The organism is Actinokineospora baliensis (assembly GCF_016907695.1).
GTDB classification, from domain to species: domain Bacteria; phylum Actinomycetota; class Actinomycetes; order Mycobacteriales; family Pseudonocardiaceae; genus Actinokineospora; species Actinokineospora baliensis.
On the sequence record NZ_JAFBCK010000001.1, the window covers coordinates 6,154,485 to 6,212,155 of the forward strand.

The 57,671-nt window shown below is 71.6% G+C and carries 51 protein-coding genes and 1 pseudogene (2 of these 52 cut by a window edge); 13 read left to right on the forward strand and 39 right to left on the reverse strand.

The annotated features are described in order from the left end of the window. From JOD54_RS27345 to JOD54_RS27370, 6 genes are all read left to right on the forward strand, one after another. Positions 1 to 371 carry the end of a phosphoglucose isomerase-related protein gene (locus JOD54_RS27345; RefSeq protein WP_204454658.1) on the forward strand. Its footprint begins 1,255 nt before the window's first position, so the window shows 371 of its 1,626 coding nt (coding positions 1,256-1,626); its start codon lies beyond the left edge, outside the window; its stop codon occupies positions 369 to 371. Further along, on the forward strand, positions 368 to 1,900 hold the full coding sequence (zwf, locus tag JOD54_RS27350) for a glucose-6-phosphate dehydrogenase (RefSeq protein WP_204454660.1): 1,533 nt from the start codon (positions 368 to 370) through the stop codon (positions 1,898 to 1,900). Before JOD54_RS27345 ends, zwf begins: the two co-directional genes overlap by 4 nt. Then, a complete protein-coding gene (gene opcA, locus JOD54_RS27355; protein ID WP_204454662.1) occupies positions 1,897 to 2,988 on the forward strand; it encodes a glucose-6-phosphate dehydrogenase assembly protein OpcA in 1,092 nt (363 codons plus the stop codon). Before zwf ends, opcA begins: the two co-directional genes overlap by 4 nt. Continuing rightward, positions 2,985 to 3,698, forward strand: a complete 714-nt coding sequence (gene pgl / locus JOD54_RS27360) for a 6-phosphogluconolactonase (RefSeq protein WP_204454664.1) — start codon at positions 2,985 to 2,987, stop codon at positions 3,696 to 3,698. The genes opcA and pgl overlap by 4 nt, the downstream gene beginning before the upstream one ends. A 355-nt stretch (positions 3,699 to 4,053) precedes the next feature. Further along, positions 4,054 to 4,269: a hypothetical protein gene (locus tag JOD54_RS27365; RefSeq protein WP_204454667.1), complete on the forward strand. Its 216-nt coding sequence runs from the start codon at positions 4,054 to 4,056 to the stop codon at positions 4,267 to 4,269. Between the two features lie 75 nt (positions 4,270 to 4,344). Beyond that, the gene (locus JOD54_RS27370) at positions 4,345 to 4,950 is read left to right on the forward strand and encodes a hypothetical protein (RefSeq protein ID WP_204454669.1); all 606 of its coding nucleotides are present in this window, start codon (positions 4,345 to 4,347) and stop codon (positions 4,948 to 4,950) included. Here the strand turns inward: JOD54_RS27370 and JOD54_RS34715 are convergent. From JOD54_RS34715 to pabB, 3 genes and pseudogenes are all read right to left on the reverse strand, one after another. After that, positions 4,876 to 5,808, reverse strand: a complete 933-nt coding sequence (locus JOD54_RS34715; RefSeq protein WP_239575452.1) for a glycerophosphodiester phosphodiesterase family protein — start codon at positions 5,806 to 5,808, stop codon at positions 4,876 to 4,878. The two genes, JOD54_RS27370 and JOD54_RS34715, sit on opposite strands and share 75 nt — an antisense overlap. A gap of 60 nt (positions 5,809 to 5,868) precedes the next feature. Then, positions 5,869 to 6,912 (reverse strand): annotated as a pseudogene (locus JOD54_RS34720) (glycerophosphodiester phosphodiesterase family protein); the annotation flags it as partial. A 52-nt stretch (positions 6,913 to 6,964) separates the two neighbouring features. Continuing rightward, positions 6,965 to 9,043: an aminodeoxychorismate synthase component I gene (gene pabB, locus JOD54_RS27380; protein WP_204454673.1), complete on the reverse strand. Its 2,079-nt coding sequence runs from the start codon at positions 9,041 to 9,043 to the stop codon at positions 6,965 to 6,967. A gap of 306 nt (positions 9,044 to 9,349) precedes the next feature. Between pabB and JOD54_RS27385 the strand changes: the two genes are divergently transcribed. Together JOD54_RS27385 and JOD54_RS27390 are read left to right on the forward strand one after the other, a co-directional pair. After that, positions 9,350 to 10,582: a sensor histidine kinase gene (locus JOD54_RS27385; RefSeq protein WP_204454675.1), complete on the forward strand. Its 1,233-nt coding sequence runs from the start codon at positions 9,350 to 9,352 to the stop codon at positions 10,580 to 10,582. 124 nt (positions 10,583 to 10,706) lie between these two features. Continuing rightward, positions 10,707 to 12,320 carry a methyl-accepting chemotaxis protein gene (locus JOD54_RS27390; protein WP_204454677.1) on the forward strand — a complete coding sequence of 538 codons (1,614 nt, stop codon included), beginning with the start codon at positions 10,707 to 10,709 and terminating at the stop codon, positions 12,318 to 12,320. Positions 12,321 to 12,848: 528 nt separating this feature from the next. On the opposite strand, the gene JOD54_RS27395 is transcribed toward JOD54_RS27390, so the two are convergent. The 20 genes from JOD54_RS27395 to JOD54_RS27490 form a co-directional block, all read right to left on the reverse strand. After that, complete coding sequence (locus JOD54_RS27395) at positions 12,849 to 13,190, reverse strand: RNA polymerase-binding protein RbpA (protein ID WP_204454679.1); 342 nt, start codon at positions 13,188 to 13,190, stop codon at positions 12,849 to 12,851. Between the two features lie 87 nt (positions 13,191 to 13,277). Further along, positions 13,278 to 13,511: a preprotein translocase subunit SecG gene (secG, locus tag JOD54_RS27400; protein WP_204454681.1), complete on the reverse strand. Its 234-nt coding sequence runs from the start codon at positions 13,509 to 13,511 to the stop codon at positions 13,278 to 13,280. A gap of 201 nt (positions 13,512 to 13,712) precedes the next feature. Beyond that, positions 13,713 to 14,498, reverse strand: a complete 786-nt coding sequence (gene tpiA, locus JOD54_RS27405; RefSeq protein ID WP_204454683.1) for a triose-phosphate isomerase — start codon at positions 14,496 to 14,498, stop codon at positions 13,713 to 13,715. Next, entirely contained in the window at positions 14,498 to 15,685 is a 1,188-nt protein-coding gene (locus JOD54_RS27410) for a phosphoglycerate kinase (RefSeq protein WP_204454685.1), read from the reverse strand. The genes tpiA and JOD54_RS27410 overlap by 1 nt, the downstream gene beginning before the upstream one ends. A 12-nt stretch (positions 15,686 to 15,697) precedes the next feature. After that, positions 15,698 to 16,702, reverse strand: coding sequence for a type I glyceraldehyde-3-phosphate dehydrogenase (gap, locus tag JOD54_RS27415; protein ID WP_204454687.1), 1,005 nt, complete (start codon positions 16,700 to 16,702; stop codon positions 15,698 to 15,700). Positions 16,703 to 18,376: 1,674 nt separating this feature from the next. Continuing rightward, on the reverse strand, positions 18,377 to 19,363 hold the full coding sequence (whiA, locus tag JOD54_RS27420) for a DNA-binding protein WhiA (protein ID WP_092780362.1): 987 nt from the start codon (positions 19,361 to 19,363) through the stop codon (positions 18,377 to 18,379). Positions 19,364 to 19,427: 64 nt separating this feature from the next. Further along, the gene (locus JOD54_RS27425; RefSeq protein WP_204456687.1) at positions 19,428 to 20,375 is read right to left on the reverse strand and encodes a gluconeogenesis factor YvcK family protein; all 948 of its coding nucleotides are present in this window, start codon (positions 20,373 to 20,375) and stop codon (positions 19,428 to 19,430) included. A 20-nt stretch (positions 20,376 to 20,395) separates the two neighbouring features. Then, positions 20,396 to 21,280 (reverse strand): RNase adapter RapZ, encoded by an 885-nt coding sequence (gene rapZ, locus JOD54_RS27430; RefSeq protein WP_204454689.1) that lies wholly within the window; start codon positions 21,278 to 21,280, stop codon positions 20,396 to 20,398. Continuing rightward, positions 21,277 to 23,310: an excinuclease ABC subunit UvrC gene (uvrC, locus tag JOD54_RS27435; protein ID WP_204454691.1), complete on the reverse strand. Its 2,034-nt coding sequence runs from the start codon at positions 23,308 to 23,310 to the stop codon at positions 21,277 to 21,279. Before uvrC ends, rapZ begins: the two co-directional genes overlap by 4 nt. A gap of 71 nt (positions 23,311 to 23,381) precedes the next feature. After that, the gene (locus JOD54_RS27440) at positions 23,382 to 24,404 is read right to left on the reverse strand and encodes a GDSL-type esterase/lipase family protein (RefSeq protein WP_204454694.1); all 1,023 of its coding nucleotides are present in this window, start codon (positions 24,402 to 24,404) and stop codon (positions 23,382 to 23,384) included. A gap of 154 nt (positions 24,405 to 24,558) precedes the next feature. Beyond that, the gene (locus tag JOD54_RS27445; RefSeq protein WP_307860333.1) at positions 24,559 to 25,089 is read right to left on the reverse strand and encodes a Rieske (2Fe-2S) protein; all 531 of its coding nucleotides are present in this window, start codon (positions 25,087 to 25,089) and stop codon (positions 24,559 to 24,561) included. Between the two features lie 649 nt (positions 25,090 to 25,738). Further along, positions 25,739 to 26,086, reverse strand: coding sequence for a type II toxin-antitoxin system PemK/MazF family toxin (locus JOD54_RS27450; protein ID WP_204454696.1), 348 nt, complete (start codon positions 26,084 to 26,086; stop codon positions 25,739 to 25,741). Beyond that, complete coding sequence (locus JOD54_RS27455) at positions 26,073 to 26,291, reverse strand: antitoxin (protein ID WP_204454698.1); 219 nt, start codon at positions 26,289 to 26,291, stop codon at positions 26,073 to 26,075. The genes JOD54_RS27450 and JOD54_RS27455 overlap by 14 nt, the downstream gene beginning before the upstream one ends. A 42-nt stretch (positions 26,292 to 26,333) precedes the next feature. Then, positions 26,334 to 26,759 carry a PH domain-containing protein gene (locus tag JOD54_RS27460; protein WP_204454700.1) on the reverse strand — a complete coding sequence of 142 codons (426 nt, stop codon included), beginning with the start codon at positions 26,757 to 26,759 and terminating at the stop codon, positions 26,334 to 26,336. Further along, the gene (ribH, locus tag JOD54_RS27465; protein ID WP_204454702.1) at positions 26,756 to 27,253 is read right to left on the reverse strand and encodes a 6,7-dimethyl-8-ribityllumazine synthase; all 498 of its coding nucleotides are present in this window, start codon (positions 27,251 to 27,253) and stop codon (positions 26,756 to 26,758) included. Before ribH ends, JOD54_RS27460 begins: the two co-directional genes overlap by 4 nt. After that, the gene (locus JOD54_RS27470; RefSeq protein ID WP_204454704.1) at positions 27,250 to 28,512 is read right to left on the reverse strand and encodes a bifunctional 3,4-dihydroxy-2-butanone-4-phosphate synthase/GTP cyclohydrolase II; all 1,263 of its coding nucleotides are present in this window, start codon (positions 28,510 to 28,512) and stop codon (positions 27,250 to 27,252) included. Before JOD54_RS27470 ends, ribH begins: the two co-directional genes overlap by 4 nt. Beyond that, positions 28,509 to 29,123, reverse strand: a complete 615-nt coding sequence (locus JOD54_RS27475) for a riboflavin synthase (RefSeq protein WP_204454706.1) — start codon at positions 29,121 to 29,123, stop codon at positions 28,509 to 28,511. The genes JOD54_RS27470 and JOD54_RS27475 overlap by 4 nt, the downstream gene beginning before the upstream one ends. Positions 29,124 to 29,136: 13 nt before the next feature. Next, positions 29,137 to 30,132, reverse strand: a complete 996-nt coding sequence (gene ribD, locus JOD54_RS27480) for a bifunctional diaminohydroxyphosphoribosylaminopyrimidine deaminase/5-amino-6-(5-phosphoribosylamino)uracil reductase RibD (protein WP_204456692.1) — start codon at positions 30,130 to 30,132, stop codon at positions 29,137 to 29,139. 119 nt (positions 30,133 to 30,251) lie between these two features. Further along, complete coding sequence (gene rpe / locus JOD54_RS27485; protein WP_204456694.1) at positions 30,252 to 30,920, reverse strand: ribulose-phosphate 3-epimerase; 669 nt, start codon at positions 30,918 to 30,920, stop codon at positions 30,252 to 30,254. 48 nt (positions 30,921 to 30,968) lie between these two features. After that, a complete protein-coding gene (locus tag JOD54_RS27490; RefSeq protein ID WP_204454708.1) occupies positions 30,969 to 31,889 on the reverse strand; it encodes an NAD(P)/FAD-dependent oxidoreductase in 921 nt (306 codons plus the stop codon). 49 nt (positions 31,890 to 31,938) lie between these two features. Between JOD54_RS27490 and JOD54_RS27495 the strand changes: the two genes are divergently transcribed. From JOD54_RS27495 to JOD54_RS27505, 3 genes are all read left to right on the forward strand, one after another. After that, a complete protein-coding gene (locus JOD54_RS27495; RefSeq protein ID WP_204454710.1) occupies positions 31,939 to 32,406 on the forward strand; it encodes an NUDIX hydrolase in 468 nt (155 codons plus the stop codon). 207 nt (positions 32,407 to 32,613) lie between these two features. Continuing rightward, the gene (locus tag JOD54_RS27500; RefSeq protein ID WP_204454712.1) at positions 32,614 to 34,260 is read left to right on the forward strand and encodes a peroxidase family protein; all 1,647 of its coding nucleotides are present in this window, start codon (positions 32,614 to 32,616) and stop codon (positions 34,258 to 34,260) included. A 55-nt stretch (positions 34,261 to 34,315) separates the two neighbouring features. Next, positions 34,316 to 34,984: a DNA alkylation repair protein gene (locus JOD54_RS27505; RefSeq protein WP_204454714.1), complete on the forward strand. Its 669-nt coding sequence runs from the start codon at positions 34,316 to 34,318 to the stop codon at positions 34,982 to 34,984. 545 nt (positions 34,985 to 35,529) lie between these two features. Here JOD54_RS27505 and JOD54_RS27510 read toward each other — a convergent pair. From JOD54_RS27510 to pheS, 3 genes are all read right to left on the reverse strand, one after another. Beyond that, positions 35,530 to 37,152 carry an alpha/beta hydrolase gene (locus JOD54_RS27510; protein WP_204454716.1) on the reverse strand — a complete coding sequence of 541 codons (1,623 nt, stop codon included), beginning with the start codon at positions 37,150 to 37,152 and terminating at the stop codon, positions 35,530 to 35,532. 237 nt (positions 37,153 to 37,389) lie between these two features. Continuing rightward, entirely contained in the window at positions 37,390 to 39,903 is a 2,514-nt protein-coding gene (gene pheT / locus JOD54_RS27515; protein WP_204454718.1) for a phenylalanine--tRNA ligase subunit beta, read from the reverse strand. Next, a complete protein-coding gene (pheS, locus tag JOD54_RS27520; protein WP_204454720.1) occupies positions 39,903 to 40,970 on the reverse strand; it encodes a phenylalanine--tRNA ligase subunit alpha in 1,068 nt (355 codons plus the stop codon). Before pheS ends, pheT begins: the two co-directional genes overlap by 1 nt. A 270-nt stretch (positions 40,971 to 41,240) precedes the next feature. Between pheS and JOD54_RS27525 the strand changes: the two genes are divergently transcribed. Beyond that, entirely contained in the window at positions 41,241 to 43,037 is a 1,797-nt protein-coding gene (locus JOD54_RS27525) for an HSP90 family protein (RefSeq protein ID WP_204454722.1), read from the forward strand. A 14-nt stretch (positions 43,038 to 43,051) separates the two neighbouring features. After that, a complete protein-coding gene (locus JOD54_RS27530; RefSeq protein ID WP_204454724.1) occupies positions 43,052 to 45,853 on the forward strand; it encodes a UDP-N-acetylglucosamine--peptide N-acetylglucosaminyltransferase SPINDLY family protein in 2,802 nt (933 codons plus the stop codon). Here the strand turns inward: JOD54_RS27530 and JOD54_RS27535 are convergent. The 13 genes from JOD54_RS27535 to JOD54_RS27590 form a co-directional block, all read right to left on the reverse strand. Beyond that, on the reverse strand, positions 45,850 to 46,302 hold the full coding sequence (locus tag JOD54_RS27535) for a nucleoside/nucleotide kinase family protein (RefSeq protein WP_204454725.1): 453 nt from the start codon (positions 46,300 to 46,302) through the stop codon (positions 45,850 to 45,852). The two genes, JOD54_RS27530 and JOD54_RS27535, sit on opposite strands and share 4 nt — an antisense overlap. Before the next feature lie 411 nt (positions 46,303 to 46,713). Beyond that, the gene (locus JOD54_RS27540; protein WP_372440260.1) at positions 46,714 to 47,577 is read right to left on the reverse strand and encodes an IS3 family transposase; all 864 of its coding nucleotides are present in this window, start codon (positions 47,575 to 47,577) and stop codon (positions 46,714 to 46,716) included. 26 nt (positions 47,578 to 47,603) lie between these two features. After that, positions 47,604 to 47,912 (reverse strand): transposase, encoded by a 309-nt coding sequence (locus tag JOD54_RS36090; RefSeq protein WP_372440261.1) that lies wholly within the window; start codon positions 47,910 to 47,912, stop codon positions 47,604 to 47,606. A 557-nt stretch (positions 47,913 to 48,469) separates the two neighbouring features. Further along, entirely contained in the window at positions 48,470 to 48,991 is a 522-nt protein-coding gene (locus tag JOD54_RS27545) for a GNAT family N-acetyltransferase (RefSeq protein ID WP_239573525.1), read from the reverse strand. Further along, positions 48,988 to 50,355, reverse strand: a complete 1,368-nt coding sequence (locus JOD54_RS27550; protein ID WP_204454726.1) for an ABC transporter ATP-binding protein — start codon at positions 50,353 to 50,355, stop codon at positions 48,988 to 48,990. The genes JOD54_RS27545 and JOD54_RS27550 overlap by 4 nt, the downstream gene beginning before the upstream one ends. Then, positions 50,352 to 51,119, reverse strand: coding sequence for an ABC transporter permease (locus JOD54_RS27555; protein WP_204454727.1), 768 nt, complete (start codon positions 51,117 to 51,119; stop codon positions 50,352 to 50,354). Before JOD54_RS27555 ends, JOD54_RS27550 begins: the two co-directional genes overlap by 4 nt. After that, the gene (locus JOD54_RS27560) at positions 51,116 to 52,069 is read right to left on the reverse strand and encodes an ABC transporter permease (protein ID WP_307860334.1); all 954 of its coding nucleotides are present in this window, start codon (positions 52,067 to 52,069) and stop codon (positions 51,116 to 51,118) included. Before JOD54_RS27560 ends, JOD54_RS27555 begins: the two co-directional genes overlap by 4 nt. After that, positions 52,057 to 53,589, reverse strand: a complete 1,533-nt coding sequence (locus JOD54_RS27565; RefSeq protein WP_307860335.1) for an ABC transporter substrate-binding protein — start codon at positions 53,587 to 53,589, stop codon at positions 52,057 to 52,059. Before JOD54_RS27565 ends, JOD54_RS27560 begins: the two co-directional genes overlap by 13 nt. Positions 53,590 to 53,606: 17 nt before the next feature. Then, the gene (locus JOD54_RS27570) at positions 53,607 to 54,386 is read right to left on the reverse strand and encodes a class I SAM-dependent methyltransferase (protein ID WP_204454728.1); all 780 of its coding nucleotides are present in this window, start codon (positions 54,384 to 54,386) and stop codon (positions 53,607 to 53,609) included. Continuing rightward, positions 54,371 to 55,546, reverse strand: coding sequence for an MFS transporter (locus tag JOD54_RS27575; protein WP_307860337.1), 1,176 nt, complete (start codon positions 55,544 to 55,546; stop codon positions 54,371 to 54,373). The genes JOD54_RS27570 and JOD54_RS27575 overlap by 16 nt, the downstream gene beginning before the upstream one ends. Continuing rightward, complete coding sequence (locus JOD54_RS27580) at positions 55,543 to 56,541, reverse strand: enolase C-terminal domain-like protein (protein WP_239573526.1); 999 nt, start codon at positions 56,539 to 56,541, stop codon at positions 55,543 to 55,545. The genes JOD54_RS27575 and JOD54_RS27580 overlap by 4 nt, the downstream gene beginning before the upstream one ends. Beyond that, positions 56,538 to 57,578 carry a PLP-dependent cysteine synthase family protein gene (locus tag JOD54_RS27585; protein ID WP_307860339.1) on the reverse strand — a complete coding sequence of 347 codons (1,041 nt, stop codon included), beginning with the start codon at positions 57,576 to 57,578 and terminating at the stop codon, positions 56,538 to 56,540. The genes JOD54_RS27580 and JOD54_RS27585 overlap by 4 nt, the downstream gene beginning before the upstream one ends. After that, on the reverse strand, positions 57,575 to 57,671 hold the end of the coding sequence (locus tag JOD54_RS27590; protein WP_204454730.1) for a Rossmann-like domain-containing protein. 686 nt of this gene lie beyond the right edge of the window; 97 of the gene's 783 nt are visible here — the last part of the coding sequence; its start codon lies off the right edge, out of view — the gene reads right to left on this strand; it ends in the stop codon at positions 57,575 to 57,577. Before JOD54_RS27590 ends, JOD54_RS27585 begins: the two co-directional genes overlap by 4 nt.

Sequence of the window (57,671 nt, forward strand, 5' to 3'; positions counted from 1 at the left end):
GGTACGTCTCGGTGCAGGTCTACCTCGACCGGCTCGACGACGCGTCCGCGGTGCTGCTGCGGACCGGGCTGACCAGGATCTCCGGGCTGCAGACCACGTTCGGCTGGGGCCCCAGGTTCCTGCACTCCACCGGGCAGTACCACAAGGGCGGCCACCAGAACGGCGTGTTCCTGCAGATCACCGGCGCGGTGGAGCAGGACCTCGCGGTGCCGGAGCGGCCGTACACGCTGGGCGGGCTGCAGATCGCGCAGGCGCTCGGCGACGGGCAGGTGCTCGTCGAGCACGGCAGGCCGGTGCTGCGGCTGCACTTCACCGACCGCGCGGCCGGGTTGGCCCGGCTGGTCGAGGCGCTCGCCGAGGTGGGCAGGTGACCAGGTCCTGGGTGAACCCGCTGCGCGACGAGCGGGACAAGCGGCTGCCGCGGATCGCGGGGCCGTGCGGGCTGGTGATCTTCGGCGTGACCGGTGACCTGTCGCGCAAGAAGCTGATGCCCGCGATCTACGACCTGGCCAACCGGGGGCTGCTGCCGCCGGGCTTCTCGCTGGTCGGGTTCGCCCGCCGCGAGTGGGAGGACCAGGACTTCGGCCAGGTCGTCTACGAGGCGGTCAAGCAGCACGCCCGCACCCCGTTCCGCGAGCAGGTGTGGGACCGGCTCGCCGAGGGCTTCCGGTTCGTGCAGGGCACCTTCGACGACGACACCGCCTTCGACAAGCTGGCCGAGACCGTCGCCGAGCTCGACGAGCTGCGCGGCACCAGCGGCAACCACGCGTTCTACCTGTCGATCCCGCCGGGCGCGTTCCCGGTGGTGACCCAGCAGCTGGCCCGCTCCGGCCTGGCCAAGCCGACCGACGCCGACCAGTGGCGGCGGGTGGTGATCGAGAAGCCGTTCGGGCACGACCTGGCCAGCGCCAAGCAGCTCAACAAGATCCTCAACGACGTGTTCCCCGAGGACTCGGTGTTCCGCATCGACCACTACCTCGGCAAGGAGACCGTGCAGAACCTGTTGGCGCTGCGCTTCGCCAACCAGCTGTTCGAGCCGATCTGGAACGCCAACTACGTCGACCACGTGCAGATCACCATGGCCGAGGACATCGGTCTCGGCGGCCGCGCCGGGTACTACGACGGCATCGGCGCCGCGCGCGACGTGATCCAGAACCACCTGCTGCAACTGCTGGCGCTGACCGCGATGGAAGAGCCGGTTTCCTTCCACCCCAAGGCTCTGCGCACGGAGAAGATCAAGGTGCTGGAGGCGACGAAGGCGCTCGCGCCCTACGGCGAGACCACCGCGCGCGGGCAGTACCTGGGCGGGTGGCAGGGCGGGCAGAAGGTGCCGGGTCTGCTGGAGGAGGCCGGGTTCGACAAGAACTCGACCACCGAGACCTACGCGGCGATCACCCTGGAGGTCAACACCCGCCGCTGGGCCGGGGTGCCGTTCTTCCTGCGCACCGGCAAGCGGCTGGGTCGGCGGGTCACCGAGATCGCGGTGGTGTTCAAGCGGGCGCCGCACCTGCCCTTCGACGACACCGCGACCGAGGAGCTGGGGCAGAACGCCCTGGTGGTGCGGGTGCAGCCGGACGAGGGCGTGACCATGCGGTTCGGCTCGAAGGTGCCGGGCAACCAGATGGAGGTCCGGGACGTGTCCATGGACTTCAGCTACGGGCACGCGTTCACCGAGTCGTCGCCGGAGGCCTACGAGCGGCTGCTGCTCGACGTGCTGCTCGGCGAGCCGTCGCTGTTCCCGGTCAACGAGGAGGTCGAGCTGTCGTGGGAGATCCTCGACCCGGTCCTCAAGCACTGGAAGACCGCCGGAAAGCCGGAGGGGTACCCCGCTGGGACCTGGGGTCCTGACGCGGCTGACAAGATGTTGTCCAGGACCGGCCGTCATTGGAGGCGACCGTGATCATCGACCTGCCCTCGACCACCACGTCGCAGGTCAACTCGAAGCTGGTGCACCTGCGCGAACAGGGCGGCGCGACCGCACTGGGCCGGGTGCTCACCCTCGTCATCGTCACCGATGACGGGGCCAAGACAGAGGACGCCATCGACGCGGCCAACGACGCGAGCCGGGAGCACCCGTGCCGGGTGATCGTGGTCGCGCGGGGCGCGCGCAAGGCCGCGGCCCGGTTGGACGCGCAGATCCGGGTCGGCGGTGACGCAGGCGCCAGCGAGGTCGTGGTGCTGCGGCTCTACGGCCCGCTCGCCGACGAGGGTGCCAGCTGCGTGATCCCGCTGCTGCTGCCCGACGCCCCGGTCGTGGCGTGGTGGCCCTTCGAGGCGCCCGCCAAGCCCGCCGACGACCCGATCGGGCGGCTGGCGCAGCGGCGGATCACCGACTCCGCCGCGGAGCGCAACCCGATCAAGGCCCTGGAGGTCCGCCAGAAGCACTACGCGGCAGGCGACACCGACCTGGCCTGGACCAGGCTGACGCTGTGGCGCGCGGTGCTGGCGGCGGCGCTGGACCTGCCGCCGTACGAGAAGATCACCGACGCCACGGTCACCGGCGAGGGCGACTCCCCGTCGACCGACCTGCTGGCCGGGTGGCTGGCCGCGCGGCTGCGGATCCCGGTCCGCCGGGCGAAGGCGGTCAACGGCCAGGGGATCATCTCGGTGGTGCTGGAGCGCAAGTCCGGCCCGGTGGAGCTGCTGCGCCCGGACGGCAAGGTCGGCACCCTGACCCAGCCGGGTCAGCCCGCCCGCCGGGTGGCGCTGCAGCGCCGCGCCAACCGCGACTGCCTCGCCGAGGAGCTGCGCAGGCTCGACCCGGACGAGCCGTTCGAGGAGACCCTCAAGGGCCTGACCAAGATCGTGCGCGGTCGCACCCCGGTCAAGACCCCCACCAAGGCGCCAGCCGCCCCCGACGACACCCCCGTCGTCTCGGCGGCCGACGCCGAAGCCGCACTGTCCAAGAAGGACACCCAACCAGCCGCCAAGCCGCGCTCGAGCAGCTCGGCGAAGCGGCCGACCAAGGCGGGCAAGGGGAAGCCATGAACCGGATCGTCGTGTACACCGATCCCCCGCTGCTGGCCAGCGCCACCGCAGCCAGGCTGGTCACCGCCATCACCGACCTGCAGACCAGCCAGCCCTCGGTCGCCATCGCCCTCACCGGCGGCCGCACCGGGACCGCCGTGCTGGAGCACCTGCGGGTCAACACCGCGGCCACGGCCATCGACTGGTCCACTGTGGACGTCTACTGGGGTGACGAGCGGTTCCTGCCCACCAAGCACCGAGACCGCAACGAAACCCAGGCCAGGGCCGCCCTGCTCGACCACGTGCCCATCCCCAAGTCCCGCATCCACCCCATAGCCCCCTCCGACGGCCCCTACGGCGACGACCCGGAACTGGCCGCCGCCGCGTACGCGAAGGAGCTCACCGGAGTCACCCTGGACATCCTCCTGGCGGGGGTCGGCGAAGAGGGCCACACCCTCTCGATCTTCCCCGACTCCCCGGCGGTGCACGAAACGGAGGCAACGGTGGTGGCGGTCCGCGACTGCCCGAAGCCGCCGCCCACCCGGATCAGCCTCACCCTGCCCGCCGCCCGAGAAGCCCGCCAGGTCTGGCTGATGACCACCGGAGCCACCAAGGCCGAAGCCGTCACCACCGCCCTCTCCGGGGCGTCCGAGGTCGACCTCCCCGCGGCGGGCGCCCGGGGATCGGACCTCACCCTCTGGCTGCTGGACAAGGCAGCCGCAGGGCGGTAGATGAGCGGGCACGAGGTCCGCAACACGTTCATCGGCGTGCTGAACGGCACGCTGATCCAGGCGGGCCAAGTAGTCCAGCACGCCGACCGCGAGTACCGGGATGTGGGCGAGTACCTGCGCCTGCAACAGCACCAAGCCGCGACGCGGCTGCTGGCCGGGTGGCTCGCGGTCGGCGTGGACTCCGGGGTGGCCCTCGACCTGGCCGGTGACCCGACCCTCGGCGCGCTCGACGTGGACTGGCCCGACGAGGGCATCCTGGGGGTGATCGGCGACGTCGGGTCCGGCAAGTCGGTCAGCGCAACGCTGGCACCTCACCAACGTCGAGTCGGCCCTGACCGCACCCGCGTCCTTGCCGATGAGCTTCCAGGCCAAGGAGTTCCCGGTCGACTTCGTCGCGCACCACGCCAGGTTGGCGAAGTCGCTCGGACTCGCCGACACGACTCCCGCGCGGTTCGTGGTGGACGGCCTCGACGAGGTGAGCCCGGGGCGGGCCATCGAGGTCGTGTCGAGCGGGTCGGCGGGAACCCGGCCGGGCTCCACAACGGTGGCCGCGCGGTGCGGCACGCGTTGAGCAGACCGCTGTTCGCGTTGATCGCCGCCAGACTGCGTCGAGCGGGCCGACCGGTGCCGCGCAAGCCCGCGGAGTTTGGTCGACGACGCACTGATCTCCAAGGGACGGGTGCTCGCTTTCGCGCTGCCGGTGTTGGAGCAGTACTTCGCGGGCCGCGCGATCTTGCGCTCCGGCGACGTCACCGCGTTCGCCGGGGAATTGACCGCACTGGCCAGGTGGCGCCACGGCCTCGCGCTCGCGGTGTCCACCGGTGGTTGGGACCAGGTCGCGGGCATCCTGGACACGCTGTCGCGCACCGCCCCCGGAGTCGCGGTGTGGGTCCCTCAAGCAATCCACGCCGGACTCCTCGACCGAGTCCGACTCCGCGTTGCCCCGTCCCTGGAAGCCGCTCGACGGCTGCGGCGCGGCCTCACCGGGTGGGCCTACCGCCCTGGGGTGGTCGACCTCGTGGACTACGCACGAGGCGTTCGACGGCTTCGGCGATCGGCCCGCGACCGAACTGGCGTACTCCTGGTTGGCACGAGACCTCCGCGAACTCGGAGTGGCCACCGCCACGCCGCGTGGGCGGTAGGCCGCGCTGACCGGAGCGCGGCCTACCGCCTCAGGTCAGCGCAGGCCGTTGCGCTTCGCTACGGCGATCAGCAGGTCGGGGTCGTCGGAGATGATGCCGTCTACGCCTAGGTCGATGACCCGTTGGAGGGTGGGGGCATCGTTGACGGTGTAGGGGATTGCTTTGAGGTTCTTGCGGTGCAGGCCCTCGATGGTCGGGCCGTGGAAGTAGGTGGGGTCTTGGCGGAGGTACCAGTCCGGGTTGGACACCATGGCCTGGGCGGGGTCGTGGACCTGCCAGTTCGCTGAGACGGTGGAGGCGCCGGACTGGCGGACGAGCTTGGCCAGGTCTCGGGTCTTCCACCAGTCCAGGGTGCCGGTCCAGGGGGACTTCACGGCGGGGTTGCCGTACACCGCTTGCAGGGAGCACTCGTCGGCGACGGTGGCGCACTCGGCGGGGCCGTACTGCCAGACCAGGGCGACGGTGTCCAGGCGTGGCTGGATGCGCTTGGACAGCTGGATCGTGCGCCAGTCGAACGACTGCAGGGTGGTGCGGTCGAGCACGCCCGCGCGGGTGATCTCGGCGACGACCTTGCGGGTGAACACCTCGTACGGTGCGGTGTCGTCGGTGGTGGGGCTGATCTTGGTCTCGATGTTGAACCGGATGTCCCCGCGGACCCGGGCCGCGGCGAAGACCTCGGCCAGCGTCGGGATGCGCTCACCGGGCACGGCCACCTGGCGCGGGAACTCCGGCAGGGTCTTGGAACCGCAGTCCAAGGTCTTCACCTGCGCCAGCGTCAGGTCGTGCACCCGCTTGCCCACGTACGGGAACTCGGGGTCGCCTGGGCGCACCGGCGCGGTGTCGACGCAGTGCGAGCCGTTGATGGTGCGGTCGTGGATCACCACGACGGCGCCGTCCTCGGTGATCCCGGTGTCGAGCTCCAAAGTGGACACAGCGGGCACGGCGAGCGCGTAGCGGAAGGCCGCCAGCGTGTTCTCCGGTCGGACCGCCCGCGCGCCGCGGTGGCCCTGGACGTCGAACGGGGACGCGTGGCCGCGCGGGAGCCGGAACCCGCGCTCGGCCAGCACGCCGCGCAGCACGTCCGGGTAGTCGGTGATCAGGCCGTCCACGCCGTCGGAGATCAGCTTGGCCATGGTGGGCGCGTCGTCGACGGTCCAGGGGATGACCTTGATGCCGTTGCGGTGGGCGTGGCGCACCATGTCCGCGGTGACGTACGGGCGGTAGCCGGGGTCGTTGACGGTGCCGCCCTGGGGGAAGCCGTGCACCGGGGAGAACGCGGTGGCGCCGAAGGTCTTGATGGCCTTGATCGGGTCGCCGCCGAAGTCGTCGATGTCCAGGCCACCCAGCCACGGCGACTTGCCCGGCTGACCGGTCTGCAGGAAGTCGTAGTTGGTCAGCGCGACGACCGGCAGCCGCGGCGCGACCTGGCGCATCCGCATCAGCGCGCCCCAGTCGAAGCTCTGGATGCTGACCCGGCGGCCGACCCCGGCCGCGGCGACCTCGCGCGCGGTGATCTGGACGAACTTCTCCCGTGGCGCGGTCTCCTGCGGGGCGCCCGCCTCGACCTTGGTCTCGACGTTGAACCGGACGTCGTCGGCGCCGTACCGCTCGGCCAGGGCGAAGACCTCGCGCAGCAGCGGCATCCGGGAGCCGGGGGTGATCTCCTGCCTCGGGTACCCGGCGAGCTGGGTCGAGCCGCAGTCGAGGGTGCGCACCTGGGCCAGGGTCAGCGTGTTGACGTACTTGCCGACGTAGGGGAACTCGGGGTCGCCGGGGGTGGCGGCCGCGGTGTCGCGGCACTTGCGACCGTCGACGCGGCGGTCGTGGGTGACCACGGCCTGGTCGTCCTCGGTGATCTGCACGTCGAGCTCGAGGGTGGACACCCCGAGGCGCAGTGCGTTGCCGAAGGAGCTGAGGCTGCTCTCCACGCGCAGGCCCAGGCCGCCGCGGTGGGCTTGGAGGTCGAACTCACGCGGGCGCTCGTGCGCGGTCGCCGCGCCGGGCACCGCCACCAGGCAGGCCAGCACGGCGACGGCGACGGCACCGGCGCGGTAGCACAGGGATCGGGTCATGGCCGGGATGGTGGCAACCCGAGGGGGACAGCCCGTGACGATCCGGTGGCCCTCAGCCGAACGACCGACCGCCGCTCGCCCAGACGCGGCCGGGGAACCGGGCGCCGAGGAGGTCGACCATCGTGGTGGCCTTCACCGCGGTCTCCTCGAACTCCTCCCCCGGGTCCGACAGCGCGATCACCGCGCCGCCGACGCCGAAGGACACCGCGCCGGGCCGCACGACCAGGGTGCGGATCACCACGCTCAGGTCGGCGGCGCCGGTGAGCGAGAAGTACCCGATCGCCCCCGAGTAGACCCCGCGCGGGCCGCGTTCGAGCCGGTCGATGATCCGCATGGTGCGCTCCTTGGGCGCCCCGGTCATCGACCCGCCGGGGAACGCCGCCCGCACGCAGCGCACCGCGGACACGCCCTCGGCCAGCCGCGCGCGGACGGTGCTGACCAGCTGGTGCACCGTCGGGTAGGTCTCCACCTCGAACAACCCGGGGACCTGCACCGAGCCGACCTCCGCGTAGACCCCGAGGTCGTTGCGGACGAGGTCGACGATCATCAGGTTCTCGGCGCGGTCCTTCTCCCCCGCGGCCAGGTCGTGCCGCAGCCGCTCGTCCTCCTCCGGGGTCGCGCCGCGCGGCCGGGTGCCCTTGATCGGCCTGGACTCGGCCACGCCGTCGGCGGTGATCGCGAGGAACCGCTCCGGTGAGGTGCTCAGCACCGACAGGCCACCGAAGCGCAGCAGCGCGCCGTAGCGGGCGGGGTTGGCGCGGCGCAGGACCCGGTAGGTGCGCCACACGTCGACCTCGGCGGTGGCGGTGAGCTCGTTGGTCAGGCACACCTCGTAGGTCTCGCCGTCGCCGATCGCCAGCTGGCAGTCGGCGATCATCGCGAGGTACTCGTCGCGCTCGTGCCGGGCGACGAGCTCACCGGCGGCGACGTCCGCGGGCTCGGGCGGCGCGAGCGGGGGCGCCGCGGCCAGGGTCGCGGCGGTCGAGGTCTGCCAGTCGCGGGCGCCCGGGTGGTCGAGGGCCAGCAGGTAGACCTCGCCGGTCTCGTGGTCGAAGGCGAGCGCGCGGTCGGCGAACACCAGCTGGGCGTCCGGGTCGACGGCCCGGTGGGCCTGGTCGCCACCGCACTCGGCCTTGAGCTCGTAGCCCAGGTACCCGACCCAGCCCAGCGCGAAGTCGAACGGCAGCGGGGGCACGGTCACCGGGTGCGCGGCGAGGTCGTCGTCGAGCCAGGCCAGGAACTCGCCGCGGACCACGCTCACCCCGTCGCGGGAGGTGACCGTCACCGTGCCCTCCGCCACGTCGGCGGTGGCGACCCTGGCCAGTGGACCGCTCGCGTCGCCGAGGAAGGAGAACCGGCCGTCGGCGGCGCTGTCCAACCAGAACGCGTGCTCGGAATCCCCGTAGAGGGCCGCGAAAGCCTCCTCCGCGGTCACCGGCACGGTGATCTTCTCCACCAGCACCCCGATGACCGGGTCGGGGCGGCACTGCGGCACGGGCACCGGTACCGCGGGCGTCCCGGTCCCGGCGGCGACCTTCTCCCTGGGGTGGCGCGACCACCAGTCCCTGGTCAGCTCCTCGAAGTTCGCCAGCAGGGCGACGCCGTGTTCGGTCGCGATGGACTCCGGGTGGAACTGCACGCCCCAGGCCGGGCGCTCGCGGTGCCGCACACCCATGAGGACACCGTCCTCACTCCACGCGGTCGCCTCCAGCACATCGGGCAGGTCCACCGCGGCCAACGAGTGGTAGCGCACCACCCGCATCGGGGAAGGCAGGCCGCGGAAGAGGTCCCGGCCGTCGTGGTGCACCTCGGAGAGCCTGCCGTGGCGCACCTCGGGGGCGTGTTCCACCCGGGCCCCGGCGAGCAGGCACAGCCCCTGGTGGCCCAAGCACACCCCCAGCAGCGGCTGCCTGGCCGCGGCGAGGACGGCCCGGCTGAGACCGAAGTCGCCGGGCACGCCAGGATGACCCGGGCCCGGCGAGATCACCACGTTGTCGAAGTCGACGAGCCCGCCGAGGTCCCAGTCCTCGTCGTTGCGCACCACCACCGGGCGCGCGCCGTCGAGGCGGGCCAACGCCTGGTAGAGGTTGTAGGTGAAGGAGTCGTGGTTGTCGACGATGAGCGTGCGCACCCCGGGTGGCTCCTCCGCTCTGCTCCGATCGGGCACCGTGCGTTTGCTCCCGCACAGTTGTTGGGCGGGCGCCGTCCCGGGGCCGGTGTTGTCTGTCTTGATGGGTGACGACACCACCAGGCAGCGTGCGGCGGGTCGTCGCAGGAAGGGCGTTCCATGCCACAGCGCCAGCGCGGGCAGGCCCAGGACCGGGAGAATGGTAGCGCCCGTGAGCGCGTGCCCGCCCAGCGCGCGGGTGGGCACGACAGCCGGACGCGGGCTGACCCGGGTCCTGGTCCAGGAGGAGGTGCGGCGCTGGTCACCCCCATGCTGACCCCGGAGGGGGTCGGCCGCGACGCGCAGGGCGCGGTGGTCGAGCCCGCGGTCACGGAGCGGCCTCGGCGCACGGCGTCGCGGCTGCTGCGGCTGCCCAGGTTGCGGCTGCCACCCCGGCTGGCCGCGCTGCGCGAGCGCAAGCGGGTCCGCGAGCTCGGGTCCGACGGCCTCGCCCTGCTGGTGGCCGCCCTGGACGTGTGGCTGGTCGTGCCGCCGAACGTGGCGACCTACTCGCTGTGGCTGTCCTGGTTGGCGGTGCCCGCGGTGCTGCTGCGCAGGCACGTGCCGTTCGTGGCGATCCTGCTGACCATCCCCGGCTTCTTCGCGGGCTGGGCGCAGCTGGCGGCGATGATCACCCTGGGCGCGCTGGCCAGGCGGCACCTGGTGAGCTGGCGGACGGTGGTCGGCGCGGTGCTGGTCGGGCTGAGCCGGTTCGTGCTCTGGCCGTGGCCGGAGTTCGTGGCGCTGACCTGGCGCGAGCACATCTCCGACTTCATCTACGGCGTCCTGGTGGCGGGCATGCCGGTGGCGATCGGGCTGCTGATGGCGGTGCGCCAGGAGCTCTCCAGCCGGATCAGGGAACTGGCCCGCAGCCGGGAGCGGGAGAAGGTGCTGCACGCGGCGACGGTGCGCTCGGCGGAGCGGGCGAAGCTGGCCAGGGAGATGCACGACGTGGTCTCCCACCAGGTCACGCTGATCGCGATGCAGGCGGGCGCGATGCAGGTCGACGTGCGCGACCAGGCGACCAGGGAGGCGGCGGAGACGATCCGCTCGCTGAGCACCCGCACCCTGGAGGAGCTGCGGGAGCTGGTCGGCGTGCTGCGCTCCGGGGTGGACGACGACGAGGCGCAGCCGGGGCTGGAGGACATCGCCGACCTGGTCCAGGACGCCGACGTGCGGCTGACGATGGACGCCTGCCCGGCCGGGCTGCCCGGCCCGGTGTCGCGGGCGGCGTACCGGACGGTGCAGGAGGCGCTGACCAACGTCCGCAAGCACGCGGCGGGCTCGCGGGCCTCGGTGCGCATCGAGGCCGAGCCGCACGCCCTGGTCGTCGAGATCACCAACGACCCGCCCAAGCGGCGCCAGCTCGGCACCCTGCCCTCGGGTGGGCACGGGCTGCTCGGGCTGCGCGAACGGGCCGGGCTGCTGGGCGGCAGCCTCGACGCGGGGCCCACCCCCGACGGCGGTTTCGAGGTCCGCGCGCGGTACCCGCTGGCGGGCTGAGCCGTCCCGATAGCGCAGTCGGGGTATCTCGGTTGTTTCGCCTCAAGTGCGACCGCCACCCGCCGAAGGGCCGGGCGATCTCGACCTGGCCCGCGGCGCGACCGCGTGAGTGGAACGGTGGCACATGCTGAAGCGAATCTCGGACCTGAAGGTCGGTGTGCGGGTCGGCGCGGCCATGGCGGTGCTGCTGGTGCTGCTGTGCGCGCTGGCCACCGTCGCGGTGTCGGGCATGGAGCGCGAGCGCGCCTCGGCCGAGCAGATCGCCCGGTCCCGGCAGCTGACCCAGCTGGCGATGCAGGTGAAGTTCCGCTCCGGTGACTTCAACGGCTGGCAGACCGCCTACGCGTTCGACGTGATGCGCGGGGTGACCGGTGCCGCGGCGGACAACGCCAGCGCCCGCGCCGCGTTCCTCACCTCCGCCGACGCCTTCCGCAAGGAGCTCGCGGAGCTGTCCGCGTTCGGCTTGGAGACCGACCAGGCGGCCGACGTCAAGTCGATCACCGACCTGTTCGGCACCTTCATGCAGCTCGACGAGGAGATCGTCACCGCCTACCGCTCCGGTGACCCGGTGCAGGTGTCGAAGGCCAACGAGCTGGTCGCGGTCCAGGAGATCGAGAACTTCAACAAGATCGCCGAGCGGATCGACCTGCTGATCGACGACGTCGAGGGCGAGTCGGCCGCCGCGATCGCGCTGGCCGAGGACCGCGCCAACGAGGGCACCCTGACCACCATCCTGCTCGCCGCCGCCGCGTTCGTCTGCGGCTTCGCGATGACGCTGCTGCTGGTCCGCTCGATCACCAAGCCGCTGAGCAGGCTGCGCGCGGGCCTCAACGGCATCGCCGGCGGCGACCTGACCCAGCGCATCGAGCAGACCCGCGCCGACGAGCTCGGCGAGGTCGCCCAGGGCTTCAACCAGCTCGCCGAGCGCACCCAGGAGCTCATCGGCCGGGTCGCCGCCCGCGCCGAGGAGGTCGCCGGTGCCTCCAGCGAGCTGACCACGGTCAGCGGCATGCTCGCCGAGACCGCCGGGGACACCAGCACCGAGGCCAACTCGATCAACGCCACCGCCACCGAGGTGTCGTCCATGGTCACCGCCATGGCCAGCGCCTCGGAGCAGATGCGCGCCGCGATCGACGAGATCACCCAGAACGCCAGCCGCGCCGCCGACGTCGCCACCGACGGTGTCCGCGACACCGAGACCGCCAACCAGGCCGTCGCCGCCCTCGGCGACGCGACCGCCGAGATCGGCACCGTGGTGAAGCTGATCAGCTCCATCGCCGAGCAGACCAACCTGCTCGCCCTCAACGCCACCATCGAGGCGGCGCGGGCTGGCGAGTCCGGCAAGGGCTTCGCCGTCGTGGCCGGTGAGGTCAAGGAACTCGCCCAGCAGACCGCCACCGCCACCGAGGACATCACCCGCCGCATCAAGGCCATCGAGCAGGGCAGCGCCGAGGCCACCTCCGCCATCCACCAGATCGGCCAGGTCGTCAGCTCCATCTGCGACACCCAGACCGTCATCGCGGCCGCGGTGGAGGAGCAGACCGCCACCACCGCGGAGATGAGCCGCAACGTGCACGAGACCGCCAACGCGGTGGTGCAGATCGGGACGGGCATCGCGGGGCTGGCCAGCGCGACGGAGGACACGAGTTCGGCGGCTACGGCGGCCAAGCGGACGGCGGAGACGCTGAGTGAGGCTTCGGCGGATCTGCGGACGCTGATCAGCGCGTTCCGGTACTGAGGTTGTGGGTGGCGGCCCCGTGTCCCTGTGGGATGCGGGGCCGCTGCCGTTATCCACAATGCGGGTTCTTGTGCACAGGCTCTTTTCGCGGCGCCGGATCTGTCGGTGTGCGCCGGTAAGCTGTGTATTCGGGGGCTTTTGTGGCGGGTGATCTTCGGTGGACGCCTCGCCTGCGGCATCGGGGGCGGTTCGTAGTGGTGCGGCGGGTCGGCTCGCCTTCGGCATCGCGACCCGGGTCGTGGTGGTGCGGTGTGCTCGATGGGGCGAACTCGGTTTGCGCGGGGCCCCTGCGCCACCCGTGGCAGGACCGCAAAAGCCGGGGCCGAAAAGCATGGCCCTGCAGCGAGGCAAGGCTACGGATACCGCTCCCCCACACAAACCAAGTCCGCCCCATCGAGCAGTTGGGTGGGCGGCTTCCGAGTGTCCAGTGGTTGCTTGGGTGGGCTGACTCAAAGAAAGACTGCGGCCCCGCACATCCCGAAGAGGGATGTGCGGGGCCGCAGTCTAAACAAGGTCTCTCGGGATACCTCAGCCTTCGCGCTTGGCGCGCAGCTTGGCGAGCGCTTCGGCGAGGATGGCCTCGCCGTCGGCGTCGGAGCGGCGTTCCTTGACGTAGGCGAGGTGGGTCTTGTAGGGCTCGTTGCGGGGCGCCTTGGGGGGCGCCTGCTCGTCCAGCCCGGCGGGCAGCCCGCAGCGCGGGCAGTCCCAGGACTCCGGCTTCTCCGCCTCCAGCGCGAACGACGGACGGGATTCGTGTCCGTTGGCGCACCAGTAGGAGACCCGCTGCCGGGGCGCGGATTCCCCGCGCTCCGACTCTCCCATGGGACCAGCACCGACCCGGGTACCCCGGATCGCGTTACCACCGGCCATTGATGTTCACTCCCCCACCACGTGGTCGGACGCGGGGCTCGGCCGCGTCCTTGTTGTCCTGATGGCCTGCGACCAGCACCTGGCGGATCAGCTGATCTTCACCAGCAGGCCGAGGCCGATGACGCAGATGATCCACACCGCGCCGACGAACAGCGTGACCCGGTCGAGGTTCTTCTCCACCACGCTCGAGCCGGACAGGCTGGACTGCATACCGCCGCCGAACAGCGAGGACAGACCGCCACCGCGGCCCCGGTGCAGCAGCACCAGCAGGATCAGCAGAAGGCTGGAGACGATCAGAGCGATCTGCAGCGTCAGAATCATCGGGTCCTCGCGGTCAGTGTGGTTGAGGCCTCAGATTACCCGGTGACTCCCCCGGGTTCGACCACCGGCCCGACCTGGCGTGCCGGTGCCGTTACCAGAATAGGCGAAGATCGCATCCGCACGTGCATGTGCACGCGACCACGGAATGCGCGAGGGCGCCGGGAAGTACCCTCCCCGGCGCCCTGACCTGGCACAACAGCGCTACGGCAGCGGTCCGCCTGCGGCCATCGCGCACAGTTTCGTGAACTCGTCGGCCTGCAGGCTGGCGCCGCCGACGAGGGCTCCATCGATGTCGTCCTGGGCGACGAGCTCGCCGATGTTGCCGGATTTCACCGATCCGCCGTAGAGCACGCGCACGGTCGCGGCGACCTCGTCGCCGTACTTCTCGGCCAGGGCTGCGCGCAGCGCGGCGCACACCTCCTGGGCGTCCGCGGCGGTGGCGACCTTGCCGGTGCCGATCGCCCAGACCGGCTCGTAGGCGATGACGACCTTGGCCACCTGCTCGGCCTTGAGGCCCTTGAGACCGGCGGTGAGCTGGGCGACGCAGTGCGCCACGTGCTCGCCCGACTCGCGGACCTCGAGCCGCTCACCCAGGCACAGGATCGGCGCGACGCCGTGCTTGAGGGCGGCCTTGACCTTGGTGTTGACCAGCTCGTCGGTCTCCGCGTGGTACTCGCGCCGCTCGGAGTGCCCCACGGTGACGTAGGTGCACCCGAGCTTGGCCAGCATCGGCCCCGACACCTCGCCGGTGTAGGCGCCGGAGTCGTAGCGGGAGATGTCCTGGGCGCCGTAGCGCAGCAGCAGCTTGTCGCCGTCCACCATGGTCTGGATCGACCGGATGTCGGTGAACGGCGGCAGGACGGCCACCTCGACCTTGGCGTAGTACTTCTCCGGGAGCGAGAACGCGATCTTCTGCACCAGGGCGATGGCCTCGAGGTGGTTGAGGTTCATCTTCCAGTTGCCCGCGACGAGCACCTGCCGCGCCATCAGCCCTCCAACACGGAGACGCCCGGCAGGTCCTTGCCCTCGAGGAACTCGAGGGAGGCGCCACCACCGGTGGAGATGTGTGAGAAGCCGTCCTCGGGCAACCCGAGCAGCCGGACCGCGGCCGCCGAGTCGCCGCCGCCGACCACGGAGAACGCGGACGAGTCCACGATCGCCCTGGCGACGCCGCGGGTGCCGTCGGCGAACGGGGCGAGCTCGAAGACGCCCATCGGCCCGTTCCAGAACACCGTGCCCGCGCCCGCGATGACCTCGCTGTAGCGCTCGACGGTGATCGGGCCGACGTCCAGGCCCTTCCAGCCCTCGCGGATGGTGGCCACGAGCACCGTGTGGGTGTTCGCCTCGGCGGAGAACTCGTCGGCGATGACCACGTCGGCGGGCAGCAGGATCTTGTCCGGGTGCTCGGCGAGCAGCCGCTTGCAGGTGTCGATCATGTCGGCTTCCAGCAGCGAGTCGCCCACCCCGAGGCCCTCGGCCGCGAGGAAGGTGAAGCACATGCCGCCGCCGACCAGGATCGCGTCCACCTTGGGCAGCAGCGACTCGATGACCGCGAGCTTGTCGGAGACCTTGGAGCCGCCCAGCGCCACCACGTACGGGCGCGCCGGGTCGCCGGTGAGCTTGCGCAGCACCTCGACCTCGTCGAGCACCAGGCCACCGGCGTACGCCGGGAGCTGGGTGGCGACCTCGTAGACCGACGCCTGCTTGCGGTGCACGACACCGAAGCCGTCGGAGACGAAGGCGTCGGCGAGCGCGGCGAACTCGGCGGCGAGCGCGGCCCGCTCGGTGGCGTCCTTGCTGGTCTCGCGCGGGTCGAACCGCACGTTCTCCAGCAGGGCGACACCGCCGTCGGCCAGGCTCGCGACGGTGGCCTTCGCGGAGTCGCCGACCACGTCGGTGGCGAGCGCGACCGGGCGGCCGAGCAGCTCACCGAGCCGCGCGGCGACCGGGGCCAGGGAGTACTTGGCCTCGGGCGCGCCCTTGGGGCGGCCCAGGTGCGCGGCCACGACCACCCTGGCGCCCGCCTCGGCGAGGCGGGACAGGGTGGGCAGCGACGCGCGGACCCGGCCGTCATCGGTGATCGTCTCGCCGTCGAGCGGGACGTTGAGGTCGGCGCGCACCAGCACGCGCCGACCGGCCACGCCCTCGGCGAGCAGGTCGTCGAGAGTCTTCAAACCGGGACCCCTCTACAGCTTCGAGGCGACGAGCGCGGTGAGGTCGGCGAGGCGGTTGGAGTAGCCCCACTCGTTGTCGTACCAGCCGACGACCTTGACCAGGTTGCCGCTGACCTTGGTCAGCGGTGCGTCGTAGATGCACGACGCCGGGTCGGTGACGATGTCGGCGGAGACGATCGGGTCGGTGTTGTAGCGCAGGATGCCCTTGAGCGGGCCCTCGGCCGCGGCCTGGTAGGCGGCCTGGACCTCGTCCAGGGTGACCTCGCGGCCCAGGGTGACGGTCAGGTCGGTGGCCGAACCGGTCGGCACCGGCACCCGCAGCGCGTAGCCGTCGAGCTTGCCGTTGAGGTCGGGCAGCACCAGGCCGATCGCCTTCGCGGCGCCGGTCGAGGTGGGCACGATGTTGAGCGCGGCGGCGCGGGCCCTGCGCAGGTCGCTGTGCGGGGCGTCCTGCAGGTTCTGGTCCTGGGTGTAGGCGTGGATCGTGGTCATCAGACCGCGCTCGATGGTGAACGCGTCGTGCAGGACCTTCGCCAGCGGCGCCAGGCAGTTGGTGGTGCAGGAGGCGTTGGAGATCACCGTCTGCGAACCGTCGTACTGGCCCTCGTTCGCGCCGAGCACGACGGTGAGGTCCTCGCCCTTGGCGGGCGCGGAGATGATGACCTTCTTGGCGCCACCCTCGTCGACGTGCTTGCGCGCGTCGGCGGCCTTGGTGAAGAAGCCGGTGGACTCGACGACGACGTCGACACCGAGGTCCTTCCAGGGCAGCTTGCCCGGGTCGCGCTCGGCGAGCGCCTTGATCGTGGTGTCGCCGACCTTGATGCCCTCGGCGGTCACCGAGACGTCCTGCGGCAGCCTGCCCAGGATGCTGTCGTACTTGAGCAGGTGGGCCATGGTCGCGACGTCACCGAGGTCGTTGAAGGCCACGATCTCGATGTCGTGGCCGCTCGCCTGCACGGCTCGCCAGAAGTTGCGACCGATCCGACCGAAACCATTGACACCTACGCGAACCGTCACCTGGGTCTCCTCGTTTCTGCGACTGGGTGGCCGGGCCGATGCGGGCCCGGCGCAACATCCGCCCTCCCTGGGAACCCTAGCGTTCACCTGGGCGCGCGCAGGTCAGGAGGTCAGCGGTCTCTCTTTATCGAATCAGACCTCGGGGCCTGGGACAACTGTTCGACGAGCGGATAGTCGGACGGCACAGCAGTGCGGCGCTGTGACCGAATCGCCTGTATCGGAACCGGTTCCGAAGGCGCGGGTCACGGGTTTCGGCTTCGCCGTCGGATCATCGGCTCGCCTGCGGCATCGGGGGCGGTCCGCGAGAGTGCGGTGGGCTCGATGGGGTGGACCTGTTTGTGCGGGGCCCCTGCGACACCCGTGCTGGGCCTGAAAAGCTGGGGGCCAAAGGGACGGCCCAGCCAGCCGCCGGTCAGGCTACGGGTGCCGCACCCCCACACAAAACAGGTCCACCCCATCGAGCAGAGCATGCGGGCGGCCTCCGGGAGCCGTGGCCGGGCTGGCGGGGTGGGCTCGGGGGGCTGAGTTGGGCGGGCTGGCTCGGGGGCTGGGTTGGGCGGGCTGGCTCGGGGGCTGGGTTGGGTTGGGTGGGCCGGCTCGGGGGGCGGGTTGAGCGGGCTGGCTCGGGAGGCTGGGCCAGGCGGGCCAACTCGGGGGGCTGGTTTGGGCGGGCCAGCTCGAGGGGCTGGGCGCGGCGGCTCGATGGGGCGGACTTGTTTTGCGTGGGGTGGCGGCAGTCGTAGCGTTCTGCGCGGACAGGGCCATGCTTTTCGGCCCCAGCTTTGCGGTCCTGCCACGGCTGGTGCAGGGGCCCCGCGCAAAACAAGTTCGCCCCATCGAGCAGTTGGGGCGAGCGGCCTCTGAGAGCAGTGGCGGGGCTGGCGCGGCTGACTCGGGGGGCTGAGTTGGGCGGGCTGGCTCGGAGGCTGGGTCGGGTGGGCCAGCTCGAGGGCTGAATGTGACGGCTCGATGGGGCGGACTTGTTTTGCGCGGGGTGGCGGCAGTCGTAGCGTTGTGCGCGGACAGGGCCATGCTTTTCGGCCCCAGCTTTGCGGTCCTGCCACGGCTGGCGCAGGGGCCCCGCGCAAAACAAGTCCGCCCCATCGAGCAGTTAGAGGCAGCGGCTTCCTGGGAGCGGTGGCCGGCTAGCGGGGCTGACTCGGTGGGGCGGGCTGGCGGGGTTGGCTCGGTGGGCTGGGTTGGCGGGGCCGGTTCGTGGTGGTGCGGTTGGGCTCGATAGGGCGAACTCGGTTTGCGCGGGGCCCCTGCGCCACCCCGTGGCAGGACCGCAAAAGCCGGGGCCGAAAAGCATGGCCCTGCAGCGAGGCAAGGCTACGGATACCGCCACCCCACACAAACCAAGTCCGCCCCATCGAGCAGTTGGCACCTCGGGTTCCGAGTGTCCAGTGGTCGGGTTGGGCGGGTTGGGGCTGCTATGCGGGGTGGCAGTGGAGTGGGTTGGGCCAGCCTGAGTTCTGGGCATGGCAGTGGCGTGGAGTCCGCCAGCCCCCACGCCGGGCGGACTCCACGCCACTTCCCCCCTGGGTGTGCGGGTGCCCCTCCCCCAAGCGGCACCCGCGCTCCCGGAAGTCAGGAGGCGGGGGGAAGCGGTCCAGATACCGGGCGAGACCCAGATCACAACGGTTGTTGGTGGGTTGCCCACCGGGCGTGGGGTCAGGCGTCGGCTTCGAGCATGTCGGGGGTGACGGCGGATTCGGTGTCGGGGAGGCCGAGGTCCTTGGCGCGTTTGTCGGCCATGGCCAGGAGGCGGCGGATGCGGCCCGCGACGGCGTCCTTGGTCATGGGGGGGTCGGAGAGTTGGCCGAGTTCCTCGAGGGAGGCCTGCTTGTTCTGCAGGCGCAGCTCACCCGCCGCGGTGAGGTGTTCGGGGGCGTCGGGGCCGAGGATCTCCATTGCGCGCTGGACGCGGGCGGCGGCGGCGACGGCGGCGCGGGCGGAGCGGCGGAGGTTGGCGTCGTCGAAGTTGGCCAGGCGGTTGGCGGTGGCTCGGACCTCGCGGCGCATCCGGCGCTCTTCCCAGGCGAGCACGCTGGAGTGGGCGCCGAGGCGGGTCAGCAGGGCGCCGATGGCGTCGCCGTCGCGCACGACGACGCGGTCGGCGCCGCGGACCTCGCGGGACTTGGCGGCGATGCCCATCCGGCGGGCGGCGCCGACGATGGCCAGCGCGGCCTCGGGGCCGGGGCAGGTGATCTCCAGCGCCGACGAGCGGCCGGGTTCGGTGAGCGAGCCGTGCGCCAGGAACGCGCCGCGCCAGGCGGCCTCGGCGTCGCAGACGCCGCCGGAGACCACGGGGGCGGGCAGGCCGCGGACCGGGCGGCCGCGCGGGTCGAGCAGGCCGGTCTGCCTGGCCAGCCCGTCGCCGTCCTTGACCACGCGCACGACGTAGCGGGTGCCCTTGCGCAGGCCGCCGGAGGTGATCACGTGGACGTCGGCGTGGTGGCCGTAGAGCTCGTGGATCTCCTTGCGCAGCCGCCTGGCGGTGGCGCCGGTGTCCAGTTCGGCCTCGACGACCACCCGGCCCGCCACGATGTGCAGGCCCCCGGCGAAGCGCAGCAGCGAGGACACCTCGGCGCGGCGGCAACAGGTCTTGGCCACGGCCAGCCTGCTGAGCTCGTCCTTGACTGCGGCGGTCATCGCCACGGGGTCCTCCTCTCCCGGCCCCGGTTCGGGCGCCGGTACATCCCACCACGAGCGCCGGGCGGGTTCAGCGCGCCCTCACCGAGGTGATCGCCCGCCGCAGGCTGGCGGCCAGTGCCGCCGGGTCGTGCCGGTCGGGGCTGGCCGAGGCGGCGACCGGGTCCAGCCACATGTCCGCGCCGAGCACCGAGGCCGCACGTCGGAGCCGGTCCGGGGTGGACACGGAGTCGGCGTCGGCGATGACCGCGTCGACCCGCAGCCGGGGCGCGTGCTCGCAGAGTACGTCGAGGTGGCGCTCCGGGGAGAACCCCGCGGTTTCCCCCGGTTGGGGGACCAGGTTGAGCACGACGACCCGGGCAGCGGCGGTGTCGACCAGCGCCTCGTGCAGTTCGGGGACCAGCAGGTGCGGCAGCACGCTGGTGAACCACGACCCCGGGCCGAGCAGCACCACGTCGGCCTCCCGGACGGCGGCGACGGCCTGCGGGCAGGCCGCGGGCGGCTCGGTCTTGCGGTTGGTGTTGTGCAGCCGGATCCGGCGGACCAGCCCGGGCGTGGTGGCCACCGCGACCTGGCCGCGGATGCGCCGGACCGTGTCCGGGTCCTCCTCAAGGCCGGTGACCTCGGCCTCGATGTCGAGCGGGTCGGTCGACATGGGCAGCACCCGGCCGGTGACGCCCATCAGCTTGGCGGCCTCGGCGAGCGCCTCGACCGGGTCGCCGATGACCTCCAGCAGCCCGGCCAGCACCAGGTTGCCGACGGCGTGCCCGGCCAGGGCACCGGTGCCGCCGAAGCGGTGTTCGAACACCGCGGGCCACGGGCCGTCGTCGCCCGCGAGGGCGGTCAGCGCCTTGCGCAGGTCGCCGGGCGGGAGCAGGCCCAGTTCGCGGCGCAGCCGACCGGAGGAGCCGCCGTCGTCGGCGACGGTGACCACGGCGGTGACGTCGGGGGTGATCAGCCGCGACGCGCTGAGCGTCACGTGCAGGCCGTGGCCGCCGCCGAGGGCGACCACCCGCAGGTCCCGCGCGGGCTCGGCCGTCACTCGCGCCCCAGGTCGCGGTGCACGACCTTGACCGCCATGCCGTCCTCGTCGGCCAGCCGCCGCGCCAGTTCCTCGGAGATCGCCACGCTGCGGTGCTTGCCGCCGGTGCAGCCGATGGCCAGGGTCAGGTACCGCTTGCCCTCGCGCCGGTAGCCCGCGCCGATGAGCCGCAGCAGCTCGTGGTAGCGGTCGAGGAACTCGTCGGCGCCCTCCTGGCTGAGCACGTAGTTGCGCACGTCGGAGTCGCGGCCGGTCTGGTCCTTGAGCTCGGGGATCCAGAACGGGTTGGGCAGGAACCGCACGTCCATCACCAGGTCGGCGTCCATCGGCAGGCCGTACTTGTAGCCGAAGGACAGCACGGTGACCCGGGTGGTGGCCGCGGCGTCGGAGCCGAACGCGTCCTCGATCTTGGCGCGCAGCTGGTGCACCGACAGGGTGGAGGTGTCCAGGACCAGATCGGCCTCCTCGCGCAGCGGGCGCAGCAGCTCGCGCTCGGCGCCGATGCCGTCGATGAGCCTGCCCTCGCCCTGCATCGGGTGGCCGCGGCGGACGTGCTCGAACCGGCGGACCAGCACGTCGGTGGTGGCCTCCAGGAACAGCACCCGCGGCCGGTAGCCCTTGGCGTCGAGGTCCTTGATGATCGCCGAGAGGTCCTCGGTGAAGGCGCGGCTGCGCACGTCCATCACCACCGCGACCTTGGTGATCACCCCGCGGGCCTGGGAGCCGAGCTCGACCATGGTGGAGATCAGCTCCGGCGGCAGATTGTCCACGACGAACCAGCCGAGGTCCTCGAGGCACTTGGCCGCGGTGCTGCGGCCCGCCCCGGACAGACCGGTGACGACGGCGACCTCGATGCCGGGGCCGGGGGTTTCGGTGCTCACTGCTGTTGGTCCTCTGCCTTCATCGGCGCGGCGGCCTCACCCGCCAGCGCGCTGTGCACTGCCTTGGCGGTGGCCGCCCCGATACCGGGCACCCCGCTGATCTCGTCGATGCTGGCCGCCCGCAGCCGTTTGAGCGAGCCGAAGTGCTTGATCAGCACCGCTTTGCGGCCCTGGCCGAGGCCGGGGATGTCGTCGAGGGCGGACACGCTGAGCTTCTTGGACCGCTTCTGCCGGTGGTAGCCGATGGCGAACCGGTGCGCCTCGTCGCGGACCCGCTGCAGCAGGTAGAGCGCTTCGCTGGTGCGCGGCAGGATGGCGGGCTCGGGGTCCGCGGGCAGCCAGACCTCCTCCAGCCGCTTGGCCAGGCCGATCACCGCGACATCGGTGACGCCCAGGTCGGCCAGGACGTCGGCGGCGGCATTCGCCTGCGGACCGGCGCCGTCGACGACCAGCAGGTTGGGCGGGTAAGCGAACCGCTTGGGCCTGCCGGTCTCCGGGTCGATGCCCGGCCGCGGCTCGGGCAGGACGACCTCCGGGGTGTCCTGCCCCACCGGTTCCGCCTGGTCGGGCTCCACCGGCTGGTCGTCGGGTTGGCCGTCCGGCTGGTCTTTGGCGCGGTGCTTGGCGAAGCGGCGGCGGACCACCTCGGCGATCGAGGCGACGTCGCCCTCGGTGGCGGCCTCGCGGATGGCGAAGCGCCGGTACTCGGACTTGCGGGCCAACCCGTCCTCGAAGACCACCAGGGAGGCGACCACGTCGCTGCCCTGGATGTGCGAGATGTCGACGCACTCGATGCGCAGCGGCGCGGTGTCCAGGCCCAGCGCCTCCTGCAGTTCCTGCAGCGCGGCGGAGCGGGCGGTCAGGTCGCCCGCCCGGCGCAGCTTGTGCTGGGTGAACGCTTCCTTGGCGTTGCGCTCGACGGTCTCCATCAGCGCGCGCTTGTCCCCGCGCTGCGGCACCCGCAGCGCGACCTTGGACCCGCGCAGACCGCTGAGCCAGTCGGTGATCGCCTCGGCGTCGTCGGGCAGTTCCGGGACCAGGATCTCGCGCGGCACCGGGTTGCTCTCGTCGGCCAACTCGGCCTGGTCGCCGTAGAACTGCGACAGCAACCGGTCGACCAGGTTGGCCACCGGGGACTGCTCGTCGCCGTCGTCGAGCCGGTCGATCACCCAGCCGCGCTGGCCGCGGACCCGGCCGCCGCGCACGTGGAAGATCTGGACGGCCGCCTCGAGCTCGTCGAAGGCGAAGGCGACCACGTCGGCGTCGGTGCCGTCACCGAAGACCACGGCCTGCTTCTCCAGCGCCCGCCGCAGCGCCCCGATGTCGTCGCGCAGCCGGGCCGCCCGCTCGAACTCCAACTCGGCGGAGGCGGCGGCCATCTCCCGCTCCAACCGCCGGACCATGGCGTCGGTCCTGCCGGAGAGGAAGTCGCAGAAGTCCTCGACGATGGCCCGGTGCTCGGTCTCGTCGACCTTGCCGACGCACGGCGCCGAGCACTTGTCGATGTAGCCGAGCAGGCAGGGGCGGCCGATCTGGCCGTGCCGCTTGAACACGCCCTTGGAGCAGGTGCGCGCGGGGAACACCCGCAGCAGCAGGTCCAGCGTCTCGCGGATCGCCCAGGCGTGCGCGTACGGGCCGAAGTAGCGCACGCCCTTGCGCCGGGGGCCGCGGTAGACGTGCAGGCGGGGGTACTCCTCGTTGAGCGTCACCGCCAGCACGGGGTAGGACTTGTCGTCGCGGTAGCGGACGTTGAACCGCGGGTCGAACTCCTTGATCCAGTTGTACTCGAGCTGCAGCGCCTCGACCTCGGTGGACACCACGGTCCACTCGACGCCACCCGCGGTGGTCACCATCTGCCTGGTGCGCGGGTGCAGCGAGGTGATGTCGGCGAAGTACGAGTTCAGCCTGGAGCGCAGGCTCTTGGCCTTGCCGACGTAGATGACCCGGCCCCCGGGATCGCGGAACTTGTAGACCCCGGGTGCGTCCGGAATCGTCCCAGGCGAAGGTCGGTAGGTGGTCGGGTCAGGCACACGACAACCCTACGGCTGCCCACCGACAGTCGGCTCACCCGCCCGACGGGGGTGAGCCGACCGGTCGTCGCCTAGGCCACGGCGTGCAGGTTGCCGTCGGAGCCGATCAGGCAGCGGGCGGTGGGGGTACCGGCGTTGACGAACTCGGTGACGCAGCGGCCGAGCTGGGCGTGGCCGCGGGCGTTGGGGTGGAAGGATTGCTGCGCCATGTGGATGCCGACCGAGTCGAGGCCGCCGAAGACCCACGCGTACGGGTCGACCAGGACGCGGTTCTGCCACTCGGTGGCGGAGTTGTCGCCGCCGCTGCAGGCCTCGCGGCCCTCGGTGGCCCGCGACAGGTCCAAGTAGGACAGTCCGTTCCTGGCGGCGATGCCGCGGTAGGCCTCGGCGAACTGCGGCACGGCCTCCGTGCGACCGTAGCCGGCGTCGGCCAGACGCAGTGGGCAGCCCTGGGGTCCGTGGTTGATCGCGTCCATCTTCTCGGTGACCGGGGAGGCGTACGAGGTGATGACGAACCGGTAGCTGCCGTCGGCGTACCCGGCCTGGCGCATCGCGGACTTGACGTCGGCGACCGCGCGCTCGACCTTGGGGGCCATCGCGGTCAACCTGGCAGGCCACTGCGTGCGCAGGTCCTTGGCGCAGCCGGAGCCGAACGGGTTGAACCACTTCTTGATGCACCCGACGAGGGTGTCGGCGAAGGCCGGGTCGTCGTTCGCGCCGACCTGCAGCACGACCGCCACCACCCGGTTGGCCTTGGCGACGTCGATCAGCCTGCGCGCCTGGGAGCCCTCGGTGTAGTGCGTGGTGTCGGCGAGCGAGACGTTGGCGGCGTCGGCACCGGAGCAGGCGAGGTTGACGGTGCGCTGGGCGAGCTGCGTCTTGTGGATCAGCGCGTTCGCCGAGCGGTGGCACCAGTTGCCGTTCTCGCCGCGGGTGCCCGGCTCGTAGTCGCCCGCGCCCTCCCCGGAGATGGCGCTGTCGCCGAGGGACACGACGGCGGTCGGGCGGTCGTCGGCGACGGCCTGCGGGGCGGCGACCAGGCCCGCGGCCAGCACCACCCCCGTGACGAGACCGAGAACTCGGATGGCTGGCATGGGTCCCCCCGGGTCAGGGTGATGGGTTGACCTTGACTCAACCACCGGTGATCCGGTGAATCCATAACCCGAACGGACCTGGGTCCGGACGCCGTCCGGACCACCCCTACCGTCCACTGTGGAGCGAGCGGCCGGTAGGGGTGGCTCCGGGTGCTCAGCCGAGCACGACGCTGTCGCCGTCGACCTTGACCGCGATGCTCTTGAGCCCGGTCTGCGCCTGCCCCGCGGTGCGCGCCCCGGTACCGGCGTCGAACGTGCTGAAGTGCCGGGGGCAGGTGATCACCCCGTTCTTGGGCGGGTCCACGGTCGCCCCCTGGTGCGGGCACGACGGGTCGAACCCCTTGACGGTGCCGCCCGAGCGCACGAGCAGGATCTTGCCGCCGGACGGGTTGTCGACCAACACCCCACCCCCGTCGGGGATCGCCGCGACCGTGCTCAACGCCCCGCTCGCCCCTCCCCCCGTCGTCGCGCCACCGGTCGTCGCCCCACCCCCGGTGGTGCCACCCCCGGTCGTACCGGTCGTGCTCCCGCTCGGCGAGTCGCTGGTGCCACACGCGGCGAGCACACCGGGCGCCACCAGGGCGACCATCAGGCCGCACAGGACCTGCCTGCGGTTGCGCTCGGGCGGGGTGTTGGTCGTCGTCGGAACGCCGGAATCGACGGTGGTGGGATCGACAACAGTCACGCTGGGCCTCCTCGGAAATCAGTCCAGGGATACACCGAGGCCAACGCGGGCGCCTCCCGACCGGTTCACCGATCGGGGGTATTCACAGTGCGCGCACAGGAACCGATCAGAGCCCCAGGTGCACCCGCAACGCCTCATCCACCGCTGTGAGCAGCGACGCGGGCACCCGCCCCAAGCGGGCGGTGACGATGGAGCAGAGGAACGGCCAAGGCCAGCAGCGGCGACGGGGTGGCTCCGGTCCGCAATACAAGCGGCCGGGAACGGCCACCGACGACACAACACCGCCACCTGATCCACCCGCCCAAGCGCCCCCGTGCACCGCCGCAAGCGGCGGGACAGCACCCCGGGCAGGTGGCGGAGGCGATGGGAACGGCCTGCCAAGCCCGGTGCGCCCACGCAGGCGAAAGGCCACTATGCCCAGCCGGGCGACACGGCTCGCCACGCAGCCGCGGACCGCCGGAACCGATCAGAGCCCCAAGTACACCCGCAACGCCTCATCCACCGCCATGAGCAGCGACGCAGACACCCGCCCGAGGCTGGCGGTGGCGATGGAGCGGGCCTGTCATGCCCGGCGCACCCAGGCAGGCACTCACCCGCCCCCAGCCACCACCATCTCCAAAGGCAACCACAGTGCGCGCACAGGAACCGATCAGAGCCCCAGGTGCACCCGCAACGCCTCATCCACCGCCGCCAGCAGCGGCCCGGGTACCCGTCCCAAGCGGCGCCCCAGGCGGGCGGTGGCGATGGAGCGGACCTGTTCGGCCTGGGCTTTGGAGTCGGCGACCAAGCCGCAGTCGGGGCCGGGGAGCAGGACCTGGAAGGGGAAGACGCGGGTGGTGTTGGAGGTGATGGGGATGACGGTGACGACGCCGCGGCCGGTGCGGTGGGCGGCTTGGTTGGCGGCGTCGTTGCTGACGATCACGGCGGGGCGGACCTTGTTGGCCTCCGAGCCCCGGCTGGGGTCCAGGTCCACCAGGTGGATGTCACCTCGGCGCATCGGCGACCGTCGACTCCCACAGGGCGGCGTCGTCCTCGGCGTCCCACTCGGCGAAGGCCTGGGCGTACTCGTCGCGCATCGCCGTCTCGCGCAGCAGGCCGATGGCGAGCTGGATCACCGAGGACCTGGTCGCCGCGTCGAAGCGGGCCAGGTACTCGTCGATGAACCGCACATCGACGTCCGGCAGGCTCACACTCAGTTTCACACCACTGATGCTACCCCGGTTGCCACCGGGGTGGCCACCACGTCACCCGGTGGTGGCGACGCGGTGCAGTCGGCGCAGCTCGCGGATGGCCTCGACCGCGCGGGCCCCGTCGATCGACTGCACGGCCATGACCGGCACGTACTCGTCGTCGGGCAGCTCCAGCCGTGCCCACGCCGCGCCGTCGGGGAAGCTGATGCCGCGCACCGCCGTCCACGGGTACCTGGTGCGGCCGAGCAGGTTGCGCACGGTGATCCCGTCCTCGTCTGCGGTGACCTTGGGCCAGGTCAGCCACAGCACGCCCGCCGCGAGCAGCACCCCGATGCCGACCATGGCCAGCTGGTCGGACACCTGGAAGTACACCCCGGTGCCGCTGCCCCGCAGCAGGACGGCGACGACCACGAACACGCCGATGAACACGACCGCGATGGGCACGGTCACGAACCAGACCTTGCGCGGGCGGGCGGTCATTCGAAGCCCCGCTCGGTCCACGGCTGGCGCAGCCCGCGCAGCACGAGCGCGGACTCGAGGGCCGCCGCGCACGCCTCGTAGCCCTTGTCCTCGGCCGACCCGGGCAGCCCGGCCCGGTCCAGCGCCTGGTCCTCGGTGTTGACCGTCAGCACGCCGTTGCCCACCGGGGTCGACTCGTCGAGCGCCACCCTGGTCAGCCCCGCGGTGACCGCGTCGCAGACGTACTCGAAGTGCGGGGTGCCGCCGCGCACGACCACACCGAGCGCGACCACGGCGTCGTGGTGGCGGGCGAGTTCCTGGCACACGACCGGCAGTTCGACCGCGCCGGGCACCCGCACGACGGTGGGCTCCTCGATGCCCGCCTCCTCGGCGGCGGCGAGCGCGCGGGCGAGCAGCTGGTCGGTGATCCCCGCGTGCCAGCGGGTCGCCGCGATGCCCAGCCGGATGCCGGTGCTGTCGGGGACGCCCTGCTCCGGCCTGCCCTCGCCGCTCACGCGTCCTCCCCCGCCGCCGAGCCGACGGACCCGATCTCGTACTGCTCCAGGTTGCCCAGCTCGTGGCCCATCCGGTCGCGCTTGGTGCGCAGGTACCGCAGGTTCTCCGGGTTGGGCCACACCGACAGCGGCACCCGGTCGACCACGGTGAGCCCGTAGCCCTCCAGGCCGACCCGCTTGGCGGGGTTGTTGGTGAGCAGCCGCATCGACTTCACGCCGAGGTCGACCAGGATCTGGGCGCCGGTGCCGTAGTCGCGGGCGTCGGCGGGCACGCCGAGCGCGAGGTTGGCGTCGACGGTGTCCGCGCCGTCGTCCTGCAGCTGGTAGGCCTGTAGCTTGTGCATGAGGCCGATGCCGCGGCCCTCGTGGCCGCGCATGTAGAGCACCACGCCCCGGCCCTCGGCGGCGACGGCCTCCAGCGCGGCGTCCAACTGCGGGCCGCAGTCGCAGCGCAGCGACCCGAACACGTCGCCGGTCAGGCACTCGGAGTGCACCCGGACCAGCACGCTCTCGCCGTCGCCGATGTCGCCGTAGACCAGCGCGACGTGCTCGATGCCGTCGAGGCGGCTGTCGTAGCCGACCGCCCGGAAGGCGCCGTGCGCGGTCGGGATCCTGGCCTCGGCGACCCGGTCGACCTGCTTCTCGGTGCGGCGGCGGTAGGCGATCAGGTCGGCGATGGTGATGATCGCCAGGTCGTGCTCGGCGGCGAAGACCACCAGCTCGTCGTAGCGGGCCATCTCGCCCTCGTCCTTCTGCGACACGATCTCGCAGAGCACGCCCGCAGGCCGCAGCCCGGCCATCCTGGCCAGGTCGATCGCGGCCTCGGTGTGGCCGGGGCGGCGCAGCACGCCGCCCTCCTTGGCGCGCAGCGGCACCACGTGGCCGGGCCGGTTGAAGTCCTTGGGGGTGGTGGTCTCGTCGGCCAGCAGCCGGATCGTGTACGCGCGATCGGCGGCGGAGATGCCGGTGGACACGCCCTCGGCGGCGTCGACGGTGACGGTGTACGCGGTGCCCCGGACGTCCTGGTTGGTGTGGAACATCGGCGGCAGGTCCAGCCGGGCGCAGTCGGCCTCGGTCAGCGGCACGCAGATGTAGCCCGAGGTGTAGCGGACCATGAAGGCCAGCAGCTCGGGGGTGCACTTCTCGGCGGCGAAGATGAGGTCGCCCTCGTTCTCCCTGTCCTCGTCGTCGACCACCACCACGGCCTTGCCGTCGGCGATGTCGGCGATGGCTCGCTCGATGGCGGCGAAATCGCTCACCGGTCCCCCTCCTCGGCGGCCAGGTGTGGCCCGGCCAGCTTTTCCACGTACTTCGCGATCACGTCCACCTCGAGGTTCACCCGGTCCCCCGGTTCGCGAAGACCCAGGGTGGTGGCGCGCAGCGTCTCGGGGATCAGGCTCACGGTGAACCAGTCCGCCCCCACCTCGACGACGGTCAGCGAGACCCCGTCGACGGTGATCGAGCCCTTCTCCACCACGTAGCGGGCCAGGTGGGCGGGCAGGCTGAACCGCACCACGTCCCAGTGCTGCGACGGCGCCCGCGACACCAGCTCCGCTGTGCCGTCCACGTGGCCCTGCACGATGTGCCCGCCGAAGCGCTGCCCCACGGCGGCGGCGCGCTCCAGGTTCACCGCGTCCCCCGCGGCGACCCCGTCGAGGCTGCTGCGGAGCAGGGTCTCGTGCATGACGTCGGCGGTGAACGCGCCCTCGGCGTGCTCGACCACGGTCAGGCAGACCCCGTTGACCGCGATCGAGTCGCCGCGCTTGGCGTCGCTGGTGACCAGCGGCCCGGCGATGGTGACCCGCGCGGCCTCTGCCAACTGCTCCACCGCGACGACCTGGCCGCGTTCCTCGACGATCCCGGTGAACACCGGCGGCTCCTCCTCAGTTCCGGACCGGGACCGCGGAGATCCGCACGTCCGGTCCGCTCATGGTGACCTCTTCGACGGCCAGCCGGTGTGCCTCGGTGATGGTCGACACCCCGGATGCGCCCAACGCCACAGGCCCGCCGCCGAGCAGGGTGGGCGCGAGGTAGACCAGGACCCGGTCGACCAGCCCCGCCCCCACGAACGCGCCTGCCAGCGTCGGCCCGCCTTCGAGCAGGACGTCGACCACCCCGCGCGCGTGCAACTCGGCCAGCACTTCGGCCGGGTCGTGCGTGCGCGCCAGCAGGGTCTCGGCGCTGTCGTCGAGCACCCTGGCCCCCTCGGGCAGGTCGGTGTGTCCCACGACAACCCGCAACGGCTGCCGGGCCTCCGGTGTTCCATCCGCAGCGCGCGCGGTCAAAGTGGGATTGTCGATCATGACCGTTCCGGTTCCGACCACAATGGCGTCCACCCGCCTGCGCAGCTCGTGCACCTCTTCGCGCGATTCCGCCGAACTGATCCACCGACTGGTCCCATCGGCGGCGGCGACCCGTCCGTCGAGGGTCGCGGCGTACTTCCACGTCACGTGCGGTCGACCGTGTGTGACGAAGTGCAACCACGCCCTGAGCGGACCTCTGCTGACCTCGTCGGCGAGCAGCCCGGCTTGGGTCTGGACGCCCGCCTCGCGCAGCGTTGTGGCACCGCCGGACGCGACGGGGTTCGGGTCGGACACCGCGTAGACGACCTTCGCCACTCCGGCCGCGATAAGAGCGTCGGTGCAGGGTGGGGTGCGGCCGTGGTGCGCGCAGGGCTCAAGGGTGACCACCGCGGTCCCACCTCTGGCCCGCTCCCCCGCCGCGCGCAACGCCATCACCTCAGCGTGCGGCCCACCAGGTGGCTGTGTGGCGCCCTCGCCTATAGGCACGCCCGAGGAATCCAGCACGACGCACCCCACGGGCGGGTTGGGACTGGTCGACCCCCGCACCTGCTCGGCCAGCGCCACCGCAGACCGCATCGCCGCGGCCAGGCTGTACTCCACGCCGGACAGTCTCCCAGCTCGGGCCCGCCTCCCGGCAGCGGGTCGACCGGAAGTCGCCGGTCCACAGTGGACTCCAGGGCGGCCGGGCCCGCGGGTCAGGCCGGGACGAAGCGGTGGTTGGCGGAGCGGGCCTGGTCACGCAGCGCGGTGATCGCGCGGGCCGGGTCGGCGGCGCCGTAGACGGCCGAGCCCGCCACGAAGCAGTCGACGCCCGCCTCGGCGGCCAGCTCGACGGTGTCGGCGTTGATGCCGCCGTCGATCTCGACCAGCAGGTTGAGGTGGCCGGTGTCCACCAAGCGGCGCAGCGTGCGGACCTTGTCGAGCACCTCGGCGATGAAGCTCTGGCCGCCGAACCCGGGCTCGACCGACATCACCAGCAGGGTGTCGTACTCGGGCAGGATCTCCAGGTACGGCTCGATCGGGGTGCCCGGCTTGACCGAAAGGCCCGCCTTGGCACCGGCGGCGCGCAGGTCGCGGGCGATGCGGACCGGGTCGGTGGCGGCCTCGACGTGCACGGTGACGTTGTGCGCGCCCGCCTCGGCGTACCCGACCGCCCACCGGTCGGGGTCGGAGATCATCAGGTGGCAGTCCATCGGGATGTCGGTCACCTTGAGCAGCGACTCGACGATCGGCAGGCCCAGCGTCAGGTTCGGCACGAAGTGCGCGTCCATCACGTCCACGTGGACCCAGTCGGCCCCCTCGATGGCGGCGAGCTCGTCGGCGAGCCTGGCGAAGTCCGCAGACAGGATGCTGGGGGCGATCATCGGGGAGGTCGACACGAGTGCCCAGTCTAAGTCAGACCGGTGGGGCGCTCAGACGAGGGCGAGGACGGCGTCCGCGCTCCCCCACGAGTGGCTGACGCCCATGCCGCCGTGCCCGTAGTTGTGCACCACCAGCGCCTCGCCGACCCGTTCGGCTTCTAGCCGCGGCGTGGCCCGCCACGGCCGCAGCCCGACCCGGTGCTCGACCACCCCGGCGTCGGCCAGCCTCGGCTCCACGGCAGAGCAGCGAGCGATGATCCCGGCGGCGACCAGCGCGTCCGGGGTGCGGTCCCACACGTCGGGGCGGGTGATGCCGCCCAGCACGACGTGGTCGCCGTGCGGGAAGAACCCGGCCCACTCGTCGCCGAGGACGGCCTCGATGTAGTACTCGTCGAGCCCGGGGTTCTCGACGACGACGTGCTGGCCCCAGAACGGCCGCACGCCCTCGTCGCCCGCCAGTTCCCTGGCGCCGACGCCGGTGCAGTTGACCACCACGGGCGCCTCGGCCGCGGGTTCGGCCAGCGAGGCGACCCGGCGGATCTCGATCTCGACGTCCAACCGCGCGACCAGGTGGTCGAGGTAGCGGGGCATGTCGACGACGGGCACGGTGGTCTTCATGCCGACGCGCATGCCCGGCCGCAGCTCGTCCGGCTCCAGCATCCGGACCTCGGGCAGCCGGTCCACCCACGGCGGCGGTTCGTCCTGGATGTCGGAGGCCTGGGTGCCACGGCACAGGTGCACACCGGTCGCCGGGTCGGCGGCGAGCCCGGTCAGCTCGGGCTGGGTGGCGTAGGCCCACGCGCGCCCCGGGTCGGTGAAGTCGGGTCCCCACAACGCGGCCGCCACGGCCGAGGTGGTCTCCGCGGGCGGTTCGGCGGCCCACACCCGAACCCGCGCGCCGGAGTCGGCCAGCCGGATGGCGGTGCTGAGCCCGATGACCCCCGCGCCGATGACGATCGCGTCCGCTGCCATGGCCGCACGCTACCCCGCCGCGTCACCCGCTTGGGTAGGTTGACCTCCTGTGAACCGGTCCCTGCGGGTGGCGGCCTACGCCGTGTGCGTCGAGGCGGAGAAGATCCTGCTCGCCAGGTGGGTGGGGCGCACCGAGAAGAAGTGGACGCTGCCCGGCGGCGGGATCGACCACGGCGAGGACCCGCTGGACGCGGTGGTGCGCGAGGTGGCCGAGGAGACCGGGTACGCGGTGCGGGTGGACGCGCTGCTGGGCATCCACTCGGTGCGCCGCCGGTTCGAGCGCACCGGGCTGCGGCGAGCGCTGACCAGGGCGGGCAACGCGACCGACTGGCACGGGCTGCGGGTGGTGTACGCGGCGACGATCACCGGCGGGGAGCTGACCTTCGAACAGGACGGGTCGACCGACATGGCCGCCTGGGTCGACCTGGCCGAGGTGTCCACAGTGGACCGGACGGACCTGGTGGACGTCGCGCTGCAGCTCGCGACGCGCAAACCGCCGACCGGGCACGCGGACTGAACTCCTTTTCCGCATACGTGCGGAAATAAGTCATGCGCGCATTCCTCAGGAGGCGGGGCACCATTTTCCGGTAGCCTGGCCGCGGGGAGGAGTTCGGTACCGGCGCCGGTTCTCTGGGGAGGGAACTCGGTACGGCGCGGTACCCGCTCGCCCCTTTCTCCCGGGGGCCGCCGTGTGGTCCCCCGGCCGGACAGTGGGGGTTCACCAATGGCTCGACGCCATGCCAGAGACAGTTTCCTCATCGTCGGCGAAGGGGTGGTGGAGTCGACCGCGGACGGCACCCCGCTGACCCGCGCGCCGTCCACCGAGGAGGAACTGCGCCGATTCCGCTTCTCCCGCCTCGGCCCGAAGGGCAACCGGACCGACGAGGCGCTGCGCACCGCGCTGGCCACCGCCATCACCGAAGCCGGGGCCGCGCAGCCGGACGGGTCGATCCCGGCCGGTTTCACCTACCTCGGCCAGTTCGTCGACCACGACCTGACCATCGACAGGACCGCGACCCAGCTCGGGTCCGAGGTCACGGTGGACGAGCTGGTGCAGGGCCGCTCGCCCGCGCTGGACCTGGACTCGCTCTACGGCCGCGGCCCGCTCGACCGCCACGACCGGCGCTTCTACGCCGAGGACCAGGTCAAGCTCAAGGTCGGCACCACGTCGGCGACCGACTTCCCCGACGACCGGGTGCGGGTCGACCTGGAGGGCTTCGACCTGCCCCGCAAGGGCGGCACCTCGGGGACCGGGGCCGACCGGCGCGAGCCGCTGATCCCGGACCTGCGCAACGACGAGAACCTGGCCGTCGCGCAGACGCACCTGGCGTTCATCCGGTTCCACAACCGCGTCGTGGACGACCTGGCGCTGTCGGGGATGAACGAGCGCCGGTTGTTCGAGGCCGCGCGCGAACAGGTGGTCAAGCACTACCAGTGGATGTTGCGCACCGATTTCCTGCCGCGCGTGGTCGACCCGGAGATCGTGCACGAGGTGTTCACCGGTGGCCGCCGGTTCTTCGAGGCCAACGGCCACAACCGCACCCGGCGACCGACGATGCCGGTCGAGTTCTCCGTCGCCGCGTACCGCATGGGCCACAGCATGGTGCGCGACGCCTACGAGTGGAACCGCGTGTTCCGCACCGGCGGCCCCGGCCCGCTGGGCACGCTGCCGCTGCTGTTCACCTTCACCGGCGTCAGCGGCAACTTCACCGGCGGCTCGCTGTCCGAGTTGGACGATCCGAACTCCGGCACCGTCGACCGGTTGCCGACCAACTGGATCGCCGATTTCCGCCGCCTGTACGACTTCACCGAGGCGGGCCGTCCCGATCTCGCGGCTCCCGAAGGCGGCGGCAACGCGGCGAAGCGGATCGACACGGTCCTGGTGGACCCGCTTGACCAGCTGCCAGCGGGCACCTTCGGCGGTCGGGGCACCGCGTTCCCCGCCGTCCACCGCAACCTCGCGTTCCGCAACCTGACCCGCGCGAGCATGGTCGAACTCGCCAGCGGCCAACAACTCGCGGCCCTGTTCGGCGTGACACCGCTCACCACCGAGCAGATCGTCGAGGGCGCTGGCGGCGCGTCGCTGAGCGGGCTGTCGCCGGAACAACGGGCAGAAGTGTCGTCGGACACGCCGCTGTGGTTCTACGTGCTGCGCGAGGCCGAGCTCAACAACGGTGTCCTGGGCCAGGTCGGCGGTCGGATCGTGGCGGAGGTCTTCCACCGCGCGATCGAGGCCAGCCGCGCCTCGATCGTCCGGGAACCGTGGTGGCGCCCGGCACTGGGCCCGGACTCGACCACGTTCCGGATGACCGACCTGCTGCTGTTCGCCTTCGAGGGCAAGGCGGACCTGCTCAACCCGCTCGGCGACTGACCCCGCGGCCGGGGTGTCCCGCGTGGGGCACCCCGGCCCCCGGTAACGTGCCACTGTGGACTTGGCCTCCGACATACGCACCCGCCTCGCCTCGGCGGGCGACCCCGGCCGGGCACCGGACATGCAGCGCTACATGAAGTCCGACATGCCCTTCCGCGGCGTCCCCAAACCCGCCAGGGACGCCCTGGTCCGCCAACTCCCCGCCCTCCACACCAGAGCCGAGTGGCTCGACGTCATCCGCCGCCTCTGGCGAGAAGCCACCCACCGCGAAGAACGCTACGTCGCCCTGGACCTGCTGCGCCGGTACCCGCGCTGGCAGGAACTCGACCTCTTGCCCCTGTACGAGGAATTCGTCGTCACCGGCGCCTGGTGGGACTATGTGGACGAACTCGCCAGCCGCCACATCGGGTCGCTGCTCATGGCCCAGCGGGACGCGGTCACCCCGGTGATGCGCGAGTGGGCGGTGTCCGAGGACCGCTGGAAACGGCGGGTAGCGGTGATCTGCCAATTGGGGGCGAAGGGGGAAACCGACCTGGCCCTGCTGGCGTTCGCGGTGGAAGCGAACGAGGCGGACGGGGACTTCTTCTTGCGCAAGGGGATCGGGTGGGCGCTGCGGCAGTACGCGCGGGTGGACGCTGACTGGGTACGGGGGTTTGTTGAGGCACATCCTGGCCTGTCGGGGTTGTCGCGGCGGGAGGCGTTGAAGCACATCTTGACCGGGTGAGGGCGGGTCTCTTGTTTCGGCTTCGCCGTCGGATCATCGGCTCGTCGCTTCGCGACCTTGCATGCCGATCCGCGATTTAAGTGCGGGCTCGATGTGGTGGACCTGTTTTGCGTGGGGCCCCTACGACAGCCGTGGCAGGACCGCAAAGCAGGGGCCGAAAAGCATGGCCCTGCAGCGAGGCAAGGCTACGACTATCGTCCCCCCACACAAAACAGGTCCACCCCATCGAGCATCTGGCACCAGCGTGTTCCGAGTGTCCAGTGGTCGGGCTGGCGGGGTTGGCTCGGTGGGCGGGGTTGGCGGGGTTGGCTCGGTGGGCTGGGTTTGGATGGGCTGACTCGGTGGCTTGGGTTTGGGTGGCGGGGCTGACTCGGTGGCTTGGGTTTGGGTGGCGGGGCTGACTCGGGGGGGCTGGGTTGGGTGGGTCAGCTCGGTGGGTTGTTCTGGCACCGGCGGCTTCTGAGGTTTGTCACTGGCTCCTGAAAAGCCTTGAGGGCGGCCGCGAGGTTGTCGCGGTCGCCCTCAAGGGGGGTGGGGCTATTCGGTTAGTGGCGGACGCCGAGGATGAGCTTTTGGAGGTCGGCTCGGGTGATGTCGGCGGGGGCCAGGGTGGCCTTGCGCTGGGCGGCGGCAGCGGGGACCGGCTGCGGGAGCGGGTCGCACTGGGCGTCGGAGCGCTTGCCGGGCTTGCGGGCGGGGAGCTTGCCCGAGGTCAGGTAGTCGGCGATCTTGTCGTCCACGCAGGGGATCCCGTTGAGGGAGCCGGAGTGGGTGGTGCCGCCGACGCCCTCGATGAGGGCGGACTTGGGGAAGCGGTTGCGGACCTCGAGGCTGCCCTCGTAGGGGGTGGCCGCGTCGAGGGTTTCGCTCAGCAGCAGGATCGGCGGGGCCTTGGAGCCGTCGACCTCGACCGGCTTGCCGACCTTGCCGCCCCAGTACAGGCAGGGGGCGTTGAACCAGGCGTTGCCCCAGGTCTCGAACGGGGCGCGGATGTGGGTGATCCAGTTGTCGATCTGCCACCTGGTCCACGAGGTGGGCCACTGGACGTCGGTGCACTGGGTGGCCAGGTACATCGCGAAGCCGTTGTCGGTGCCGGGGCCCTGGCCGTTGGAGGCGTCGTAGAGATCCTTGAGGCCGGAGTAGTCGCCGTCGTTGACCCACGCCGAGAACGCGTTGGCCACGTCCTCCCAGCCGAACACGTAGTACCCGGCCTGCAGGAAGATGTCGGTCCACTCGTCGGGGCCGATGATGCCGCCAGCGGGCTTGGCGATGAACTTGAGCTGCTCGCCGTAGAACTTCGCCTCGACCTGGCGACCCGTCTTGCCCAGGTGGTAGACCGAGTCGTTCTTGGCGATCCAGTCGAAGTAGATCTTGATGTTGCGGTCGAAGGCGACGTCCTGGTCCAGGTTGGCCTGATACCACACCTTGCGGGGGTCGACGTTGCCGTCGAGGACCATCCGGCGGACGCGCTCGGGGTAGAGCGTGGCGTACACCTGGCCCAGGTAGGTGCCGTAGGAGAAGCCGTAGTAGTTGATCTTCTCCTGCTTGAGCGCCTTGCGCAGCACGTCGATGTCGTTGACCGTGTCGGTGGTCTTGACGTTGTCGAGCAGGTCGCCACCCGCGGTGTCGCAGGCCTTGGCGTAGTTCTTGGACCTGGTCAGCCAGGTCTGCTCCAGCTTGCTGGTGGCGGGCACGTAGAACGGCCGGTTGTAGGCGAAGTAGGTGCCGTCGCAGGCCAGCGCGGGCTGGCTGGAGCCGACGCCGCGCGGGTCGAAGCCGATCCAGTCGTAGAACTCGCCCGCGCCGTTGGGCACGAACTCGCCGAGCACCGACAGGGTCAGGCCGGAGCCGCCGGGACCACCGGGGTTGGTGATCATGACGCCCTGGTACTGCTCGGCTGGCGCCTTCGCCGCGATCCGCGACACCGCCAGCTTGATCTTGGTGCCGGACGGCTTGGCGTAGTCGAGCGGTACCTCCAGGAAACCGCACTGCGCGCCGCGCCTGGCCAGGCCGGGGCTGGCGCAGGTGCCCCACGCGATCGGCGCGGGGTCGTAGTTCACCTGGTTGGGCGCGGGCTTGGCCTGCGGGGCCGCGGAGACAACCGGCGCGAGCACCGCACCGCCCACCACGAAGCCCGCCGCGGCGAGTGCCGCCACGATTTTCTTCACATTGCCCCATTTCGTCATGCTTCGTCCGCACCCGGGTTGTGGTTCGCGGACCGCCCGATGCTGCCCCAGCGGCGTCCGGTTGGGAATAGCGGACCACCGATTTTTGCTAACGCGAAAGCATTGTCGATCAACAATACCGGGCGATGCGGGAAAACCGGACGCTCCACATCGGACCACCCAGGAAACGGCGGTGGGGGCGGACCGGGAAGGTCCGCCCCCACCACCGGGTGCGATCGATCAGCCGCGCAGCGCGGCGCCGTGCTTGGCCGCGGCCGCCGCCACCGCGGCGTCGCGGGCGGCGGTGGCCTCCTCCACGGTCAGCGTGCGGTCCTGCGCGCGGAAGCGCAGCGAGTACGCCAGCGACCGCTTGCCCTCGCCGACCTGGGTGCCGCTGAACACGTCGAACAGGCCCAGCTCCTCCAGCAGCTCGCCGCCACCGCCGCGCAGCGTCTCGGTGAGCTCGGCCGCGGGCACCTCGTCGTCGACGACCAGGGCGACGTCGAGCAGCACCGGCGGGTACGGCGACACGACCGGGACGACCTTGCGCTCGCGCAGCGGCAGCAGGTCGAGGTCGAGTTCCATCGCGCAGGTCCGCTTGGGCAGCCCGAGCGCCTCGACGACGTTCGGGTGCAGCTCACCGGCGTGCCCGACGGGGAACCCGCCGACGCTCAGCCGCGCGCACCGGCCGGGGTGCCACGGCGCCAGGACGTCGGCGCTGACGGTCAGCTCGACCCTGGCGACCTGGGCGACCACCTGGGCCGCCTGCACCGCGTCGGCCCACGACGCCTGCTCGCCCGCGCCCCACCAGCCCGCGCGCTGGCGGTTCCCGGCCAGCACCACGGCCACGTGGGTCGGCTGCGCGGGCAGCGCGGCCGACAGCTGCGCGAACTGCTCGTCAGTCGGTCGACCGGTGACCGGCACCTCCGGCACCTCGGCGGCGTCCGCGCGCGGCAGCACGACCTGTCCGATGTGGAACAACGAGACGTCGCGCGCGCCACGGGAGACGTTGCGCGCCAAGGTGTCCAGCAGACCGGGCAGCAGCGTGGTGGCCAGCTGGTCGCGGTCGGACTCCAGGGGGTTGCGCACCGGCACCGTGCGGCGGCGGACGTCGTCGGCGGCGAGGCCGAGCGCGTCCCACACCGTCGGCGCGACGAACGGGAACGGCAGCACCTCGACGTGGCCCTGCTCGGCCAGCGCCCGCGAGACGTGCCTGCGGCGGCGCTGGGCCGGGCTCAGCCCGCGCCCGGGAGGGGCGGCGGGCAGCACCGACGGGATGGTCTCGTAGCCCTGCAGCCGCAGCACCTCTTCGACCAGGTCGGCTGGCTGGCTCAGGTCGCCGCGCCAGCTCGGCGGGTACGCGGTGACCTCGGGCGTGCCGTCTTCAGCGGCGCCGACCTCCACGCGGCAGCCGATCTGCTGCAGCCGGGCGGCGGTGACGCCGCGCGCGTAGTTGATGCCCGCGACCCTGTCCGGCAGGTTCATCGCCATCGTGACCGGCGCGGGCGCCTGCGGGGTGCCCTCGTCGGTGCGGCCGGGCTGGATGCTGCCCTCGCCGTACTGGCGCAGCAGCCGCGCGGCCCGCTCCAGCGCGACCGGCGGCAGCGCCGGGTCGACGACCCGCTCGTAGCGGCGGGACGCCTCGCTGGGCAGCTTGTGCCTGCGCACGGTCCGCGCGATGGTCGCCGGGTCCCAGATCGCGGCCTCGAGCAGGATGTCGGAGCTGTCGGCGCGCACCTCTGTGCTCGCCCCGCCCATCACCCCGGCCAGCGAGATCGGACCCGAGTCGTCGCTGATGACGACGTCGTCGGGGTCCAGCACGCGCTCGACGTCGTCGAGGGTGACCAGCTTCTCCCCCGCCACCGCCCGGCGCACGGTCAGCCCGCCGCGCACCCTGGCGGTGTCGAAGGCGTGCATCGGCTGGCCGAGCTCGAGCATCACGAAGTTGGTGACGTCGACCGCGAGCGAGATCGACCGGACACCGGCGAGCATCAGCGTGCGGCGGATGAACCACGGCGTCGGCGCGGTCGGGTCCACGCCGGTGACCCGGCGGACCGCGAAGCGGGTGCAGGTCTCGTCGCCGGGCAGGGTGACCGCGATGGCGCGGGCCTCCGCGGCCGGGACGTCCATCGCGGCGGGGTCGGCGAAGCCCAGGTCCAGCGCGCAGGCCAGTTCCCTGGCGAGGCCGCGCATGGACAGGCAGTAGCCGCGGTCGGGGGTCGGCGCGAGCTCGATGACCGAGTCGGTGAGGCCGAGCAGCTCGATGGCGTCGTCACCGGGGGCGGTCTCGTCGTCCACCGGCAGCACGAGGATGCCGGAGTGGTCGTCGCCGAGGCCGAGCTCGTCGGCGGCGCAGATCATGCCGCGGCTGACCTTGCCGTAGGTCTTGCGCTCGCTGATCACGAAGTCGCCCGGCAGCACCGCACCCGGCAGCGCGACGACGACCAGGTCGCCCTCGACGAAGTTGGTGGCACCGCAGACCACCTGGGTGGTCAGCGGCGCGCCGTCCTCGCCGTCCTCCGAGTCGCCGATCTCCACGGTGCAGTACCGGATCGGCTTCTTGAACTCGGTGAGCTCCTCGATCTGGGCGACCCTGCCCACCACCACCGGGCCGGTGACCGGGCCGAGCGGGTCGACCGACTCGACCTCGATGCCGACCCGGATGAACGCCTCGGCGATCTCCGCTGCCCCGATGTCGCGGTGGTCCTCGGTGAGTTCGAGCTGCTGGACGAGCCAGCTGACGGGGATCCGCACTACGCCTCCGTGCCGAAGGGAAGGGTGAACCGGACGTCGCCCTCGACCATGTCGCGCATGTCGGGGATGCCGTCGCGGAACTGCAGGGTCCGCTCCAGGCCCATGCCGAAGGCGAACCCGGAGTAGACCTCGGGGTCGACGCCGCAGGCGCGCAGGACGTTCGGGTTCACCATCCCGCAGCCGCCCCACTCGACCCAGCCGGGGCCGCCCTTCTTGGCGGTGAACCAGACGTCGAGCTCGGCGGAGGGCTCGGTGAAGGGGAAGAACGACGGGCGCAGCCGCACGTGGGCCTCGGCGCCGAACATGGCCTTGGCGAACGCGTCGAGGGTGCCCTTGAGGTGGGCCATGGTCAGGCCCTTGTCCACGGCCAGGCCCTCGACCTGGTGGAACACCGGGGTGTGCGTGGCGTCGAGCTCGTCGGTGCGGAAGGTGCGGCCGGGGCAGACCACGTAGACCGGCAGGTCGCGCTCGAGCAGCGAGCGGACCTGCACCGGCGAGGTGTGCGTGCGCAGGACCAGGCCCGAGTCGGGCGCGCCGACGTAGAAGGTGTCCTGCATGGTGCGCGCCGGGTGGTCCTTCTTGAAGTTCAGCGCGTCGAAGTTGAACCACTCGGCCTCGAGCTCGGGGCCCTCGGCGATCTCGTACCCCATGCCGGTGAACACGTCACCGACCCGCTCGGACAGCGTGGTGATCGGGTGCCGGGCGCCGCGCGGGCGGCGGTCCCACGGGAGGGTGACGTCGACGCCCTCGTCGCGCAGCACCCGCTCGTCGCGCTCGACCTTGAGCCGGGCGAGCCGCTCGTCGTAGGCGGCCTTGACCAGCGCCTGCACCTCGTTGACCCGCTTGCCCGCCTCGGCGCGCGCCTTCGGGGGCAGCGCACCGATCTCGCGGCGGGCCTGCAGCAGCGGCGAACGGTCCCCCAGGTGGGCTGGCTTGACCGAGGCGAGCGCGTCGAGGTCGGCCGCGGAGCCGAACTCCTCGCGGGCCTTCTCCACGGCGGCCTGGAGGACGTCGGGCGTGAGCGCCGCGACCTCCTTGGGGTCGTACGGGTCGTTGGCTCCGGACATGGTTTCTGGACAGCTCCCCGGGGGTCCTTGCGTGGGACGGTCGCGCACCCCATGACAACGGGTGAGCAGCTTCGATCCTAGGTGATCGCCCCCGGGGCCCGACACCGACTTCGCCGGGGCCCGCCCGGTCGGGTTGCCCCGGGTGGCGGCGCGTGATCGCGCGGCCGGGTGAAGCCCGGGCCCCCGTCACCGGACGCCTGTACTGTGACCTGGGCCGGGCGCCCCCGCCGTGCCCGGTTCGCCTGCCCCCACCACCCGCAGAGGTCCGCCTTGGCTCAGACGTTCGGTGTCAACCTCCGCGGGGTCATCGACCTGCTGTCGCAGCACCTCTACAGCAGCCCCCGGGTGTACGTGCGGGAAGTGCTGCAGAACGCGGTGGACGCGGTCACCGCGCGCAGGCTGGTCGACCCGACCGCGCCAGCCAGGATCAGCCTGGAGTGCCCCGAGCACACCGGTGACGGCACGCTGCGGGTCCGCGACTCGGGCGTGGGGCTGGCCGAGCACGAGGTGCACGCGCTGCTGTCCACGCTGGGCGGGACGTCCAAACGCGACGAACTGGGGTTCGCCAGGCGCGACTTCCTCGGCCAGTTCGGGGTCGGGCTGCTGTCCTGCTTCCTGGTCGCCGACGAGGTCCACCTGGTCAGCCGGTCGGCGCACGGCGGCCCCGCGGTCCGCTGGACCGGGCGCAACGACGGCACGTACACGGTGGCGGTCGACGACTCCGCGCGCGGGGAGGTCGGCACGACGCTGACCCTGCTGCCGCGGCGTGACTGCGATCACTGGACCGAGTTCGCCGCGGTCGCGCCGCTGGCCGCGGAGTTCGGTTCGCTGCTTCCTTATGAGGTGCGCGTCGTCGGCGACACCGACAGCACGGTGATCACATCGGGTGGTTTCCCGTGGGTGCGCGACGACCACGAGACCACGGCGGCCTACCACGGGCGGCTCGCCGAGTACTGCCGGGCGGTGTTCGGATTCGAGCCGTTCGACGCGCTGCCCCTGGAGTTCGGCGCGGTCGGGCTGACAGGTGTGGCGTTCGTACTGCCGGAGGGCGCCCATCCCGGTGCCCGGCAGGCGCATCGCGTCTACCTGAAGCGGATGTTGGTCGGTACGGCGGTGGAGGGGCTCCTGCCGGACTGGGCCTACTTCGTGCGGTGCGTGGTGGACACGTCGGCTCTTAGGCCCACCGCGAGCCGTGAAGCCCTCTATGAGGACGAGACGCTCTTGGCGGTGCGGGACGCCCTAGGCGGACGGGTCCGGGACTGGCTGGTACGGCTGGCAGCAACGGAACCGGATCGAGCGGGGGCGCTGTTGGCGGCGCACCACATGGGCATCAAGTCACTGGCGCTGGTCGACGACGAACTGCTCGGGCTGGCCGAGCGGTGGCTGCCGTACGAGACGACCCGGGGCGCGATGCCGCTGCGGCAGTTCCGCCGCAGCCACCCGACGGTGCTCTACACCCCGGACGTCGACGAGTTCCGCCAGCTCGCCCCGGTCGCGGCGGCCCAGGACATCGGCCTGGTCAACGCCGGGTACGCCTACGACACCGACCTGCTGCGCCGCATCGCCGACCGCGACGGCCAAGACACCGCGCGCCGGGTGGACCCGAGAGAGCTGCTGGCGGCGCTCGGCCGCCCGGACGCGGCCACGGAGGCGGCGCTGGCGGACACGGTGCGGGTCGCCTCGGTGGTACTGCTCGACCACGACTGCGAGCCGACGCTGCGCGAGTTCGACCCGGTGTCGCTGCCCGCGCTGCTGATCGCCGACGCCGACGGGGCGCGCAGGCAGGACGCGGCCGCCGCGCGCGCCGAGGCCGACCCGCTGTGGAGCGACCTGCTCGGGCACCTGGTCGACACCGGGTCCGGCGCGGCGCAGCGGCTGGTGCTCAACACCCGCAACCCGCTGGTCGCCCGGCTGGCGGAGGTCGACGACACCGCGCTGCTGGAATCGGCGGTGCGCGCCCTCTACGTCAACGCGCTGCTGCAGTCGCACCGGCCGTTGCGCCCCAAGGACACCGCCGCGCTGACCGGGTCGTTCCTCGACCTGCTCGACCGCGCCATCGGACGCTGACCGGAGGACCGACCGTGCCCGAGCCCGAGCAGGACCAGCGCGAGCACCTGGCGCACCGGCTGCACGAGTCCGACGACCTGCCCGCGGGTCCGGCCAAGTGCGAGGCGCTCGAACGCCTCGCCCGCTCGGCGGACGCGGCAGGCCTGGTCGACCTGGGCGTGGCGGCGCGGTTGGTGCTGGTCAACGCGTACCGGGAGATCCGCCGCTACGACCTGATGCTGACCCCGTTCGCGTGGCTGCGGGCGACCGAGGCGCGGCACCCGGAGGCGTTCGACGAGTGGGCGGTGCACCAGTTCACCTGGATGCACAAGTGGCTGCCGACCGGGCTGCTCGGCGACCCGCGGTTCACCCTGGAGCAGATCACCGCGCTGGTCGACCAGCTCGAGCAGCGCTACCGGTTGCACGGCTACTCGCCGCACCCGGTGCACGACAAGCGGCGCGCGGTGGCCCACCACATCGGCGACACCGAGGCGGCCGACGCGCACTTCGCGGCCTGGCGCGGTGCCGAGCCCGACGACATGAGCGACTGCCCGGCGTGCGTGGTGGACAGCCAGGTCGGCTACTTCGTCTCCCGCGAGCGGTTCCCCGAGGCCATCGCGGTGGCCAGGTCGGTGCTCGACGAGCCGTCGGACTGCGCGGAGCAGCCGCACGGGGTGCTGGCGTCGCTCATCGAGGCGTACCTGGCGACCGGTCGGCTCGAGGACGCGGCGCGGGCGCACCTGGTGTCCTACCGGGTGGTGCGCGGGACCCCGCAGGGCCGGTCGGCGCTGCACGCGCACCTGCGGTTCTGCGCGATCACCGACAACGCCGCGCGCGGCATGGAGATCCTGTCCGACAACCTCGACGTGCTCGCCGACCCGCCGAGCCCGAAGGTGCTGCAGGAGTTCGCGGCCGCGGCGGCGCTGCTGCTGAGCCGGGTGCCGGACCGCGCGGACCACCGCTTCACCGTCGGCGAGGTCGAACTCGACGGCGAGGCGCTGCGGGTGTTCTGCGTCGAGGAGGCCACCGCGACGGCGGCGGCGTTCGACAAGCGCAACGGGACCGGAGCGGTGAGCGGGCGGGTGCGCACGACGTTGGAGCTGGCGGACGTGGGGCCGGTGCTGGTGGCGGTCCCGGGTGCGGTGGCGGCGGCGGTACCGGCGGCGGTATCGGTGGCGGCGGCGGACTCGCCTGCCGTCGACCAGGTGTCCGCTGCGGAGTTGGCGTGTGCGGCTGTGGAGTCCGGCCAGGTCCTCACCGGGGTGCGACTGCTGGGTGAGGTGCGGTCCGGGGCGGACCTGCCTGTCGGGCTGGCTGCCCGGGTCGCGGCGCACCAGCAGCGGTTCCAGCGGGTGGAGGATCCCGCGGTCGCCGCCGAGCAGATGCTGCGGCACCAGGCGCGGCTGTCCGAGGCGGGTGAGCCGGTGATCGCCGCCCGGGTCCACCACCTGCTGGCCGGGCTGTGGCGGATGGCGGGGCAGCCCGACCGGGCGATGGACCACGCGCAGCTCGCCATCGCCGAGGGCACGACGCTGGGCGACGCGATCACGGTCATCTACGGCCACCTCGCCACGGTGGACCTGCTGACACCGGACGACCCCGTGGCCGCGAGCGCGTCCCTCGACCTCGCCGAGGAGGTGGCCACGACCTCGGCGCCCGAGTTCCTCGGCGCGGTGCGGGACGCGCGCGCGGAGATGCTGGCGAACGGCGGGGACGTGCCCGGGGCGCTGGCGATCGTCGAGGGGTTGCTCGACGGGGTGGGCACGTGGCCGGAGTCGACGGTGTTGCGGTTGACGGGGCACCGCGCGCGGCTGCTGGCGAACCTCGGTCGGCTGGACGAGTCGGCCGAGTGGTTCGACCGGTTGGTGGCCCGGTGCCGCACCAGCCCCGGGCCGTGGCTGGCTGATTCGCTGCTGCAGTACGCGGTCCTCATCGACCAGAGCGGTACCGCCGCCGACAACCTGCCAACACTGCTGGACGCGGCATCGGCGGCACGGACGTACCTGCCCGCTGTCGGCGCCGCGCAGGCGTGCCTGCACCTGTCGGCCGGGTACCTGGCCACCGGCCGGGCCCTGGAAGCCGCCGAATCCCTGGAAGAGGCCCTGCGCCTCGTACCGCCTTCCGCCACCGAGATGCTCACCGAGATCCACTACCGGCTCGCGATGGCGTGCCGGGCCCTGGGTGAGCACACCCCCGCCGAGACGCACCTGTCCGCTGTGATCGCCACCTCACCCACCGATGACGCGTTCCTCGGCCACCTCTTCTACCAACTCGGCGAAGTCCGCATGGGCCTCGGAGCCCTCCCGAACGCCGCGACGGCCTTCGAGGACTCCGCCACCCACTGGCGCAAAGCCGACAACCCCGTTGCGGCCAGCGAGTCCCTCGTGCAACTCGCCCACGCCCGAGGCCTGGTAGACCTCGAAGCAGGCCTCGCCCACCTCGACGAAGCCGAATCCCTAGCCGCCAACTCCGACGACGCCCTAGACCACCTGGCAGACGCAGCGGGCTTCCGCGCGGCCCTGTTGGCCCACCACGAACACTACGAACAAGCCCTAGAAGCCAACGCCGCCGCCGAAAAACTCGCCGTCCGCCTGGGAAACCAGGATTGGCACGCCTTCCTGGCCTGCCGAGCCGCCCGCCTCCACCTGGACTTGGACGACCCCACCACGGCTGAATCCGAAGCCCGCCGAGCTACCGCGCTGCTCAGCGAGGAGCCGGACCCGCAGACCTTGGGCGTGGTGCTGGGGACACTGGCCCGCACCTTGGAGGAACAGGGCAAACCAGTGGAGTCAGACCCCCTGGTCCAGTCCCTAACCCTTCGCCTGGAAAACGGCTAGCGACTCACCCACCCGGGCCGCCCGAACTCCTCGTTGAACACAACGACATCAGCGTGATCAGCCGGACGGTCCTTGGCGTAGTAAAACTCCTGAGCCGGGATATACCGCTCCCGCCAGGACCGCTCGATCTCGCCTACCCCCGCACCCCGCTCCAGCGCCCGCCCCACCGTCAACTCAAGCGGTACAGACACGAAGATGCTCATCTCCCACCGAGCAACGAGCTCCGGCCGCAACAGGAACACCCCGTCAAACAACAGCACCGCATCCGGCGGCGCTGTGAACTCGCCACCCCCCACCGTCCGCCGAACCCGGCGGTCTCCCCCAGGCCCCATCGGATCCAACAAGAACCGACAAACCCCCACCCAATCATGGGCGTCGAAGTAGCACCCCTCAGCTGAGTAGCGCCCCCGCCAATACCGGCGTTCCACTGGAACCATGAAGTCATCCACACAAGCCCGGATGACCTGCCGCCCCCGCTCCCGAAGACCCTCCCCAACCTCATCAGCCAGGGTGGTCTTGCCCCCAGCGGGCGGCCCATCGACAGCGACCCGGATCGGGTGAGAAGCCTTGCGGGAGTCGATGCCTGCGACCAGGTGGCTGATGAGCTCCGCCCGAGTTCCTCGATTCACCTGCCACCTCTCACAAACGCGGACACTGGGCTGCGGAAGCGGGCGACCCCAGAACGGTGGTAGCAACTCCGACCACGACCACAATGCTGGCCACCGGACACCCGGAAGCCGCCGGTGCCATTCCAGCCCACCGAGCCAGCCCGGCCAACCCAGCCCGCCGAGTCAGCCCCGCCAGCCCGACCACTGGACTGAGGAGCCGCGCGGTTTCCGGACAGGGGATCAACTGTCTATTCAAGCGGCGATTTGTTGGTTCTTGTGTTCGATGTATACCTCGTGCGGTGGGCGGTAGCCTATCGCTGAGTGAAGTCGTCGGCGATTATACCAGAACTCGATGTAGCGAGTGATGTGCTGCCGGGCTTCGTCTCGGGTGGAGTAAGCCATCCGGTTGACGCATTCGTTTTTGAGTGTGCCGAAGAACGATTCGGCCATCGCGTTGTCGAAACAGATTCCGGTTCGCCCTGCTGATTGCTTCAACCGGAGGCTGGTGAGGACGTTGTGGTACTCGGTGGACATGTAATTGCTGCCGCGGTCGCTGTGAAATATCGCACCGTCGGCGAGTGGGCGGTTTCGGGCCGCGTTGCGGATAGCGCGGCTGATGAGCGGTGTCTGGTAGTTGTCGTCCATCGCGTAGCCGATCACTTCTTTCGTGCAGCAATCCAGCACGGTGGCCAGGTAAAGCCAGCCTTCCATCGTGGGAACGTAGGTGATGTCGCCGACCAGCTTGCGTCCCGGCGCGGGCGCGGTGAAGTCACGGCCGACCAGGTCGCCCACCGGCGCGGCCGCCGCGGTGGTCAGCCCGAACCGCCGGGGCCTTGGCTGGCAGGGAACCAGCCCCAGTTCACGCATGAGGTGCCGGACCAGTTCAACACCCACGCACACGCCTGCCCGCCGCAACTGGGCATGGACCCGCCGGTGGCCGTAAGTCGAGTCCGAGGCCTCGAACGCGTCCCGGATAAACGCTTTCAGCTCCTCTCGCCGTCGCGCGGTGGCCGATTCCGCCCGGCCGCGCCATTCGTAGTAGCCGGACCTGGAAACGTCGAGCAGTCGGCACATGAACAGGACGGGATACGCGTACTTCGCAGGTTCAAGTCGCATCGTTTCGATGAACTCGTACTTGCTGACTACTCGGCATCCTTCGCGAAGTACGCTGCGGCTTTTTTCAGGAAAGACACTTCCATCTCGAGTTCGCGGTTACGGCGTTCCAACTCTCGTAGTCGCGCTCGTTCGTCCGTTGCCAACGGCTCCGACACGGCGACGGCCGAGTCCGCGCCTTGTTCCCGCTCATAGCTCCGCACCCATACACGCAGTGTCTCCGAGTTCATATTCAACTCTCGCGCCGTCTCGGCGATCGGCCGTTTCGACCGCAACGCCATCTGAACTGCTTCCTCACGAAACTCCGGCGAGTACGGACTCCGATGGGCCACGTGCACTCCCTCAACTTCCCGACAGGACAATCTTACTGGGTTCCTGTCCGGAAACCTCGAGGCCCCTCAGGACACTCGGACCCTCCGGTGCCAGATGCTCGATGGGGCGGACTTGGTTTGTGTGGGGTGGCGGTGCCCGTAGCGTTGTGCGCTGCAGGGCCATGCTTTTCGGCCCCAGCTTTGCGGTCCTGCCACGGGTAGCGCAGGGGCCCCGCGCAAACCAAGTTCGCCCCATCGAGCACACCCCACCCACCACGATCCAGCGCAATGCCGAAGGCGAGCCGACCCCGGAAGCCGCTGGTGCCAACCCAGCCCCCGAGCCAGCCCCGCCACCGCTCCAGAAGCCGCCCACACACTGCTCGATGGGCGGACTAGGTTTGTGTGGGGGGGTTCGCCCCATCGAGCACACCCACACCCCACGGACCGGCGCAATGCCGCAGGCGAGGCGTCCACCGAAGATCATCCGATTCAGAAGCCCCCGATACACACCCTACCGAGGCACACCGACAAACCGGGCGCGCCAGCGGGAGCCTGTGGACAGCCAAACACGTTGTGGACAAGTGCTAGAACGGGATCTCATAGTGCACCGTCTGGAACCGCTCCACATCCCCGTCCCGCGCATCACACACCTGCTTCGCCACCGACCCCCAGAACGCCTCCGCCCCCTCCACCCGCGCATCCGTGTGCAGGTACAACACCTCATACCCCCCAACCCCAGCCACGAACCGCACCGCCTCCCCCACCAACCGCCGCGCCAACCCCCGCCGCCGGTGATCAGCCCGCACATACACCCGAAACAACTGCGCTGTCCGATCAACCGGATACCGAGCCACCAACCACGAAGGATGCGGCGGACTCACCGGCGCCACAGCACGAACCCCTGTGGTAGCAACGATCTCATCACCGAGAGCGGCCACGAACAGCGCATGCCGGGGCGAACGCAAGTACACAGCTTCCGGATCGATCACGTCCTCGTGCCAGCGCGGGTTGTAGCCGTAGCCGAGATCGCGGTACAAGGTGTCCAGCATGACTGAGCGGGCACCGGGTAGGTCCTCGACAGCGGCTGGGCGGATTTCGTAGGTCATGGGGTCCTCAATCGGCCTTCGTGGAGGGTCATCACCCGGTCGGCCAGGTGGGTGGCGACGGTGTGGTCGTGGGTGATGAGGATCAGGGTGAGGGCTTGGGCGTCGCGCAGCGCGGTGAGTTGGGCCAAGACGCTCTGGCGGGTGACGGTGTCCAGGCCGGTGGTGATCTCGTCGCAGACCAGGACTTCCGGGGAGGCCAGAACGGCTCGGGCCAGGGCCGCGCGGTGCAGTTCACCGCCGGAGAGGGTGGGGGGTAAGCGGCGAGCAGTGGCCTCGTCAAGGCGAAATGAGGCCAGGACGGACAGGGCGGCCGCACGGCTGTCTTGAGTGGACATTCCTCTCAGCAGCACGGCGGTGCGGGCCACCTGGTCGAGCACGGGGCGGCGGTGGTCGAAGGAGGCTCGCGCGTCCTGGAAGACGTACTGGATGGCGGCGAGGTCGTGGCGGGGGCGGGAACGCAGGGTTCGAGCCAGCGGACGGCCGTCGAGGGTGATGGTGCCGGAGGTGGGTGGGTGCAGGCCGACGACGCAGCGGGCCAGGGTGGTTTTTCCGCTGCCGGACGGGCCCATCACGGCGAGGCACTCCCCTGTGGACACTCGCAGGTCGATGCCGTGCAGAGCGGTGGCCTTGCCGTGGTGGGCGACCAGGTTCTCGACCCGCAACCGCTCAGAGCCGGTGGCGTCATCAGCCGCCGCGCGGATCGGGTCCACCAGAAGTGCGCGGGTGTAGGGGTTCCGGGGGTTGGTGAGGACCTCGGCCGCCGGGCCGGATTCCATCAGCTTGCCCGCGCGCAGTACGACGACGTGGTCGGCGAGTGCGCGCACGACGTCCATGTCGTGGCTGAGCACCACCAAGGCCACCCCGCGCTGGGCCAACCGCCCGAACTCACCGACGACCTCGTCTCGGGTTTCCCTGTCCAGGCCGGTGGTCGGTTCGTCGGCGACCACGACGGCGGGCGAGCCGAGCAGCGCTTGCGCGAGCACGAGCCGTTGCTGCTGGCCGCCGGAGAGCTGGTGCGGGTAGCGGTCGAGCAGCGACCTCGGGAATCGGGCCGCGTCCACCGCTTGCTCCACAGCGGACACCGACGCGAGCTCGCGCAACACCGAACCCACGCGGCGAACGGGGTTCAGGACCGCCCCGGGGTGCTGCGGCACGAACCCTGCGCGCCCCCGCACCTTCACCTCCCCGGACACCTCGGCGCCCGCCGGGTACTCCCCCAGCAACGCCAGCCCGGTCGTCGTCTTGCCGCTGCCCGAGGCCCCCACGATCGCCAGCACCTCACCCGCGCCGACCTCGAACGACACGCCGTCGACCAAAGCGCGTCCCACGGTCACCCGCAGGTCGGTCACCGTCACCACGCTCATCGGCGCACCGCCCGGTCGAACACCAGGTTCACCCCGACCGACCACGCGATGATCAGCGCCGCGGGCACCACCACCGCCGACGGCACCAGGAACAGCCCCGCCTGGTTGCGGTCGACCATGACCGCCCAGTCCGCCGCGTCCGGCGCCACCCCGACGCCGAGGAAGCTCGCCGACGCCACCAGGTACAGCGCCGCGGTGATCCGCACACCGAGGTCGGCGACCAGGGTCGGCGCGACCGCGGGCACGACGTACCCGAACGCCAGCCGCCACCGGTTCTCGCCTTGCAGTCTCATCGCCTCCAACGCGGGTCTGCTCGACACCTCCAACGCCGCCGCGCGCGCCACCCTGGCGATGTCGGGCACGGTCACGACCGCCACCACGAGCACCACGGTGGTGTAGCCGTGCGGGGCGATGCCGGCCACCAGGATCAGGACCAGCAACGACGGCACCGCCAACACGATGTCCAGCGGCCGCATCAGCAGTTCGTCCAGCCACCGCCGTCGGGCCATCGCGGCGACGAGCGCCAGCGGCACCCCCACCGCGTACGACAAGCCCGTCGCGATCAGCGCCACCAGCACCACGGTGCGCCCGCCGAGCAGCACCTGGTGCAGGACGTCCCGCCCGACGAAGTCCGTGCCGAGCAGCCCGGCGTCCACGAACGCCCGCCCCCTGCGCACCTCGTCGGGCACGAAGAACGGCCCGAGGACAGCGATCAGCAGCGGTACGACGAGCAACACCACCCCGAGGCCGAGCCGCCCCTTCACGCGGCGCTCCCCGCCCTGGGCGCAAGCCGGAACGCGGCCACGTCGGCCAGCAGGTTCACCAGCACGGTCGTCACCCCGAACAGCACCGCGAGCCCTTGCACGACCGGCATGTCCCGCCCGGCGACCGCGTCCACCAACGACGTCCCCAGGCCGGGGATGACGAACACCGCCTCCACCACGATGACCCCACCGAGCAACCAATCCGTCGTTCGAGCCAGCTGCTGCACCGCGGGCGCCAAGGCGTTCGGCAGCGCGTGCGCGTAGTCCACCCGCGCGCGCGACAGCCCCAGCCTGCGCGCGTGCCGCACGTAATCCGACGCGAGGGCATCCACCATGGCCGCGCGCACCAACCGCGTCACCGCGCACAACGGACGGGCCAGCAACACGAGCACTGGCAGCACCAACACCGCCGGGTCCGCCAACGGATCAGCGCCCAGCGCGGTCGGCGGCAACCACCCCAGTCGCACCCCGAACAACGCCACCAGCACGATCGCCAGCGCGAACTCCGGCACCGCGTGCAACCCGATCGTCACCGCCGTGACCACCCGGTCGGCCCGGCCACCTGCCCGGCGGGCCACGAACACCCCGAGCAGCACCGACGACGGCACCAGCAGCAGCATGGTCAGCCCGGCGAGCAGGAGCGTCGTGGGCAGCCCGTCGGCGAGGAACTGCGCCACCGGTCTGCCCGACACCAGCGACTCGCCGAGATCACCGCGCAGCAGCCCGAGGAACCACTCGCCGAACCGGGTGACCAGCGGCTGGTCGAGCCCCATGGCGGCGCGGATCGCCTCGACCCGCGCCGGGTCCGGGTTGTCCCCGGCCAGCGCGACCGCCGCGTCGCCGGGCAGGGCCTCCACCAGCAGGAACACCGCGACCAGCACGGCGAGGACCTGGACGAGACCCAGCAGCAGCCTGCGGCCGGTGTACCGGCCCAGGCTCACCGCAGCCACACGCGGTCGAACCTCGCCCAGTCGAGGCTGTTGGCGGGGGCGGTGAGCACGCCGTCGACCGCCGCCGAGGTGCCGACCACCCAGTCCGCGAAGCCCCACACCAGGTAGCCGCCCTCGGCGTGCAGGGTGCGTTGCATCTCCCGGTACACCGAGTCCCGCGCCGAACTGTCCAGTGTGGACACGGCCTTGTCGTACATCGCGTCGAACTCGGGCCGGGCCCACTTGGTGACGTTGGTGGTCGACTTCGACAGCAGCCGCTGCGACACGTGCGACTCGATCGGCATCGCACCAGAGCGGAAGCTCGACAGCGAGCCGTTCTTGAGCGTGTCGGCCCAGAAGGTGTCCTTGTCCCCCACCGCGACCTCGATGGTGATGCCCGCCTGCTTGGCCTGGTCGGCGAACACGGTCGCCGCCTCGACGAACCCGGTCGCCGCCTCCGAGGTGTTCAGCGGGACCTTCAGGCCCTCCGCGCCCGCGCGCTTGATCAGGAACCGCGCCTTGTCGAGGTCGCGGGTGCGCTGCGGGATGTCGTCGGCGTAGTGCAGGTACCCCTTGCCGTACAGGTCGTTGGCGACCTGGCCCGAGCCCGACAGCACCGACTCGACCAGCTGCGGCCGGTCGGCGAGCAGGAACATCGCCTCGCGCAGGTCGCGGTTGTCGAAGGGCGGCCGGTCGACCTTCATCGCGAAGGCCTGGATCCCGCTGTTGGGCGAACGCAGGATCTTGACCCGGCCGCCCGCCTCGTGTGCGCGCGCGGTCACCGGGGACAGGTCGTGCGCGTACTCGACCTGTCCGGCCAGCAGCGCGTTGACCCGCGCCGACTCCTCGTTGGCCAGCACGAACTCCAGCTCGTCGAGGTGCGCGGCGCCCTCCCAGTAGCCCGGGTAGCGCTTGAGCAGCGTCGAGCGGCCGGGCGCGAACGAGACGAACGAGAACGGGCCGGAGCCGACCGGCTTGGTGAAGTCCTCTGTGGACTCCGGGGTGATGTACGCGGAGAAGGTGGCCAGCACGTTCGGGAACTCGACGTAGGGACGGCTGAGGGTGAACTCGACGGTCCGGTCGTCGACCGCGCGGCTGGCCTTGAGGTCGATCACCGCGAGGCTGGCCTTCGCGCGGAAGGCCCGCTTCGGGTCGAGGATCCTGGCGTAGCTGGCCAGGACGTCGGCGGCGCGCACCGGTCTGCCGTCGTGGAAGGTCGCTTGCCGCAGGGTGACCCGCCAGACGGAGGCGTCCGCGTTCGGCTCCCACTTCTCGGCGAGCCGGGGCACCGGGGTCAGGTCGGCGCCGAAGTCGGCGAGCTTGTCGTACAACGCCTTGGCGCGGGCCGCCTCCACGAACAGACTCGCCATGTGCGGGTCCAGGACCTCCTTGGCCCCACCACCGGCGAACGCCGCCCGCAGCCTGCCGCCCGCTCGGGGTCCGGACGCGGCGGGCTCGGTGGACGCGCAGCCCGCGAGGGCCAGACCACCGGCGAGAGCGAGGAAACCACGACGGCGCAGGGTGGGGAACGGGTCGGACACGGGAGCCTCCGGGGTGACTAGCGGGGACGGGAGCGGGCGACCAGGTGCAGGCGGTCGCCGGAGAGGGCGCGGGACAGGGTGGCGTCGGCCGTCCACGGCGGGTCGGTGCGCGGGCCTGGCTCGTCGAACAGGGCGAGCACCTCGAACCCGGCGGACTCCAGGTGCGCGCGCAGCTCCAGCGGGAACAGCAGCCGCCATGCGGTTTCCTCCACCAGCGGGTCGACCTCGCCGGTCCATGTCCACTCGCGACACCGGCGCAGCAGCTGGTTGGCGTGATCGATCCATAACCGGGTGCGGGCGGTGTAGGCGACGCCGTCCCAGCAGACGGTGCGGGTGGTGACCTCGTTGAGCAGTTCGGTGTTGCCGAGGAAGAAGGCGCCGTTGCGCATCTCGGCGATCAGCAGGCCACCGGGTTCGAGGTGCGCTCGGCAGCCGTCGAGGAAGGCCCGCAGGTCGGTGTTGGTGTGGCAGTAGAGCAGCGCGCTGTCCAAACAGGTCACCACGTCCACGGTGGTGTCGAGGTCCATCGCGCGCATGTCGGCGTGCCGGAAGTCCACGCCGGGGTGGCGGGCGGCGGCGAACTCCAGCATCGCCGGCGACAGGTCCACGCCGGTGACCTTGTACCCGAGCCCGGCGAGGTACCCGGCGTCGCGACCGGTGCCGCAGCCCACGTCCAGCACCCGGGTCCCGCCGCCGAAGCGGGTGACGAGGTCGTGCGCGAAGCGGGCGGCGAGGTGCTCCGGGTCGGGGAAGCGCCGCTCGTAGAGCTCGGGGTTGTCGGTCAGGAAGTTGCCCATGTCGCCGTCCTCTCCGGAATCCGCGTGGTCGCCGCGCAGAGCACACCGACGGCGGCACACACCAGGCACGCCCACCAGCCGCCCGCGTCGCTCACCCACCCCACCAGCACCGTCGTCACCGCGGCGACAGCGCCGGAGACGAGGTAGAAGACCCCGAAGTACGTGCCGGTGACCCGTTCCCCGCCGAACGCGGGCACCAGCTCGTAGACGAACGGCTGCGCGATCATCGTGCCGATCGCCAGCCCCAGCACCGCGATGACGACCCCGGGGACCGCCAGCACGGGCCACAGGTAGGACAGGGCGGGCGCGAGGAACCCGAGACCCATCACCAGCAGCCCGCAAGCGATCGCGCGCTGCCGGGAGGCGTTGGCCAACCGCCGCGTGATCCGCACCTGGCCGACCAGGGTGACCACAGTGGACAGCACGAACACACCCGCGACGCTGCCCGCCCAGCCGGTCGCCCGGCTCGCCTCGAACGGCAGCACCAGGTAGAGCTGGTTCTGCGACGAGAAGATGCCCGCGGCGGCGAGGGTGAACACCATGAACGGTCGATTCGCCAAGCACGCCTTGACATCGGCGAACACCGAGTTCGGCGCGGGCGGTACGGCGCGCGCGGGCAGCACCAGCGCCTGGATGACGGTCAGCAGGGCGAAGATGCCCGCCGCCACCGCGGCCGAGAGCCGGAAGTCGACCAGCAGCAGGACACTGCCCAGCACCGGACCGAGCAGCGCGCCCGCTTGGGCGTAGACGGAGAACAGCGCAAACGCTTCCGCGCGCCGTTCCGGTGGTGCCTCCACGGCGATGTAGGCGCGGACGGCCGGGTTGAACAGCGCACCCGCCACCCCGCTGAGAACCGCTGCGGCGATCAGGACCGCGGGCGAGTCCCCGACCGCGAAGAGTCCGAACCCGACAGTGCGGACACCGCAGCCCGCGATGATGACCCCGCGCACGCCGAGCCGGTCGGCCGCGGTTCCGCCGAGCAGGAACAGGCCCTGCTGGCTGAGGTTGCGCACGCCGAGCACCACGCCGACCAGGGCGGCGGACAGGCCCAGGTCCTCGGTCATGTGCATCGCCAGGTACGGGATGAGCAGGTAGAAGCCGGTGTTGACGCCGAACTGGTTGACCAACAGCACGCGCACCGGCAGGGGGAAGGACCTCACCGGCGCGCCACTCCCCAGCCGGGGCCGCCGCGCAACCGCAGCACACCGTCGTCACCGCCGAGGCCGGTCCACGGGTCCTCGGCCAGCAGCAGGTGACCGTCGAGGTCCAGCCACCGCGCGTGCCCGCTCAGGTGCACGGCGGGGGCCAGCCCCAGCGAACTGGACACCAGGCAGCCGAGCAGCACGTCCAACCCGGCGGCCTTGGCCGCTTCGATCGCGGCGAGCGCCTGCGTTGGCCCGCCGAACTTGGCGAGCTTGATGTTGACCCCGTCGACGACACCCGCCAGGTCGGTGACGTCCTCGACGGTCGTCACGTCCTCGTCGGCGACCACCGGGATCGGCGACCGGGCGGTGACCCAGGCCAACTGGTCGCGTTGTCCCGGCGCGATCGGCTGCTCGACGAGCTCCACCCGCGACGGCGCGACCGCGTCGAGCAGCCGGACCGCTTCGTCGGCCGTCCAGCCGCCGTTGGGGTCGAGCAGGATCTGGGCTTCGGGCACGGCAGCGCGCACCTCGGCGACCCTGGCCACGTCGTCCGGCGCCCCCGCCTTGACCTTGATGACCCGGAAACCCTTGGCAGCCAACGCCGCGGCGGCCTCACCAGCCGGGACACCGAGTCCGACCGTGCGCGCGGTGGGCTTGTCCACCCACCGGGGAAGGCCGAACAGCTCGTGCGCCGGGACCCCGGTGCGCACAGCCGCGAGTTCCCACAGGGCGGCGTCCACCCCGGCCCGCACACCCGGGTGCAGCGTGTTCCACAGCCGCTCGTCCGGCGTCCAGTGCTCGTCGGTGAGCGTGGCGGCGACCGAGGCCAGCTGGCTGGTGATCGCCGCCTTGTCGAGTCCGTAGTAGACACTGGTGATGATCTCGCCGCGGCCCACGGCGCCGTCGTGCGACAGGCTGACCTCGATCGCGTCCCGCTCGGTCATCACCGACCGGGAGATGCGCAGCGGTTCGGCCAGCCGCAACGTCGTGCGGGCCCAGTCCAGCCTCATGCCGGGACCCCGAGCGGATCGGCCACGACCGCGCACCGCGACCACCGGCTCAGCGGCGCCGCGGCCGGGTCGGCGACCTCGACCGGGTGCCCGCACGGGCGGCCCAGCAGCCCCCGCGCCCGGCAGAACTGGTCGTCGAAGATCGAGTCCAGGTATCGGTGCACCCCGTCGGGGAACACGGTCACCACGACCGCCGCCGGGTCGACCCTGGCCACCCACGCGGCGACCAGCGCCACCGCGCCGGTGCTCCAGCCACCGCTGACGAACCCGTCGCGGGCCAGTCTGCGGCAGGCGTCGACGACCTCGACCGGACCGAGCCAGTGCACCTCGTCGAACTCGCGGTAGGCGACGTTGCGCGGGTGGATGCTGCTGCCCAGCCCGCGCATCACCCTGGGCAGCGCGGGCTGCCCGAAGATCGTCGAGCCCACCGCGTCGACCCCGATCAGCCGCACGCCGGGCCGGTGCCTGCGCAGCTCGGCGGCGATGCCCGCGCTGTGCCCGCCGGTGCCGACGCTGCACACCAGGACGTCGATGCGGTCGAGGTCGTCGATGAGCTCGCGGGCGAGGGCCGCGTACCCCGCCGGGTTGGCCGGGTTGTTGTACTGGTCGGGCCAGTAGGCGCGGGGGACCTCGGCCAGCACCGCGTGCAGCCGGTCGAGCCGGGCGCGCTGCCAACCACCGCTGGGGTGCGGGTGGGCGACCACCTCCAGGCGGGCGCCGTGCGCGGTGAGCAGCGCCCGCATGCCGGGCTCCAACTCGTCGTCGACGACCAGGATCACCGGGTGGCCCAACGCCTGCCCGGCGAACGCCAGCCCGAGACCGAGGGTGCCGCTGGTGGACTCGACGACCGGCGCGCCGGGCGCGAGCCTGCCGTCCGACTTGGCCGCGAGCAGCATCGACGTCGCCGCACGGGCCTTCATCCCGCCGGCGCCCAGGCTCTCCAGCTTCGCCCAGAACCCGCCGTGCGGGTGCGGCAACGGCGTGGTGACTCGGGCCAACGGGGTGCCGCCGACGAGGTCGAGCAGTTCCGGCCTCACCGCGGCACCCGGTACCGGTGCAGCACGGTCGGACCGCCGTCGAGCCAGAAGAACGGGTACGGCTCGGCGCAGATCGCCGCGATGCCGTCGAGC

Excerpts from the sequence above, each read along its gene's own strand:
- pgl (WP_204454664.1), top strand. The coding sequence starts at position 2,985 with ATGAACCGGATCGTCGTGTACACCGATCCCCCGCTGCTGGCCAGCGCC.
- JOD54_RS27365 (WP_204454667.1), top strand. The coding sequence starts at position 4,054 with ATGAGCTTCCAGGCCAAGGAGTTCCCGGTCGACTTCGTCGCGCACCAC.
- JOD54_RS27385 (WP_204454675.1), top strand. The coding sequence starts at position 9,350 with ATGCTGACCCCGGAGGGGGTCGGCCGCGACGCGCAGGGCGCGGTGGTC.
- JOD54_RS27390 (WP_204454677.1), top strand. The coding sequence starts at position 10,707 with ATGCTGAAGCGAATCTCGGACCTGAAGGTCGGTGTGCGGGTCGGCGCG.
- JOD54_RS27395 (WP_204454679.1), bottom strand. The coding sequence starts at position 13,190 with ATGGCCGGTGGTAACGCGATCCGGGGTACCCGGGTCGGTGCTGGTCCC.
- secG (WP_204454681.1), bottom strand. The coding sequence starts at position 13,511 with ATGATTCTGACGCTGCAGATCGCTCTGATCGTCTCCAGCCTTCTGCTG.
- tpiA (WP_204454683.1), bottom strand. The coding sequence starts at position 14,498 with ATGGCGCGGCAGGTGCTCGTCGCGGGCAACTGGAAGATGAACCTCAAC.
- JOD54_RS27440 (WP_204454694.1), bottom strand. The coding sequence starts at position 24,404 with ATGCCAGCCATCCGAGTTCTCGGTCTCGTCACGGGGGTGGTGCTGGCC.
- JOD54_RS27450 (WP_204454696.1), bottom strand. The coding sequence starts at position 26,086 with ATGCGCCGAGGTGACATCCACCTGGTGGACCTGGACCCCAGCCGGGGC.
- JOD54_RS27460 (WP_204454700.1), bottom strand. The coding sequence starts at position 26,759 with ATGACCGCCCGCCCGCGCAAGGTCTGGTTCGTGACCGTGCCCATCGCG.
- ribD (WP_204456692.1), bottom strand. The coding sequence starts at position 30,132 with ATGCGGTCTGCGGTGGCGCTGGCCGAGCAGGTGCGGGGGTCGACCAGT.
- rpe (WP_204456694.1), bottom strand. The coding sequence starts at position 30,920 with ATGATCGCCCCCAGCATCCTGTCTGCGGACTTCGCCAGGCTCGCCGAC.
- JOD54_RS27490 (WP_204454708.1), bottom strand. The coding sequence starts at position 31,889 with ATGGCAGCGGACGCGATCGTCATCGGCGCGGGGGTCATCGGGCTCAGC.
- JOD54_RS27500 (WP_204454712.1), top strand. The coding sequence starts at position 32,614 with ATGGCTCGACGCCATGCCAGAGACAGTTTCCTCATCGTCGGCGAAGGG.
- pheS (WP_204454720.1), bottom strand. The coding sequence starts at position 40,970 with ATGTCCGGAGCCAACGACCCGTACGACCCCAAGGAGGTCGCGGCGCTC.
- JOD54_RS27540 (WP_372440260.1), bottom strand. The coding sequence starts at position 47,577 with ATGCGACTTGAACCTGCGAAGTACGCGTATCCCGTCCTGTTCATGTGC.
- JOD54_RS27545 (WP_239573525.1), bottom strand. The coding sequence starts at position 48,991 with ATGACCTACGAAATCCGCCCAGCCGCTGTCGAGGACCTACCCGGTGCC.
- JOD54_RS27550 (WP_204454726.1), bottom strand. The coding sequence starts at position 50,355 with ATGAGCGTGGTGACGGTGACCGACCTGCGGGTGACCGTGGGACGCGCT.
- JOD54_RS27570 (WP_204454728.1), bottom strand. The coding sequence starts at position 54,386 with ATGGGCAACTTCCTGACCGACAACCCCGAGCTCTACGAGCGGCGCTTC.
- JOD54_RS27580 (WP_239573526.1), bottom strand. The coding sequence starts at position 56,541 with ATGAGGCTGGACTGGGCCCGCACGACGTTGCGGCTGGCCGAACCGCTG.